Annotated in this window: 47 protein-coding genes and 1 tRNA gene (1 of these 48 running past the window's edge); 24 read left to right on the forward strand and 24 right to left on the reverse strand. The window is 38.5% G+C overall.

Features of this window, described 5'->3' with window-relative positions:
- Positions 1-34 precede the first annotated feature (34 nt).
- Entirely contained in the window at positions 35-691 is a 657-nt protein-coding gene (locus FEDK69T_RS02770) for an outer membrane beta-barrel protein (RefSeq protein WP_023572621.1), read from the reverse strand.
- 106 nt (positions 692-797) lie between these two features.
- On the opposite strand from FEDK69T_RS02770, the gene FEDK69T_RS02775 reads away from it, so the two are divergent.
- Positions 798-1,763 (forward strand): SPFH domain-containing protein, encoded by a 966-nt coding sequence (locus FEDK69T_RS02775; protein WP_023572622.1) that lies wholly within the window; start codon positions 798-800, stop codon positions 1,761-1,763.
- A 39-nt stretch (positions 1,764-1,802) separates the two neighbouring features.
- On the opposite strand, the gene FEDK69T_RS02780 is transcribed toward FEDK69T_RS02775, so the two are convergent.
- The 4 genes from FEDK69T_RS02780 to FEDK69T_RS02795 all read right to left on the reverse strand — a co-directional run bounded on the left by FEDK69T_RS02780 (position 1,803) and on the right by FEDK69T_RS02795 (position 5,151).
- Positions 1,803-2,060: a DUF6327 family protein gene (locus FEDK69T_RS02780; RefSeq protein WP_023572623.1), complete on the reverse strand. Its 258-nt coding sequence runs from the start codon at positions 2,058-2,060 to the stop codon at positions 1,803-1,805.
- 8 nt (positions 2,061-2,068) lie between these two features.
- Positions 2,069-2,419, reverse strand: coding sequence for a hypothetical protein (locus FEDK69T_RS02785; protein WP_023572624.1), 351 nt, complete (start codon positions 2,417-2,419; stop codon positions 2,069-2,071).
- Between the two features lie 2 nt (positions 2,420-2,421).
- The gene (locus FEDK69T_RS02790; RefSeq protein ID WP_023572625.1) at positions 2,422-2,751 is read right to left on the reverse strand and encodes a YtxH domain-containing protein; all 330 of its coding nucleotides are present in this window, start codon (positions 2,749-2,751) and stop codon (positions 2,422-2,424) included.
- Positions 2,752-3,051: 300 nt separating this feature from the next.
- Positions 3,052-5,151 carry a glutamine--tRNA ligase/YqeY domain fusion protein gene (locus tag FEDK69T_RS02795; protein ID WP_023572626.1) on the reverse strand — a complete coding sequence of 700 codons (2,100 nt, stop codon included), beginning with the start codon at positions 5,149-5,151 and terminating at the stop codon, positions 3,052-3,054.
- A gap of 84 nt (positions 5,152-5,235) precedes the next feature.
- Between FEDK69T_RS02795 and folB the strand changes: the two genes are divergently transcribed.
- From folB to FEDK69T_RS02810, 3 genes are all read left to right on the forward strand, one after another.
- A complete protein-coding gene (folB, locus tag FEDK69T_RS02800) occupies positions 5,236-5,595 on the forward strand; it encodes a dihydroneopterin aldolase (protein ID WP_023572627.1) in 360 nt (119 codons plus the stop codon).
- A 58-nt stretch (positions 5,596-5,653) separates the two neighbouring features.
- Positions 5,654-5,724 (forward strand) — tRNA-Cys (locus tag FEDK69T_RS02805).
- 133 nt (positions 5,725-5,857) lie between these two features.
- A complete protein-coding gene (locus FEDK69T_RS02810; RefSeq protein ID WP_023572628.1) occupies positions 5,858-6,658 on the forward strand; it encodes a gluzincin family metallopeptidase in 801 nt (266 codons plus the stop codon).
- A 66-nt stretch (positions 6,659-6,724) separates the two neighbouring features.
- Here FEDK69T_RS02810 and FEDK69T_RS02815 read toward each other — a convergent pair whose 3' ends face one another.
- From FEDK69T_RS02815 to rnr, 3 genes are all read right to left on the reverse strand, one after another.
- Positions 6,725-7,414 (reverse strand): LysE family translocator, encoded by a 690-nt coding sequence (locus FEDK69T_RS02815; protein ID WP_023572629.1) that lies wholly within the window; start codon positions 7,412-7,414, stop codon positions 6,725-6,727.
- A 108-nt stretch (positions 7,415-7,522) separates the two neighbouring features.
- On the reverse strand, positions 7,523-8,215 hold the full coding sequence (locus FEDK69T_RS02820; protein ID WP_023572630.1) for a head GIN domain-containing protein: 693 nt from the start codon (positions 8,213-8,215) through the stop codon (positions 7,523-7,525).
- Positions 8,216-8,225: 10 nt separating this feature from the next.
- Positions 8,226-10,403: a ribonuclease R gene (gene rnr / locus FEDK69T_RS02825; protein WP_023572631.1), complete on the reverse strand. Its 2,178-nt coding sequence runs from the start codon at positions 10,401-10,403 to the stop codon at positions 8,226-8,228.
- A 109-nt stretch (positions 10,404-10,512) separates the two neighbouring features.
- Here rnr and FEDK69T_RS02830 point away from each other — a divergent pair, with 109 nt between their 5' ends.
- From FEDK69T_RS02830 to FEDK69T_RS02850, 5 genes are all read left to right on the forward strand, one after another.
- Positions 10,513-10,752, forward strand: a complete 240-nt coding sequence (locus FEDK69T_RS02830) for a putative signal transducing protein (RefSeq protein ID WP_023572632.1) — start codon at positions 10,513-10,515, stop codon at positions 10,750-10,752.
- A 39-nt stretch (positions 10,753-10,791) separates the two neighbouring features.
- Positions 10,792-11,223 (forward strand): ribose 5-phosphate isomerase B, encoded by a 432-nt coding sequence (rpiB, locus tag FEDK69T_RS02835; protein WP_023572633.1) that lies wholly within the window; start codon positions 10,792-10,794, stop codon positions 11,221-11,223.
- Between the two features lie 62 nt (positions 11,224-11,285).
- Entirely contained in the window at positions 11,286-12,197 is a 912-nt protein-coding gene (locus tag FEDK69T_RS02840; RefSeq protein WP_023572634.1) for a cation diffusion facilitator family transporter, read from the forward strand.
- A gap of 186 nt (positions 12,198-12,383) precedes the next feature.
- Positions 12,384-15,830 carry a pyruvate carboxylase gene (locus tag FEDK69T_RS02845; RefSeq protein ID WP_023572635.1) on the forward strand — a complete coding sequence of 1,149 codons (3,447 nt, stop codon included), beginning with the start codon at positions 12,384-12,386 and terminating at the stop codon, positions 15,828-15,830.
- Positions 15,831-15,862: 32 nt separating this feature from the next.
- Positions 15,863-16,915, forward strand: coding sequence for a hypothetical protein (locus FEDK69T_RS02850; RefSeq protein WP_023572636.1), 1,053 nt, complete (start codon positions 15,863-15,865; stop codon positions 16,913-16,915).
- A 6-nt stretch (positions 16,916-16,921) separates the two neighbouring features.
- Here the strand turns inward: FEDK69T_RS02850 and FEDK69T_RS02855 are convergent, their stop codons facing one another.
- Both FEDK69T_RS02855 and FEDK69T_RS02860 read right to left on the reverse strand, forming a co-directional pair.
- The gene (locus FEDK69T_RS02855; RefSeq protein WP_035630672.1) at positions 16,922-17,188 is read right to left on the reverse strand and encodes a DUF1294 domain-containing protein; all 267 of its coding nucleotides are present in this window, start codon (positions 17,186-17,188) and stop codon (positions 16,922-16,924) included.
- 115 nt (positions 17,189-17,303) lie between these two features.
- Entirely contained in the window at positions 17,304-17,903 is a 600-nt protein-coding gene (locus tag FEDK69T_RS02860; RefSeq protein WP_023572638.1) for a hypothetical protein, read from the reverse strand.
- 233 nt (positions 17,904-18,136) lie between these two features.
- Between FEDK69T_RS02860 and FEDK69T_RS02865 the strand changes: the two genes are divergently transcribed.
- Complete coding sequence (locus tag FEDK69T_RS02865; RefSeq protein ID WP_023572639.1) at positions 18,137-20,260, forward strand: Tex family protein; 2,124 nt, start codon at positions 18,137-18,139, stop codon at positions 20,258-20,260.
- Positions 20,261-20,317: 57 nt separating this feature from the next.
- Here FEDK69T_RS02865 and tatA read toward each other — a convergent pair whose 3' ends face one another.
- Positions 20,318-20,503, reverse strand: coding sequence for a twin-arginine translocase TatA/TatE family subunit (gene tatA / locus FEDK69T_RS02870; RefSeq protein ID WP_023569666.1), 186 nt, complete (start codon positions 20,501-20,503; stop codon positions 20,318-20,320).
- A 204-nt stretch (positions 20,504-20,707) separates the two neighbouring features.
- Between tatA and FEDK69T_RS02875 the strand changes: the two genes are divergently transcribed.
- The 9 genes from FEDK69T_RS02875 to rfbD all read left to right on the forward strand — a co-directional run bounded on the left by FEDK69T_RS02875 (position 20,708) and on the right by rfbD (position 29,115).
- Positions 20,708-21,181 (forward strand): hypothetical protein, encoded by a 474-nt coding sequence (locus FEDK69T_RS02875; protein ID WP_035630671.1) that lies wholly within the window; start codon positions 20,708-20,710, stop codon positions 21,179-21,181.
- Entirely contained in the window at positions 21,181-21,531 is a 351-nt protein-coding gene (locus tag FEDK69T_RS02880) for an SdpI family protein (RefSeq protein ID WP_023572640.1), read from the forward strand. Before FEDK69T_RS02875 ends, FEDK69T_RS02880 begins: the two co-directional genes overlap by 1 nt.
- A gap of 6 nt (positions 21,532-21,537) precedes the next feature.
- Positions 21,538-23,025: a GH3 auxin-responsive promoter family protein gene (locus FEDK69T_RS02885; RefSeq protein WP_023572641.1), complete on the forward strand. Its 1,488-nt coding sequence runs from the start codon at positions 21,538-21,540 to the stop codon at positions 23,023-23,025.
- Between the two features lie 36 nt (positions 23,026-23,061).
- Positions 23,062-24,750, forward strand: a complete 1,689-nt coding sequence (locus FEDK69T_RS02890; protein ID WP_035630670.1) for a DUF6909 family protein — start codon at positions 23,062-23,064, stop codon at positions 24,748-24,750.
- Positions 24,751-24,759: 9 nt separating this feature from the next.
- The gene (locus FEDK69T_RS02895) at positions 24,760-25,743 is read left to right on the forward strand and encodes a hypothetical protein (protein ID WP_035630669.1); all 984 of its coding nucleotides are present in this window, start codon (positions 24,760-24,762) and stop codon (positions 25,741-25,743) included.
- A complete protein-coding gene (rfbB, locus tag FEDK69T_RS02900) occupies positions 25,743-26,762 on the forward strand; it encodes a dTDP-glucose 4,6-dehydratase (protein WP_023572643.1) in 1,020 nt (339 codons plus the stop codon). Before FEDK69T_RS02895 ends, rfbB begins: the two co-directional genes overlap by 1 nt.
- Before the next feature lie 61 nt (positions 26,763-26,823).
- Complete coding sequence (rfbA, locus tag FEDK69T_RS02905) at positions 26,824-27,687, forward strand: glucose-1-phosphate thymidylyltransferase RfbA (protein WP_023572644.1); 864 nt, start codon at positions 26,824-26,826, stop codon at positions 27,685-27,687.
- Between the two features lie 16 nt (positions 27,688-27,703).
- Positions 27,704-28,255 carry a dTDP-4-dehydrorhamnose 3,5-epimerase gene (rfbC, locus tag FEDK69T_RS02910; protein WP_035630668.1) on the forward strand — a complete coding sequence of 184 codons (552 nt, stop codon included), beginning with the start codon at positions 27,704-27,706 and terminating at the stop codon, positions 28,253-28,255.
- On the forward strand, positions 28,249-29,115 hold the full coding sequence (gene rfbD / locus FEDK69T_RS02915) for a dTDP-4-dehydrorhamnose reductase (RefSeq protein WP_035630667.1): 867 nt from the start codon (positions 28,249-28,251) through the stop codon (positions 29,113-29,115). The genes rfbC and rfbD overlap by 7 nt, the downstream gene beginning before the upstream one ends.
- Positions 29,116-29,122: 7 nt before the next feature.
- Here rfbD and FEDK69T_RS15345 read toward each other — a convergent pair whose 3' ends face one another.
- The 5 genes from FEDK69T_RS15345 to FEDK69T_RS02940 form a co-directional block, all read right to left on the reverse strand.
- Positions 29,123-32,449 (reverse strand): CotH kinase family protein, encoded by a 3,327-nt coding sequence (locus FEDK69T_RS15345; protein ID WP_023572647.1) that lies wholly within the window; start codon positions 32,447-32,449, stop codon positions 29,123-29,125.
- Positions 32,450-32,617: 168 nt separating this feature from the next.
- Entirely contained in the window at positions 32,618-35,971 is a 3,354-nt protein-coding gene (locus FEDK69T_RS02925; RefSeq protein WP_023572648.1) for a CotH kinase family protein, read from the reverse strand.
- A 177-nt stretch (positions 35,972-36,148) separates the two neighbouring features.
- On the reverse strand, positions 36,149-39,490 hold the full coding sequence (locus FEDK69T_RS15350) for a CotH kinase family protein (protein WP_023572649.1): 3,342 nt from the start codon (positions 39,488-39,490) through the stop codon (positions 36,149-36,151).
- Between the two features lie 349 nt (positions 39,491-39,839).
- Complete coding sequence (locus tag FEDK69T_RS02935; protein WP_035630666.1) at positions 39,840-41,087, reverse strand: O-antigen ligase family protein; 1,248 nt, start codon at positions 41,085-41,087, stop codon at positions 39,840-39,842.
- The gene (locus FEDK69T_RS02940) at positions 41,065-42,297 is read right to left on the reverse strand and encodes a WcaI family glycosyltransferase (RefSeq protein WP_023572651.1); all 1,233 of its coding nucleotides are present in this window, start codon (positions 42,295-42,297) and stop codon (positions 41,065-41,067) included. The genes FEDK69T_RS02935 and FEDK69T_RS02940 overlap by 23 nt, the downstream gene beginning before the upstream one ends.
- A 120-nt stretch (positions 42,298-42,417) precedes the next feature.
- Between FEDK69T_RS02940 and FEDK69T_RS02945 the strand changes: the two genes are divergently transcribed.
- Complete coding sequence (locus FEDK69T_RS02945; protein WP_023572652.1) at positions 42,418-42,939, forward strand: hypothetical protein; 522 nt, start codon at positions 42,418-42,420, stop codon at positions 42,937-42,939.
- A 54-nt stretch (positions 42,940-42,993) separates the two neighbouring features.
- On the opposite strand, the gene FEDK69T_RS02950 is transcribed toward FEDK69T_RS02945, so the two are convergent.
- From FEDK69T_RS02950 to FEDK69T_RS02985, 7 genes are all read right to left on the reverse strand, one after another.
- Positions 42,994-44,079 carry a glycosyltransferase gene (locus FEDK69T_RS02950; protein ID WP_023572653.1) on the reverse strand — a complete coding sequence of 362 codons (1,086 nt, stop codon included), beginning with the start codon at positions 44,077-44,079 and terminating at the stop codon, positions 42,994-42,996.
- A gap of 35 nt (positions 44,080-44,114) precedes the next feature.
- Complete coding sequence (locus FEDK69T_RS02955; protein WP_023572654.1) at positions 44,115-45,275, reverse strand: O-antigen ligase family protein; 1,161 nt, start codon at positions 45,273-45,275, stop codon at positions 44,115-44,117.
- Positions 45,276-45,278: 3 nt separating this feature from the next.
- The gene (locus tag FEDK69T_RS02960; protein WP_023572656.1) at positions 45,279-46,955 is read right to left on the reverse strand and encodes an ArnT family glycosyltransferase; all 1,677 of its coding nucleotides are present in this window, start codon (positions 46,953-46,955) and stop codon (positions 45,279-45,281) included.
- A gap of 256 nt (positions 46,956-47,211) precedes the next feature.
- Positions 47,212-48,897 (reverse strand): LIC_10190 family membrane protein, encoded by a 1,686-nt coding sequence (locus FEDK69T_RS16180; RefSeq protein ID WP_023572657.1) that lies wholly within the window; start codon positions 48,895-48,897, stop codon positions 47,212-47,214.
- A gap of 144 nt (positions 48,898-49,041) precedes the next feature.
- Positions 49,042-49,761 (reverse strand): class I SAM-dependent methyltransferase, encoded by a 720-nt coding sequence (locus FEDK69T_RS02975; protein WP_023572658.1) that lies wholly within the window; start codon positions 49,759-49,761, stop codon positions 49,042-49,044.
- Position 49,762: 1 nt separating this feature from the next.
- Positions 49,763-50,488: a glycosyltransferase family 2 protein gene (locus tag FEDK69T_RS02980; RefSeq protein WP_035630665.1), complete on the reverse strand. Its 726-nt coding sequence runs from the start codon at positions 50,486-50,488 to the stop codon at positions 49,763-49,765.
- Positions 50,485-51,765, reverse strand: a complete 1,281-nt coding sequence (locus tag FEDK69T_RS02985; protein WP_023572660.1) for a lipopolysaccharide biosynthesis protein — start codon at positions 51,763-51,765, stop codon at positions 50,485-50,487. The genes FEDK69T_RS02980 and FEDK69T_RS02985 overlap by 4 nt, the downstream gene beginning before the upstream one ends.
- Before the next feature lie 360 nt (positions 51,766-52,125).
- Here FEDK69T_RS02985 and FEDK69T_RS02990 point away from each other — a divergent pair, with 360 nt between their 5' ends.
- The 3 genes from FEDK69T_RS02990 to FEDK69T_RS03000 are packed head-to-tail and all read left to right on the forward strand — an operon-like array spanning position 52,126 to position 55,214.
- Positions 52,126-53,109 (forward strand): UDP-glucuronic acid decarboxylase family protein, encoded by a 984-nt coding sequence (locus FEDK69T_RS02990; protein ID WP_023572661.1) that lies wholly within the window; start codon positions 52,126-52,128, stop codon positions 53,107-53,109.
- On the forward strand, positions 53,110-54,462 hold the full coding sequence (locus FEDK69T_RS02995; RefSeq protein WP_023572662.1) for an undecaprenyl-phosphate glucose phosphotransferase: 1,353 nt from the start codon (positions 53,110-53,112) through the stop codon (positions 54,460-54,462).
- A complete protein-coding gene (locus tag FEDK69T_RS03000) occupies positions 54,462-55,214 on the forward strand; it encodes a glycosyltransferase family 2 protein (protein WP_035630664.1) in 753 nt (250 codons plus the stop codon). Before FEDK69T_RS02995 ends, FEDK69T_RS03000 begins: the two co-directional genes overlap by 1 nt.
- Here the strand turns inward: FEDK69T_RS03000 and FEDK69T_RS03005 are convergent.
- Positions 55,211-56,521, reverse strand: coding sequence for a phenylacetate--CoA ligase family protein (locus FEDK69T_RS03005; protein ID WP_035630694.1), 1,311 nt, complete (start codon positions 56,519-56,521; stop codon positions 55,211-55,213). The two genes, FEDK69T_RS03000 and FEDK69T_RS03005, sit on opposite strands and share 4 nt — an antisense overlap.
- A gap of 113 nt (positions 56,522-56,634) precedes the next feature.
- On the opposite strand from FEDK69T_RS03005, the gene purD reads away from it, so the two are divergent.
- A protein-coding gene (gene purD, locus FEDK69T_RS03010) for a phosphoribosylamine--glycine ligase (protein ID WP_035630663.1) crosses the window boundary here: on the forward strand, positions 56,635-57,671 show its 5' portion. It continues 235 nt past the right edge of the window; only the first 1,037 of its 1,272 coding nucleotides appear in the window; it begins with the start codon at positions 56,635-56,637; its stop codon lies beyond the right edge, outside the window.

The raw sequence follows: 57,671 nt of genomic DNA on the forward strand, positions 1-57,671 counted from the left end.
TATTTACCCGATTTTAATTTTATAAAATATTTTATTACAAATTAAATAGCAACTGTCCCGTTAAAATACCAATATGTCCTTTAAAATCTCCGTTGGTTTTTAATTCGAGTTCCTCTTTATTATTAAGGTTGTTCAGGATATTGTTCATCCCGTATTGGTAATTAACCAAAGCGCGTACACGTCGGTTACCCGCAGAAAAACCAATATAAAGGTTACCGTTTATTTTGGTAACGTCCGTTATGTCTTTTGCTGTCAGAAGGATATTATCTTCTATAAGATTATGTTCGTATTTACTGTCGAATTTAAGTTTGTCGTTTATCTGAAGTACCGGACCTAAATCCAACGAAACATGGTCTTTCACTATGTTATAACTAAGCAGTAAACGGATTTGAACAGCCATCAGTTTGTATTCCACATCCTGTTTTTGCATTAAAGGGGAAAATGTAGCTACCGTAAAATTATTTTCTGAAAACTGCATTCCGTAAATCATGCTGAAATCATTATAATAGTTACCTCTTACCTGCATTCCGGCAGACCAGCCTAATTCCGGTTGGATATTAAAATTGGAAGTCATTAACGAAGTTTGGTTTACGCCTGCATAAATACCGATTCGGTTTCCGTCTCGATATCCATATTGTGCAAAACCTTGTAAAGCAACAAGTAAGAATGAGATAATGTATAGTTTTTTCATTTGAATAAAATCAAAAATTTCAGCAAATGTAAACTTATTTCATAAACAATTGTAACATTTAATCTCTGTATACGTATAATCCTATAAAATAACTAAACTATTTATTATGGTAACAATTCCTATTTTATTAGTGATCGGATTCTTTCTGTTTCTGGCCTCTTTTTTTACAGTTAAACAGCAAACGGCTGTGATTGTCGAGCGTTTCGGTAAATTTAACAGTATCAGACAATCCGGTTTACAAATTAAAATTCCTGTTTTTGACCGCATTGCTGGGCGTGTTAATTTAAGAATCCAACAGTTGGATGTTATCATAGAAACGAAAACGAAGGATAACGTATTCGTAAAAATGAAAGTATCCGTTCAGTTTAAAGTGTTGCAAGAAAAGGTTTATGATGCTTTTTACAAATTGGAATTTCCTCATGACCAGATTACTTCCTATGTATTCGATGTGGTTCGAGCAGAAGTACCAAAGTTGATTTTAGATGATGTGTTTGAGAGAAAAGACGATATTGCAATTGCCGTTAAACGCGAATTAAACGAGGCGATGACTACTTACGGATATGAAATCATCAATACTTTGGTTACTGATATCGATCCGGATATTCAGGTAAAAAATGCCATGAACCGAATCAACGCTGCCGACCGTGAGAAAACTGCAGCAGAATATGAAGCTGAAGCACAACGCATTAGAATTGTAGCCAAAGCTAAAGCCGAGGCAGAAAGTAAACGTTTACAAGGTCAGGGTATTGCCGATCAGCGACGTGAAATTGCGCGCGGTTTGGTAGAATCAGTGAACCAACTGAATGAAGTAGGCATAAATTCGCAGGAAGCATCTGCATTAATTGTGGTGACTCAGCATTATGATACATTACAAGCTGTGGGTGCCGATACGAATTCGAATTTAATTTTATTGCCTAATTCCCCTCAGGCGGCTAGTGATATGCTTAATAACATGGTGGTTTCTTTTGCAGCGAGTAACCAGGTAGGTGAAGCAATGAAAAATGCACCGAAGCGCATTAGAAAAAAAGATGATCATACGTCGACAGATTTTAATCCGTCAGATCCTGAATAACATTTTATTTTAAAAAAAAGAGGTCGAAAGGCCTCTTTTTTATTCCATGTATTTCGTAAATTTTCTGATTAGAAGTGGTAGTACGACACTTTTCATTACACCTGTCAATAAATCTGATTTACTAAGCAATGCTCCAGTATTTCCTAGAAAGTTCTTAACCATTCCCATTGGGGTAATTCCTTCCAGTGTTTTTTCCATGGAGAGGGCCAATTTGCGAACATCGATTTCTTTTTGAAGTTTCAGGATTTCCAAATCGCGATCGATTTCTTCGTAGGAGGAATATATCTTTGGTTTCATACAACGGATTATTCATTAAAAAATATCTTCGAAAATTTTTGTAACATACTGCCTTCCACTATTTTATCTTTTATCAGGTAGGCAATAAGTACCATGATCAGGTAAAAGACACTCACAGCCAGAAAACCTAAAACAGTATTATCCATCAGTTTTCCCAAATACAATGCTAATCCTATAGAAGCAAAAAACAAGAAAAACAGGAAAAATACCAACATAAGCAATACCCTAACTATCATGGTTGTTGATTTCATAAAGACTTTAAACAACCACAGTTTGTAGTATTCAGTATTACTGTCGATGGCATTTTTCAGGTTAGCCTGAATATCTCCGGCTTTTTCTTTCAGGTTTTCAAAAGGCATACCTAATTTTTAGCGTTTGCACCCTGGTTTTTCAATTCGGCCAATTTTTTTTCCAGTGCTTCAATTATTTCTTCTTTTTTATGATCGCCGTTGGCAAGCAAATGGTCGACTTCACTTTCGAGATCCATTTTTGCTTTTGAAAATCTTGATTTGATCTTATCCGTAACGTCGCTCAAGCGATGTTTTAAAACGTCTTTTTCGTGGTCAATACCTTCTCTAATTTTTCTTCTTGTTTCCGAACCTTTATCTGGGGCAAATAAAATTCCGAGACCGGCTCCGATTGCTGCACCAGCCAAAAGAGCCAATACTGTTTTTCCTGTGTTGTCAGACATGATGGTACGATTTTAATTACTAACTTTAAAATTACTTATTCGAAAGCAGATTTTTGTTAATCGGCGGTTAATAATTAGACTGAAAAAGCAAAAAATCGATTTAAAACACTTTTGAGGGGATAAACGGTAATTAGATACAGAAATACCTTCCTGTTTTTTGAAAATGTCTTAAAATTAATTTATGAAAGTCGTTTTTAATAAATAATTTCTATTAAAATAATAAATAATATTAAAAATATTAATAATAAAAAAACCTGCTTATTAGGCAGGTTTTTAATTGATTAAATTTATGATAGTGTATTACACAATTTCAGACAGTAAATGAAGGACGGTTTCATTTTTCTCTGTCGATTTCATTTCCGAAAGTTGCGTTTTGAAAATTTCGAAATTTTTACCATCTCTTTTCAGATTCTGGATCACTTCATAGCGAACAAATGGTGATTCGCTTTTCAAAGACATGGTATAGAATTTTTGAAGTAACTCGCTATCCACATCCGAAGCTTTTATGCTTTCAGAATATTTCAGTATAAAATTGGAAAACAACAACGAACTCTTATTGTTGTTAACATTTTTCTTGAGTGAATTTTGCAACAGGCTGTAATTGTTGATGGTCTTGATATTTTCTCCAATTGTATTTTCAATGGCAGCTCTTTCTTCATCCGTGTTCACTTTAAAGTACTTATTGATTTCCTTCAGTGAATTGTTGATAGTATTTTCCTCTTTCTTACCTTTTTCTTCCCAAGAGTCCTTCAAGTCTACAGTCTTGTTGAAAACTAAATTTTCTGAAGTACTGTCTTTATCTACGCAGAAATAACCTGTTCTTTGGAATTGGAAACTGTCACCTTCTTTAGCATCAGCCAAGCCTGGTTCAACAAATCCGGTAACCGTTTTCAATGAATTCGGATTCACAAAATCAAGGAAGTTCTTGTCTTTGTGCGTGTCCGGAGATTCATCGATGAACAGTCGGTCGTATAAACGTATTTCAGCTTTTAAGGCATGTTCCACAGAAACCCAGTGAATGGTTCCCGCAACTTTACGGTTGCTGGCTTCGCTTCCGCTTCCGCTTCGGCTGTCGTCATCGTAAGTAACATGGATTTCCGTTATTTTCCCGTCAGTATCTTTTACAACGCTCTCTCCTTTAATGATATAGGCATTTTTCAAACGCACTTCTTTTCCTAAAGTCAGACGGAAAAATTTGCTGCTCGCTTCTTCCAAAAAGTCATCTCTTTCAATGTACAGTTCTTTTGAAAATGGGACTTTTCTGAAAGTCATCACTTCTTCTTCCGGATTATTTTCAGCTTCAAGCCATTCGGTTTTTCCTTCCGGATAGTTGGTGATTATTAATTTTACCGGATCGATAACCGCCATAACACGTGGTGCTACTTTGTTTAAATCCTCACGGACACAAAATTCCAATAAGGAAACATCAATAAGGTTATCGCGTTTTGCAATTCCGATGGTTTCAGCAAAATTTCTGATGGAAGCCGGAGTATAACCTCTTCTTCGCATTCCGGAAATGGTCGACATTCTCGGATCATCCCATCCGCTTACGTAATTTTCCTGAACTAATTGCAATAGTTTACGCTTGGAAACCACGGTGTGTGAAAGATTTCTTCTGGCAAATTCACGTTGTTTCGGACGTGTTTTGGATGAATCATAAACCTGATCCAAAAACCAATCGTATAATTCTCTGTGTGGTAAAAACTCCAAAGTACAGAAGGAATGCGAAATCTGTTCCAAATAATCACTCTCGCCGTGTGCCCAGTCGTACATTGGATAGATACACCATGTATCACCGGTTCTGTGGTGGTGTTTGTGTAAAATTCGGTAAATAATAGGATCACGCATCAGCATATTGGTAGAAGCCATGTCGATTTTGGCTCTCAAAATATGAGTACCTTCCTCGAATTCACCGTTTTTCATTCGTTCGAACAAATCCAGGTTTTCTTCTACCGAACGGTTTCGGTACGGACTATCGGTACCAGGCTGCGTTGGCGTTCCTTTTTGTTTTGCCATATCTTCAGAAGACTGGCTGTCTACATAAGCTTTTCCTTTTTTGATCAGAAGCACTGCCCAGTCATATAACTGCTGGAAATAATCCGAAGCATAACGTTCTTCGGCCCATTGGAACCCTAACCATTCCACGTCACGTTTGATGGCATCTACATATTCCTGCTCTTCTTTGGCCGGATTAGTATCGTCAAAACGTAGGTTTACAGGAGCTTTATAATCAATTCCCAAACCGAAATTCAAACAGATCGCACTGGCATGACCCAAGTGCAAATACCCGTTTGGCTCAGGTGGGAAACGGAAACGCAATTTATCGGGTGACAAACCATTTTTTAAATCGTCTTCAATGATTTGCTCTATAAAATTCAATGATTTTTCTTTCGTAGACATAGATTTTATGTAATTTTAGCAAAGATAAGTTTAATTCGTCAATTTGGAAATCGGAAGATTTGAAAATGACAGTGAAAAGTACGCATGGGAATTATAAAATTAAAAAATATCAGAACGTTTTCCTATCACGGTTGTCTGGTAGAAGAAGGTAAAATTGGGTCGGACTATTCGGTGGATTTGGAAATTAAGACAGATTTACGCAAATCATCTTTTTCGGATGAACTGGCTGATACTGTAGATTATGTGCATCTGAACAAAATAGTGGTGGAAGAGATGGACATCCGTTCCAAGTTATTGGAGCACGTAGCACAACGCATTATTGCACGTATTTTTAAAGAAACGCCTTCGGTTTCCAGAATTATTGTGGCGGTTTCCAAATTGAATCCGCCTATTGGAGGTGATGTTGAGGCAGTTACCATTCAGATTGAAGAATACCGCAATTAATTTGGAATTTGGAATTTGGAATTTCAAATTTATTGCTATATTTGCCATCCACAACAATGGCATCGTGTCCGAGTGGCTAGGAAGCGGTCTGCAAAACCGTCTACAGCGGTTCGAATCCGCTCGATGCCTCAAAAACCTCCAAGGAAACTTGGAGGTTTTTTTTTATGGCTATTTTTTTATGATATGAAGGGAATAATTCGTTACTTCAATATACAATTGATAAGTAGGAATAATTAGCATATACCAGTAAAAAACACTTGATATGAGATCAAAAAATCTAATAATTACAGTACTGTTTTCGTCACTGCTGTTCGTTGGCTGGAAAGCAATTGACCAGGAATGGCTCTCGGAAAAACGCAAAGGATATACATTAAAGTACACTTCAAGTGATAAGAAAAATAAGAAGGAATACCGTCAGTTAATAGAAAATGGAATGTCTTCGGCAGCGTTTTTCTTCGGTGATGGTTTTAAAAAAGAGTTTGACGTTTTCATTCATCCCAACCGTCTTTCGTTAGATATAGCCTGGCAAAAGGATTGGAACATGCCTGATTTCAAATCGGAATGTTGGATGGTTGCAAGCGGGGTAGCTACCAAACTGGATGTGATTTCACCTAAGCAATGGGATAAAGAGGCTTGTGAGCACATTTATTCCGATACCAATAAAACACAACAACTGATCACTCATGAATTGATTCACGTGTATCACGGACAGTTAAACGTAAGTCCGGATTTCAGCGATGTTCAAGGAATTGACTGGTTTGTGGAAGGTTTGGCTACATATGCTTCAGGTCAATGTGATTCTAAGCGTATTTCAGAAGTGCAAAAGGCGATTCTCGAAAACAAAATACCCGAAAAGCTGGATGATTTTTGGAAAGGAAAAATAAAATACGGGCTTTCAGGCTCGGTAGTGATGTTCATCGACAAGACTTATGGAAGAGAAAAACTTAGAACTTTATTACCGTTGAATAAAAAATCCGAATTACTTGCAGCCTTAAACACAACCGAATCCGAACTACTGGCAGCATGGAGAAACCACATTCTTGAATATAAGTCCGGACAATAATGTAAAACGCCGTTAAGCTTAGCGGCGTTTTTATTTCTTATAATTGAGATGTAACTGATAAATCTATTACTTCGATTGTTCAATTTTTTCCAATTGATCTTTAACGAACTCTTTTTCTTTTGGAAACCAGCCTTGAAGCATCAGTACCATTCCAAATATAATTAGCAAAACACTGCTGGTTTTTTTGACTTTAATAATATTGACAGGGGTTAATTTACTTCGCAATTGTTTAGCTAAAAGCACTTTACATATATCGGTAAATAAATAAGCTCCCAATACCGCTGCAAAGAATACCGCCATTCGCGATGTTTCCATATCGAATTTAGGTCCAAAGGTAATGATGATGGCCAGCCAAAAACCAAGTACGCCAATATTGATAAAATTCAGCAGGAATCCTTTCATAAACAGGTTTAAATAATTCTTTTTAAGGATTATTTCTTCAACCTCTTCATCCGGGTCGATGAGTTTATGCGCCTTTCGAAGTTTCAGAAAGGTAATTGTCCCATAGGTAAACATGATGATACCACCGAATATGAATAAAGCCGGATCGTCTTTAATGCTCTGAATCAGACGATAACTACTGAAATAAGCAACGGCAATAAAGAAAATATCAGCAATAACAACTCCTAAATCAAAAGACATGGCGGCCCGGAAACCTTTGGTAATACTGGTTTCAAGCAATACAAAAAAAACAGGTCCAATCATAAAACTCAGAAAGAACCCTAGTGGAATTCCGGTTAGGATATCGTCAATCATTTAAAAGCTGTTATACCACAAAGGTAAGAAAAATTAAATCCCAAATCTTATCTGCAAATACCATTAGGTTTTACAGTTAAGATTTGGGACTTGTTTTTTAGGTTTTTTTTATGTGGATTTTTTATCCAGTTTGTGCTGTTGAATCGTTCCTCCGGCAACCGTTTTTTGGTTAATCTGACGTGGATTACCGTAAATGGTAATTGTTCCTCCGGCTCTGGTTTTTGCTTCAACCAGTTCGGTTGCTGTAACATCTGCTTCACCGCCTGCGTTAACAGCAACTACTGTTTGTTCCCCTTCCAGGGCGCTGGCTTTTACGATTCCGCCCGATGTAACTACGATGTCCTGATTCTGGGCTTTTCCTGTCAATCGGACCATACCACCTGAATTCGCTTTAATGTTAACTTTCTTTACATCCAGGTTTAGTTTGATTTCTGCACCTTCTTTGGCGCTCACCAAAAATTCAACACCATCAAAAGTGGCCGGACTAGAAACATAAGCGCCTTCGCTGGCTTCAACGGCGTCAATTTTTTTAAAGTAAACAATGGCGGTCACTTCATCACCTTTTAACGATTTATCCAACGCCATTCGAATCTTCAGCTCTCCGTTTTTGTTTACCAATTCCACATCGCCACTGCGATCCCCAGAAAGTTCTACTTTGGTTTCAGTGCCTTCCACAAGTTGAACGGAAATCTTATCGAAGGCCTTTACGGTTGTAAAGTCACCCACATTTTTGGTGATTTTTGTTTGTGAAAAACCTAATTGTGCTGCAAAAAGCAATACTGTTAAAACTAATCTCTTCATAAGTTGAATTTTATTCTTGTTTTCTGATAAAATGGAAATCCAATTGTTTTTTAACTAAATCGGCGTTCTTCACCTTAACGTAAACTTCGTCTCCTAATTGTAAGATGTTATGTGAAACTTCGCCCACCAAAGCATATTGTTTTTCATCAAAGATGTAATAGTCGTCCCGGATTTCCCGGATTCTAACCATTCCTTCACATTTGTTTTCGATGATTTCCACATAAATACCCCACTCGGTAACACCGGAAATCACGCCTAAAAACTCCTGATCCTGATGGTCCTGCATGTATTTCACCTGCATGTATTTCACGGAATCACGTTCGGCATTGGCCGCCATGCTTTCCATCTGGGAGGAGTGCGCGCATTTTTCTTCGTAATCTTCTTCGCTCACACTTTTTCCGCCATCGAGATAATGCTGTAACAAACGGTGTGCCATCACATCGGGATAACGTCGGATCGGAGAGGTAAAATGCGAATAGAAATCGAACGCCAATCCGTAATGTCCAATATTGTCGGTAGAATACACCGCTTTACTCATACTTCGGATGGCCAAAGTGTCGACTAAATTCTGTTCTTTCTTTCCGTTAACGTCTTCCAGTAAAGTGTTCAGCGATCTGGAAATGCTGTCACGCGATTTGAAGTTCAGGCTGTACCCGAATTTCGAAATCACGGTTTGCAGGTTGATCAGTTTATCTTCGTTCGGTTCGTCGTGAATACGGTAGACGAAAGTTTTCTTTTGTTTTCCGATGAACTCAGCCACTTTTCGGTTGGCCAGAAGCATGAATTCTTCAATCAAATGGTTGGCGTCTTTCGCTACCTTGAAATATACCCCTACAGGTTCATCGTTTTCGTCCAGTTTGAATTTCACTTCCACTTTATCGAAGGAAATAGCCCCTGCAGCCATACGTTTTCTTCGCATGATTTTAGCCAGTTCATCCATTTTTAAAGTAGCCTCCACAATTTCTTTCGGCACCTTATATTCAGCACCTGTTAAAGAAATTTCCTCTGGAATAATATCACCTTTGGTTTCGATGATGTGTTGGGCTTCTTCGTATGCAAAACGCTGGTCGGAATAAGTTACCGTCCTTCCAAACCACTGATTCATCAGTTCGGCTTTATCGTTCAGTTCGAAAACCGCAGAAAAGGTATATTTTTCCTCATGCGGACGCAATGAACAGGCAAAATTACTCAGTACTTCCGGCAACATCGGTACCACTCGGTCTACCAGATAAACGGAAGTAGCGCGTTTATAGGCTTCTTCCTCCAAAATAGTTCCCTCCTGTACATAATGCGACACGTCGGCGATATGCACTCCGATTTCGTAGTTACCATTTTCTAACACCTTGAAAGAAAGCGCGTCGTCAAAATCTTTGGCGTCTTTCGGGTCAATGGTAAAAGTCAGGGTTTCGCGCATGTCACGACGTTTGGCGATTTCTTCCGCTGTGATGGAAGTATCAAGTTTTTTGGCATAGGCTTCCACCTCGATAGGAAAATCATACGGCAATCCGTATTCGGCCAAAATCGCATGGATTTCAGTATCGTGTTCGCCCGGTTTTCCCAATACTTTGATGACTTCACCAAATGGGCTGTCGGCTTTTTTCGGCCAGTCCAACATCTTCACCAAAACCACATCACCATTCTCGGCTTCTCCGATTCTATCTTTCGGAATGAAAATATCGGTGTACATTTTGGCATTGGCCGTTGTAAGGAAGGCAAAGTTTTTCTGAATGTCGATTACGCCCACAAATTCGGTTTTGGCGCGTTCGAGGATTTCAAGCACTTCGGCTTCCGGTCTTCGGGAACTTCTTCGGTTATACACATAAGCCCTCACCTTGTCGCCGTCCAGGGCGTGGTTGAGGTTTTGAAACGGAATAAATACATCATGTTCCAAATCCGGGGAAACCAGATAACCGGTTTTACGGCTGGTCATATCGACCGTTCCTTCGTAATATTCGGTTTTGGAGATGATTTTGTATTTGCCGCGTTCGACTTCCTGAATTTTTTCTTTGGAAGCTAAATGACCTAGTTCTTTGATGATCTCGTTACGGCTTTTGGTGTCGTTGACATCCAGTGCTGCCGCTATTTGTTTGTAGTTGAATGTTTTATTGGGGTCTTGGGCTAAAATCTTAAAAATCTTTGCGGAAAAATCTTTTTGTTTTTTTCCGGCTTTATGAAACTTCTTACTCATTTTTCATTTCTTATATTGCTGAAAATTACGAATTACAAATAACAAATCAGAATTTACGCATCAGATTTATGCTAAAAATAACTTTTGTATCTTTAGGGAAAGAATTTTTATGAACGAATTCATCACTATAGCTGTTTTTGATTACCCGCACGAGATTACCGTGCTCAAGCATCTTTTGGATCAAACCGAAATCCAGTATTTCTTTGAGAATGAAACAATGACGGCCATTGCGCCCATGTATTCGCAGGCGTTGGGCGGCATTCGGTTGAAGGTTCATCCGGATGATGTGGAAACGGTTCGGGAAATTTTAAAAAAGTTGAAGGACGATTCGCATTTGAGAATCGTTTAATTTACCTTTGTATAAAATAACTGCAAACAAAACACAACAATGAAAATCTCCATCGGAAACGACCACGCCGGACCAGACTACAAAAAAGCAATTGTTCAACATTTGGAAGCACAAGGACATACCGTGATCAATCATGGAACGGACTCTACTGACAGTGTGGATTATCCTGATTTCGGTCACGCAGTAGCTGCGGATGTACAAAACGGAACGGCCGATTTCGGTATCGTTATCTGCGGAAGCGGAAACGGAATCGCCATTACAGCCAACAAACACCAGAATGTTCGCGCCGCTTTGTGCTGGATGAACGAAATTGCAGCTTTGGCCCGTCAGCACAATGATGCTAACGTGATGAGTATTCCGGCACGTTATACCAACATCAAACAGGCCGTGGAAATGGTGGAAACGTTTTTAACCACCGATTTTGAAGGCGGAAGACACGCTACCAGAGTAAATAAAATTGCCTGTCAATAAATAAAATTGAAAGAATCCGGTTCCGTTATTGAATCGGATTTTTTTTTAAATATACTTCAACAATGGAACCGCATCACGACCACAGCATTCACAAACACCACGTGGAAGGCAAAAACCTGGTGTATTCCATTTTTCTGAATGTGGTAATTGTGGTGGCTCAGATAATAGGTGGAATCATTTCCGGAAGCTTGGCTTTGATTTCTGATGCGCTGCACAATTTCAGCGACGTACTTTCTTTGTTGTTTAGCCTTGTGGCCCATAAATTGTCCCGTCATAAAGCCTCCATGCATCAGACGTTCGGACTGAAAAGAGCTGAATTGATTGCCGCTTTTGTAAATGCCTTTACCTTGGTTATTGTTGCTTTCTATCTGATTTACGAAGCGATTGACCGTTTTTTTCATCCGAAGGAAATCGGTACAGAGATAGTGATTTGGCTTGCATTGTTAGGAATCGTTGCTAATGGCTTTTCGGTTTTACTGCTTAAGAAAGATGCCGATCACAACCTGAACATGAAATCGGCCTACATGCATTTATTCAGTGATATGTTGGCTTCGGTGGCCGTTTTGATTGGCGGATTGCTGATGAAATACTTCCATATTTATTGGATAGACAGTGTGCTGACTTTGATAATAGCCATTTACTTGATTATTGTTGGTGCCGATTTACTTAAAAAATCGACCAAGATGCTGATGCTTTTCACACCCGAGAACATAGACATCAATGAAATCATTGCTGAGGTACATAAGATCAAGGGTGTCCGCAACATGCATCATATCCATGTTTGGCATTTAAACGAAGAAGAATTACACCTCGAAGCACACATAGAATGTACGGATGACATCAAAATGAGTGAATTCAACATGATATTGGAAAAAGCGGAAGAAGTCCTTCATGAAAAATTCGGTATCAATCATATCACGATCCAACCTGAATTCCGCAGAGAAGACGATAAAGACTTTATTGTTCAGGATTAATAAACATCACTTTCATATAATTTGTAACAATTTGCAATAATTTGCAATAATTTGTGTTTGTTGTTTTTTCACTTAAAATGGAAAAAAATGCAGTTCACAGACTATATGCTTTTTTTTCATTATTACTAATTAAATTTAAGGGAATAAGAAGGAAGCAAGTCGGTATTAACAAAAAGCATTACTATTATGGGCGATAATTTTACTATTAAAAAGATACTTGTGGCTAACCGAGGCGAAATTGCGATACGCGTTTTTAGGGCAGCAACCGAATTAAAAATAGCTACTGTTGCCATTTTCACACATGAAGACCGGTATTCACTGCATCGTTTTAAAGCAGATCAGAGTTTTCAGATAGGTGACGAATCGGAACCGCTGAAACCCTATCTGGATATTGAAGCAATTATAAAAGTAGCTAAAGACAACCAGGTGGATGCCATTCATCCCGGCTACGGATTTTTGTCCGAAAATGTAGACTTCGTAAGAAGATGCGAAGAAGAAGGCATCATTTTTATTGGTCCGAAGGCGGAAGCCATGATGCAGTTGGGAGACAAAGTAGCGGCTAAAAAAGTAGCTAAAGAAATCGGCGTTCCGGTAATTACCGACTCTAAAAAAGATCTGAACACCGAAGAAGACGTATTATCTGAGGCAGAAATAATAGGCTATCCCGTAATGTTAAAAGCAGCAGCAGGCGGAGGAGGAAGAGGAATGCGCGTGGTTCGCAATGCGGAAGACATGCGAACGGCTTTTAATAATGCAAAAGGGGAAGCTTTAAAGGCTTTTGGCGACGACACGGTATTCCTGGAAAAATTCATTGATAATCCAAAACATGTTGAGGTACAGATTCTCGGGGATAATTTTGGAAATATTGTCCATCTATATGAACGTGACTGTTCCGTGCAACGCCGTTTTCAGAAGGTTATCGAGATTGCGCCTTCGGTTTTACGTCCCGATACCAAGTATAAATTATTCGACTATGCCGTTAAGATTGCTAAGTATGTGAACTACAGCAATGCCGGAACGGTTGAGTTTTTAGTCGACAAAGACGAAAACATCTTTTTTATCGAAGTCAATCCGCGTATTCAGGTGGAACATACCATTACAGAAGAAATTACGGGAATTGATATCGTCCGTTCGCAAATTATCATCGCTTCCGGATACCCGCTTACACATCGTCAGATTTTTATCCATCGGCAGGAAGACATTCAGTGCAACGGCTGGGCCATTCAGTGCCGAATTACCACGGAAGACACCGAGCTCGACTTCAAACCCGATTACGGAACCATTATCGCTTACCGAAATGCAGGAGGTTATGGTATTCGTTTGGATGAAGGGAATTGCTATACGGGTGTAACGGTTTCTCCTTTTTTTGATTCCATGCTGGTGAAAGTTTCCTCCAGTGGCCGTACTTTAAAAGGTGCTTCCGACCGTTTGCGAAGAACGTTGGAAGAGTTCAGGATACGTGGCGTGAAAACCAACATGCCTTTTCTTATCAATGTATTGTCCAATGAGGTTTTCCGTGAAGGAAGGGCTACGGTGAATTTCATTCAGGAAAACCCACAACTGATGATTCCCGATCCGGAATACTTCAATGACAGAGGTACAAAAATGCTTAAATACCTTGCCGAACTGAAAGTAAACGGTCATCCGGACGTTAAACGTTTTGATTCCGAAAAGGTTTTCAGGACACCAATAGTTCCGGAAGTCAGCCGAAATGATTTTCCAAAAGGAACTAAGGATCTGCTTACCGAAATGGGAAGGGAGGCTTTCATGGAATACATTAAAAATGAAAAGAAAATTTTCTATACCGATACTACATTACGTGATGCACATCAGTCACTTTTTGCCACCCGTTTGCGTAATTACGACATCCTGAAAATCACAGAAGGCATTGCAAAAGACCTTCCTGAGATATTTTCACTGGAAGTATGGGGAGGCGCGACCTTTGATGTAACTATGCGTTTTCTGCACGAAGACCCTTGGGAACGCCTGCGCATGATTAGAAAATCGGTTCCGAATATTTTACTTCAGATGCTCTTCCGGGGCAGTAATGCGGTAGGCTATGCAGCTTATCCTGATAATGTTTTAGAACAATTCATCATTAAAAGTGCCGAAAACGGAATCGATATTTTCCGCATTTTTGATTCGCTGAATTGGGTTGAAGGTATGGCCCACAGTATAGAAATCGTCAGAGAAAAAACCAATGCCATTGCCGAGGCCTGCATCTGTTATACCGGGGATATTCTTAATCCGGACAGGCAGAAATTCAACCTTCAGTATTATGTCGATTTAGCAAAACAACTTGAAGCGGCGGGAGCCCACATGTTAGCGATTAAAGACATGGCGGGCTTACTCAAACCGTATGCCGCCGAAGTATTGATCAAGGAACTGAAAAAACACATATCTATCCCGATTCATCTGCATACGCATGACACGTCTTCGGTACAGTCGACAACCTACATAAAGGCGATTGAAGCCGGCGTTGACGTGGTTGATTGTGCCCTCGCATCGATGAGCGGATTGACCTCGCAGCCGAATTTCAATTCGCTGGTAGCAGTGATGCACGGTGCTGAAAGGGAAAATCCGATATCACTCAAAAAATTGAATGAGTATTCCAATTATTTTGAAGCCGTACGCGAATACTATTATCCTTTTGAAAGCGAACTTAAAGCTGGGACTGCCGAGGTCTATGATCATGAAATTCCGGGCGGACAGTATTCCAATTTATTGCCGCAGGCCCGATCATTGGGATTAGAAGACAAATTTGAAACCATCAAGCAGAATTATGTGGTGGTTAACGAATTGTTCGGGGATATAGTTAAAGTAACCCCATCTTCAAAAGTTGTTGGTGACATGGCGCTTTTCATGACTTCGAATAACCTGACCGCGGCCGATGTGTTGGAAAGAGGTGATACCCTGGCCTTTCCTGAATCAGTGAAGCAGCTTTTTAGAGGCGATTTGGGCCAGCCTTACGGTGGATTTCCAAAAGCCCTTCAGAGCATAATCCTGAAAAAAGAAATCCCATACACCGAAAGACCTAATGCCCATATTAAACCTATAGATTTCGATTTGGAACTGCAATTGTTCCATCAAAAATTTGATGACAAACTCACTACGGAGGATTTATTGTCCTATATCATGTTTCCGAAAGTTTTTGAAGATTTTTACAAATTCAGAAAGTATTTCGGTAAGGTTGAAAAACTTCCGACACCCTATTTTTATTATCCGTTGAAAACAAATGAAGAGCTGATTGTCAACCTTGATTTGGGAAAAAACATGCTGATCAATTTCCGCTACATGAGTGAACCTAATGAAGACGGTATCCGTGAGGTTTATTTTCGGATCAATGGACAGACCCGAAACATTGTAATAAAAGACAATTCGGTTAAGTCAACCAAACCAACCAATGAAAAAGTTTCAGGATCCGATGACATTGGTTCGCCTTTGCAAGGCCGACTCATTAAGATTTTGGTGGACGAGAATCAGGAAGTTGAAAAAGACCATCCGCTTTTTGTGATTGAAGCCATGAAAATGGAAACTACCATTTGTGCTCCTAAAAAAGGGAAAGTAGCTAAAATTATATTGAAGCAAAATGCCATGATTGAGCAGGATGACTGTGTGATGAAGATTCAGTAATTTTGGAAGAAAGTAAGTGAAAAATCAGAATCATGAGCAGCAGCGGTCCGTTATTAAAAAAGCAGTACTATCCAATAAGCGCGCCACTTTACGCCTATCTGGAGAAATACAGACGGGTGGCAAAAACGAATGTTTTTTATGACGATTTATTGCGCTTTCAGGGAAGTGTTGTCGTGTATGACTCCAACAAAGAAGACACACTTTGGGTTAGGGTGTTCTACAATGAACTGGAAAAAAAGGAAATTGATTTAAGCCTTAAGAAAATCTATACCCTGCTGCATTCCGATGGAGACGAGCGAAATATTATTAATCTGACGGTTGATTATATCGATTTTTGCACTTTCGGTAATTCGAAACCGTTTCGCGTGAAGATCCGGAACCTATTGAACGACAATTACACGCATTTTTATGTAAAAATTGCCGATGCATCCCGAATTTTCGGATTGGAGTTAGAGCACATCATGTCCCCGAACAGTATCAACTTTCTGGTCCATAAAGAAACGCTGATTGAAGAACATATCGTGGGAATTCCCGGTGATGTCTTTTTAAAGCATCATCTGGATAAGTGTACCGAAAACGAAAAGGCACAAATCGCAAAGGAATTCGTAAAATTCAACGAGCGTTGTATGATTGGTCTTTTAGGCGATATGCGCTCGTATAATTTTGTTGTCATTCCCATTTACGATTACGACCATATTGTGTACAAGATCAGGGCGATTGATTTTGATCAGCAATGTTATGAAGGTAATTTCAAACTTTACAAACCGCATCTTTTCAAGGAGAATTTTCGCTTTACCCAACTGGTAAAAGAAAAACTCATGAAAAATTCCATTGAACAGTACCAGAATGAGGAACGTTCTATTTTGGTTAGGAGAATAGCAGGTTTTGAGGAACGTTTAGGTGAATTATTGCAGGCAATGAAAGCAAGTGAATTGTCACCTTCTATTAATTTCGAGCGTCTGAGACGGGAAACCTATGAAGTAACTTTTGATAAGAATTTCAAAAATGCGACCTCCATGAGCGACATCGTCGAAGCGGCACTGAATTTCATCAAACGTAATTATCATACGCACGGCGGTGATTAATAACTTCTAGATTTTAGTCAATACATGGTAAACAAGTAAAGCCTGAAAGATAAGGATAACGAAAAACTTCCACAAAAATGACAGTTTTGAAATCTTATGTCGATAAAGCACCATTCCAGACAGGGCGCCAATGCTTCCTCCCATGAAGGCAAAGGCCAGCAAGAATCTTTCTGGAATCCTGGATTTTTGGTTTACCGCTAACCATTTGTCAATACCATACAGTAAAAAAGCGAATCCGTTAATTGCCGATAAATAAATGAAAAGAGGAGGCATTTGTTATGACTTTGAGGCAAAGATACTTTTATCGGTCAAATGAAAAAGCCCTCCCTTTTGAGGAAGGCTTAATTGTACCTAAAAGTTCTATAATCTTTTTTAGAAATACTTTCGACTAATTTTCGAAATCAAGGTTTGCGGGTTCATTGATCACTTTCAATTTTTCCGGTTTTTTTCCGGTTATTGGTGTCGAAGGATCAACAACTTCAAAAGACAAATTATCAAACCACATCTGTCCGGTTCCTCTTAAATAGGCACCATACGATATTTTTGATGCATGTGAGGGAACGTCTAAAACAAGTTCATATTTCTTCCAATCACTGGTACCGCCAACGGCACGATTGCGCATGTTGTCAAAAGAGATAAAGTTTTGCGAATTGGCCTGCTCAATTTTAAACCAGAAGCCTGCTCTTCCTTCCACTTCGTTTGTTTTAATGTAACCCGATAGACGAACGCGTTGTCCCATAAATTTATCCGGCTTAAAACTTTGCATCAGCGTTCCGTATCCGTCAATTGTCTTGTCTATGGATTTGATGGTGGCCGCATTTTTTCCGTCCATCCCGGATCCTTTATCGATTCCCATGTCATAACTCTCCGCTTTAGTTCCGGTTTTGTACCAGCCGACAGGAATTTCAAAGGAACCAAACGCTTCAAAAGAAAGCAGTAATCCTATTAGTGCCAATAATGGAAAAATTCTAAGAGTAGTTGTTTTCATTTCATGGAGTTTTAATTAATATTTACATTTTTATAGGTAGCAGGCATACAGTATTAATCATTGTAAATCAGAGACTTATAAAATTACAAAAAAGGTAGGAGTTTACATTGACAAACAGTGGAATATCGGCAACAGGCAAAAGTTTCGGATAATCTGTATAAAAAGATAAAGTGATGTGAATTGGGGAAATTTAGACCAAAGATGTTATTTTAGCATTCTTATTCCAAAATACAATGACACCAACAGAATACATCCTGAAGTTTGTTCCGACAGCTTCCAAAAACATAGAAGCTACCCTTCAATTATTGGCCGAAGACTGCACTATACCCTTTATTGCCCGATACAGAAAAGACAAAACCGGAAACCTCGATGAGGTTCAGATTGAAGCAATAGCCAAGTACAGTAAACAATTTGCCGAAATCGTAAAACGCAAGGATAGCATTTTAAAATCGATTGAAGAACAAAATGCGCTTTCACCGGAGTTGAAGCAGAAAATCGAAAACAGCTTCGACATGCAGGAGCTGGAAGATTTCTATCTGCCTTACAAAAAGAAAAAGAAAACCAAAGCCGATACCGCACGTGAAAACGGATTGGAGCCATTGGCAAAAATCATCATGGCTCAGAACAGCGATGATGTAGAATATATCGCTTCCAAATATCTGAATGATAAAGTAGCCAATGAAGACGAAGCTTTACAAGGCGCGCGCGATATCATTGCCGAATGGATCAATGAAAATATCTTCATCCGTAAAAACCTGCGCAGAATGTTTCAACGCAAAGCGACTATCAGTACAAAAGTGGTAAAAGCGAAGAAAGAGGAGGAAGGCGCCAAAAAATTCGAACAGTATTTCGATTGGAGCGAACCGGTTTCCAAAGCGCCCGCACACCGCTTGTTAGCTATGCTCCGTGCGGAAAATGAAGGTTTCATCAAACTTTCCGTGGAAGTGGAAAAAGAAGAAGCCCTTGGTTTTATCGAAGACAACATTATCAAAAACAATAATGAGACTGCAAGTCAGCTCAAACTGGCCATCAAAGACAGTTACAAACGTTTGCTGGAACCAGCTATTTCGAATGAAACACTTCAGGAAGCCAAAGCCAAAGCCGATGTGAATTCCATTCAGGTTTTCGCGGCTAATTTGAGTCAGCTTTTGTTAGCATCACCGCTGGGAGAAAAGCGAATTCTGGCCATAGATCCGGGATTCAGAACCGGTTGTAAAGTGGTTTGTCTTGATGAGAAAGGTGATTTGCTGTACAATGAAACTATTTTCCCGCATGCACCGCAAAACGAAACGGCAATGGCGATGAAGAAAATCCGTTCGATGGTGAATGCCTATAACATTGAAGCGATTTCTATAGGTAACGGAACGGCATCACGTGAAACCGAATTCTTCATCAAGAAGATTGCGTTCGACAAACCGGTGCAGGTGTTCATCGTTTCCGAAGCGGGTGCCTCGGTGTATTCAGCTTCCAAAATCGCAAGGGAAGAATTTTCGAATTATGATGTTACGGTTCGTGGTGCGGTTTCCATCGGAAGACGTTTGTCGGATCCATTGGCCGAACTGGTAAAAATTGATCCGAAATCTATTGGAGTAGGCCAGTACCAACACGATGTGGATCAGACCAAACTGAAAGAAGAACTGGACAATACCGTAATCCGTTGCGTGAACTCGGTTGGAATCAATATTAATACTGCCAGTAAATCGTTGTTGAGTTATGTGTCGGGAATAGGAGAAAAAATGGCCGAGAACATTGTAGCCTACCGAAGTGAAAACGGACCGTTTGAAGACCGAAAGCAGCTTAAGAAAGTTCCCCGTTTGGGTGAAAAAGCGTTTCAGCAGGCTGCGGCTTTCATCCGAATCAAAGAAGGGAAAAATCCATTAGACAATTCGGCGGTACACCCGGAAGCCTATGTCATTGTGGAAAAAATGGCAAAAGATTTAGGAATTAAAGTTGGTGAACTGATCGCGAACAAAGAAAAAATCGGCCAGATCAAACCGGAAAATTATATTACCAGCGATATTGGAATCCTGGGATTGAAAGATATTCTGAAGGAATTGGAAAAACCGGGATTGGATCCGAGAAAAGCCGCGAAGGTTTTTGAATTCGACCCGAATGTGAAATCAATCAAGGATTTGCGTACCGGAATGGTATTGCCGGGCATCGTGAACAACATTACCAATTTTGGATGTTTTGTGGATGTGGGTATTAAGGAAAGTGGTTTGGTACACATTTCCCAACTTAAGGAAGGCTTTGTTTCCGATGTGAATGAAGTGGTGAAGCTGCACCAGCACGTTCAGGTGAAAGTAACCGAAGTGGATGAAGACCGAAAACGAATTCAACTTTCGATGATATTGTAAAAAAAGAATCCCAAATGCCGTTATGGTATTTGGGATTTTTATTTGATATAGAAAAAACTATTGTTTGTTTTCTTCGTCTTCTTTTTTAGCAGCAGGAGCCTGATCTTCTCCTTTGGATGCTTTTTTAAATTCGTTGATTCCGCTTCCTAAACCTTTCATCAATTCCGGAATTTTTTTACCTCCAAAAAGCAAAACAATCACTACAACGATCAAGATTATTTCGGTTGCTCCTAATTTTCCCATGACTTACTATTTTATTTTGAATATTTTAGTTACTTAATTTCGGACAAAGGTAGCCATAAAATCGATTTTGCAAACACTCAGCCCCTTGTTTTTGAATAAACTACCTGAATTTTAGGTTTTCTTTAACCAAATAGCGAAAAGGGTTACGCAAACTTGGGTTTATCCGAAGCGATATTTTTATATTTGTGAATCAAACCACTATGCATGTCCGGAAAAAGACTGAAACGACAACTAATCCGAAAAAAACTCTTTAGTAAAAACCGTTTGGTCATACTGAACGAAGATACCTTTGCAGAAATTTTTTCGCTTCGGTTAACCCTGATGAATGTCTTTATTGTGGCAACAGTGGGTGCTTTGCTTATCATATTTGTGACTACCTATATCATTGCTTTCACACCCCTTCGCGAATACATACCCGGTTATGCCTCAACGGAACTGAAACGCCAGGCAGTCGAGTTGGCCATAAAATCCGATTCGTTGGAAAAAGCCATGAAGCGAAATAATTTGTATGTAGAGTCGATTAAAAAAGTACTCAACGGCGATTTGGAATATGCCAAACTCAACATCGATTCCATTATCGTTGCCGAAGAGATTGATCCGGAAACCCTGGTGATGGAACCTTCCAAATCCGAGATGGAATTACGGAAGGAAGTCGAATCCAAAAACAAAAAGAACTAATGGACTGGACAGCCAATGTATTGCAGATGCCGTTGTTATGTGGCATTATTTTTATGATAGCCGGATTGGTCATGTATCTCTTTCCGCCCAAAAAAATCAATTCGCTTTACGGGTACAGGACATCGTCTTCCATGAAATCACAACAGACTTGGGATTTTGCGCAGAGATTCTCGGCCATTAAACTCCTTCAGATTGGAGCGGTTTTAGGATTACTGACTTTTCTTCAACCCTTTTTTGGTTTTGAAAAGGAATCCCAAACGATTATCGGAATTGCGCTGACCCTGGCCGCAGTCTTGTCATTATTGATGCTTACAGAACGGGCAATCAAAAATAAATTCCCAAATACTTAAATAAAAATGTCTTTAAAAGCTTTTTTTGCCAAACAGTTCGCGGCAATCATCCATCATAAGACCCAAAAATGGGCCAATAACCCGGTGGCAACGCAGCAGCGTGTTTTCGAGAGTTTAATAGCCGAAGCGAAAAATACTCAGTTTGGAAAGGACCATCATTTTGCGGACATAAAAACAGTTGCTGATTTTGCCCAAAAAGTTCCCGTTCGAGATTATGAAGCGTTGCGCCCTTATGTTGACCGCGCGGTAAAAGGCGAAGATAACATTCTCTGGAAAGGCAAACCGATTTATTTTGCCAAGACATCGGGAACTACTTCGGGTGCCAAATACATTCCACTGACCAAAGAGTCGATGCCATATCATATTGAAGCAGCCCGAAATGCTATTTTGAGCTACATACACGAAACAGGAAAGGCTGATTTTGTCGATAGGAAAATGATTTTCCTTCAGGGAAGCCCGATTCTGGAAGAGAAAAACGGAATCAAACTAGGCCGTCTCTCGGGTATAGTGGCGCATTATGTACCAAAGTATCTTCAGAAAAACCGCATGCCAAGTTGGGAAACCAATTGCATAGAGGATTGGGAAACGAAAGTTGATGCCGTTGTGGAAGAAACGTTCCATGAAAACATGGCGGTTATCTCCGGAATTCCGTCGTGGGTGCAGATGTATTTTGAGAAACTGAAAGCCAAAGCAGATAAACCAGTCGGGGAACTGTTCAAAAATTTCAATCTGTTTATTTATGGCGGAGTGAATTATGAACCGTACCGCGCCAAATTCGAAAGCCTTATCGGACGGAAAGTCGACTCCATCGAATTGTTTCCGGCATCCGAAGGTTTTTTTGCCTATCAGGATTCCCAAAAGGAAAAAGGCATGTTGTTGTTGCTGAACTCCGGAATTTTCTATGAATTCATCAAATCCGAAGAATTTTTTACCGAAAACCCGAAGCGCTACACCATCGGCGAAGTGGAATTGGGTGTTAATTATGTATTGATTTTATCCAGCAACGCCGGACTTTGGGCTTATAACATTGGCGATACCGTTCAGTTCACGAGTTTAAAACCTTACCGCATTATCGTTTCAGGCCGTATCAAGCATTATATTTCCGCTTTTGGCGAACACGTTATCGGAAAAGAAGTGGAAGCGGCACTGCAAGAGGCAATGGAAGGAACCGAAGTACATATAAATGAATTTACCGTAGCACCGCAAGTAAGTCCTACAGATGGCTTGCCATACCACGAATGGTTCATCGAATTTGAAAATGAACCTCATAACTTTGACGAATTCGCCTTACGGATAGATCAGGCCATGAGAAAGCAAAATGTGTATTACGATGACCTGATTGCAGGCCACGTTTTACGCACCCTGGTAATTACGAAAGTTCCTAAGAACGGATTTCAGGAGTATATGAAATCCATCGGCAAATTGGGAGGGCAAAATAAGCTGCCAAGGCTATGTAATGACAGAAAAATCGCCGATGAACTCACAAAAAAATAAAAAACTATATTTGTGGGTTAGAAATAGAAAAAGTTCATGAGAGAATTAAAGAACATTTCGCGCTCTAGGGCGCAAGAGTCGTCGGCAGCTATTGAACGACTGTACATTACCATGCGTCATTTGTTTAACCGGGGTTTTTACAAACCAATGGGGGTTTCGGGCGAGACCTTACGTGAAGCATTATTATCATTACGCCCTGAGATTTATGGTTCTATAGCCGATGAGAAAGTAGAATTAAACGGATTGTTGTATGTTATAGAACGCCTTCCGGTGGGCATTGAAGAGTGCCGCTACATCAACTTGACTTCCGATGAAGGCTATTCGAAATCGCATTTTCAACCTATCGTTCCTCCAAAAAGAAAAAGAAACTGTTATCGCATTGACGATGAACAGATGAATATTGAAATTACAAGAGGACGTTCGGATATCTATGATATTTTAACGCATTTGACCTTCATCTTCATCGAATCCCACAAAATCAAAGACCGTGTGATGATTGATGAAGAAGGACGATTAACCCGAGATTGGGAAAAACTGGAACAGGTTGTTCTTCAGAATAAAAAATTAACCCTAGTAGATAGGGAACAAGCTATTTCTCATGCTTCCAATGTTTTGGGAAGAACCTTCGCCGAGGTAATGGACATCTATGAAGGCTTTGGCACCAAAGAAAAACCAGATCGTTTTTTACACATTATCTACTGGTTAGGGAAACTGGCCATTGAAGAGGTGACAGATAACAACAGACGCACAATTACCTTCAGTCCGATTTTAAGAGAACGACTTGGACATCATATTTACGGCGAAATCTGGGCTAATAACATCAAAGAAGTTTTAGAGAAAAATGATTTATTGGTTAGGCCGATTCACATCATTAGTGCGAACATGCACAGTGTGATGAATTCGATTTTTGCCGAACCGGCCCTGGGAAGCAAATACAATGGAGGCGATGATTTTCAGATTTTTGGAGATTTGAGCAAATCAGGAAATGATGCCTTACGCAAGAAAGTGGAAGAATTTGCGTTACAACACGGAATGATTTCCCTGCCGGATACTTCCGGAACCAATATCGACGTTCAGATTTTTGATACGGCGAAATTCAACCTGAAAAAATCGGCATTCCCAAAGGCAATGTTAGGGAAAGAACAGCCCGTGCTGATTGTGATGGATTACGCTTTTGGCGAGCAGGCTTATGAAACGATTGACGAGTTATTGAAGCCTTATAAAACGGCCAGCGGGAAAATATTCCTGAATGTGGAGTCGGTTTCTATTATGGGTAAAGCCGGAATCCTTCAGGGAGGAAAAGGTGATATCATGATTCCGAATGCCCATGTGAATGAGGGAACAGCAGATAATTATCCTTTTGAAAATGAACTGACGACCGAAATGTTTGAAGGCAACGGCATTCCTGTTTTTGCCGGACCAATGGTTACTGTTTTGGGAACCTCACTCCAGAATAAAGATTTATTGCAGTTTTTCCACGATTCGACTTGGGGAGCCATCGGACTTGAAATGGAAGGGGCTTATTACCAGAAAGCAGTGCAGTCGGCATCCAAAATACGAAAAAGCATCAATCCGAACGTGAAGGTGCGTTATGCATACTATGCTTCGGATAACCCTTTGGAAACAGGGAGCACACTGGCATCAGGAGGATTGGGGACTACAGGAGTAAAGCCCACCTATCTGATTACGATTAAGATATTAGAACAAATTTTTAACATACATTAATTCATTTTTATGAGCAACAGCCCTCAGATCAACCCAAATGATCAGGAAATAGATTTAGGTAAACTTTCAAAAAAGGTAGGAGAAAAGGTTCAGTCGTTTATCGACTGGTTGTTTGACGGAGTTTTATTCATCCGAAGAAACATCGTGATTATCGGAATTCTATTTGTACTTGGTGTCGGATTGGGTATTTACAAGGACAAGAACACTAAAGTATATGATCATGAAGTTATTGTAAAGCCAAATTTCGGAAGTACGGATTACCTGTATTCTAAAATTAAGTTGATATCCTCTAAAATTAATGAAGGCGACACTGTTTTTTTAAAGCAAATCGGAATTGTAAATCCAAAGAAATTTTCCAAAATAAAAATCGAACCTATTACGGATGTCTATCGTTTTATCAACGGAAATGATAAAAATTTTGAAATGTTGAAATTAATGGCGGAAGACGGTGATTTAACGAAGATAGTTGAAGACAATGTAACCAGTAAGAACTATATGTATCATACTATTTCGTTTACAACAAGTGGACTTACTTCGGAGAAAAACACATTAATACCTTTGCTGAACTATCTGAATGATAGCGAATTTTATCAAAAGATGCAAAAAGAACAAGTCAACAATATAACGTTAAAAATCAAGGAAAACGATAGTATCATTTCTCAGATTAACGCGGTAATGAATCAATTTTCAAATGCGGTGAGCAATAATCAGAAAAGTGATAAATTGGTGTATTATAACGAGAATACCCAACTGGATGATGTTCTAAAAACCAAAGAAGAGTTAGTCAAAGAGCAGGGTTATAATCGATTGGAGTTAGTTTCTGCCGACAAAATTATCAAAGAGAGCAGTCATATTTTAAATGTTAGGAATAATAAAGCCACAAAAGGCAAAATGAAATTAATATTACCGGTTTTCTTTATTGGGCTTTTCGCCATGTTAGGAATGTTAAGAGATCTTTATAGAAGGCAATTGGCAAAACGAAATTTAATCTAATGAAGCATATTTTAGTAACGGGCGGAGCAGGCTTTATCGGGTCAAATTTTGTTCCTCATTTTATAGAAAACAATCCGGAGTATCATTTGGTGAATCTCGATTTGTTAACCTATGCAGGGGATTTGGCTAATGTACAGGAAGTAGAGAACCACCCGCGTTACACCTTTGTCAAAGGCGATATTTGCGATCGTTCGTTTATTGAAGATTTGTTCCGAAAATATGATTTCAGGGATGTGATTCATTTTGCGGCTGAAAGCCATGTTGACAATTCAATCTCAGGACCCGAAGCTTTTATTCGTACCAACGTTATCGGGACATTTAATCTTTTGGATGTAGCCCGCAAACACTGGATGATTGCTCCAAATGAATATAAACCGGGTTACGAAAACTGTCGTTTCCATCATGTTTCCACCGATGAGGTTTACGGAACTTTAGGAGAAACAGGACTATTTGAAGAAACTACGCCTTATGCGCCCAATAGTCCGTATTCTGCATCGAAAGCATCGTCAGACATGATTGTGAGGAGCTATTTCCATACCTACGGAATGAATGTGGTAACAACCAATTGCTCCAATAATTACGGTCCGAAACAGCACAATGAAAAACTGATTCCGACAATCATCCGCAAAGCATTGTCGGGAGAAAACATTCCAATCTATGGTGACGGGAAAAACGTTCGCGACTGGTTGTATGTGTTGGATCACTGCAAAGGAATCGAATTAGCCTTCCATAAAGGAAAAGCAGGGGAGACCTATAATATTGGCGGAAGAAACGAACGCAACAACTTGTATATTGCTAACACTATCTGCGAGTTGTTAAACGAGTTGAAGCCAAAACCAGAAGGAAAATATCAAGATCAGATAACTTTCGTGAAAGACCGTCCTGGACACGATCTGCGTTATGCGATTGATGCGACAAAGATTGAAACAGAGCTAGGCTGGAAAGCAGACGAAAATTTTGAAACCGGAATCCGAAAAACAATTGCCTGGTACTTAGAGAGTTTAAATGTTAAAGCATAAGGGCTCTTGTGTGAACAGTCCACAACTTTAATCGTTTGAACTTTAAAATTTTAGACAAAAAATGAAAGGAATAATATTAGCCGGAGGCTCAGGAACGCGTTTGCATCCGTTAACATTAGCGGTAAGCAAGCAGTTGATGCCTATTTATGATAAACCAATGATTTACTACCCGTTATCAACTTTGATGTGGGCAGGAATCCGTGAAATACTTATCATTTCAACACCGCACGATTTACCGTTGTTCAGGCAGTTACTGGGCGACGGAAGTTCTTTAGGCTGCCGGTTTGAATATGCTGTACAGGAGCATCCAAACGGATTGGCCGAAGCGTTTATCATTGGGAAAGAATTTGTAGGCAATGACAAAGTTGCTTTGATCCTCGGCGATAATATTTTCTACGGAACCGGTTTGGCGGAATTGCTTCAGGCAAACAACAATCCGGATGGCGGAATCATTTATGCATATCATGTTCACGACCCGGAACGTTATGGGGTTGTAGATTTTGATAAGGATGGTAAAGTTATTTCCATAGAAGAAAAACCGTTACAGCCTAAATCCAATTATGCTGTTCCCGGGATTTATTTCTACGACAATAATGTCCTGGAAATAGCAGCCAATATAAAACCAAGTCAACGCGGCGAACTCGAAATTACCGATGTAAATAAAGAATATCTCGACAGGGGAAAACTTCAGGTAAGTATTCTCGATCGCGGAACTGCCTGGCTGGATACAGGTACATTTCAGTCGTTAATGCAGGCCGGCCAGTTTGTTGAGGTAATTGAAGAACGCCAAGGATTAAAAATTGGCGCTATCGAAGAAGCGGCCTACAAAATGGGGTTCATCGATTCGGCCCAATTAAAAGCATTGGCAGAACCTTTGCTGAAAAGCGGTTACGGAAAACACTTAATGAGTTTAGTTTCAAATTAATCTCAGAACTAAAAAAATGAACTTCATACCGACACAATTATCAGGCTGTTTTATATTGGAACCAAAAATGATTACCGATTCACGTGGTTATTTCATGGAAAGTTTCAATGAACAAACCTTCCAAAAGGGAATAGGACAACATGTGCATTTTGTACAGGATAACCAGTCTTATTCCACCAAAGGAGTGCTTCGCGGACTGCATTACCAATGTGGCGTACACGCGCAGGCAAAACTGGTACGTGTACTACAGGGTGAAGTTTTGGATGTTGCAGTAGATATCCGTCCGGGGTCTGTGACTTACGGACAGTATGTTGCCGAAGTCTTGTCCGCAGAAAACCAACGTCAAATGTTTGTTCCCAGAGGATTTGCACACGGTTTTGTGGTATTGAGTGAAACGGCTACTTTTTTCTACAAATGCGATAATCTTTACAATAAGGAATCTGAAGGAGGAATTCAATACAACGATCCAGCTTTGGATATTGATTGGGGTTTGCCGGAAAGCGAATTGCTGATTTCCGAAAAAGATATGATTTTACCCACTTTTGAAAATGCAAAAAAAGTATGGTAGTTTTAGTAACAGGAGCCGGCGGTCAGTTAGGACAAGCATTACGGTTCATATCCGGGAATTATCCTGTTATTGATTTTATTTTCTGCTCCTCTTCAGAATTGGACATTACGGATAGTGTCAATTGTGATTTAGTTTTTGAAAAATACCAGCCTAAATTTTGCATTAATACTGCTGCTTATACCGCTGTGGATAAGGCGGAGAGCGAACCTGAAAAAGCACATCTAATTAATGTCGTTGGTGCAAGAAATATAGCGGAAGCCTGTAAAAAAAATAATACTACATTACTTCATATTTCCACCGATTTTGTTTTCGACGGAGAAATAACAACACCTTATTTGGAAAGTGATATTCCCAATCCAACCAGTGTTTATGGGCAGACCAAATTGGATGGCGAGAAAGTAATTCAGGCAGTTTGGGAAAAGCATTTTATTATTCGGACATCGTGGCTGTATTCTCAGTTCGGAAATAATTTTATGAAAACCATGTTGCGATTGGCTTCGGATAGGGATATGCTTTCAATAGTGGATGATCAAATCGGGACACCAACCAATGCTGTCGATTTAGCGGAAGCACTTGTCGGAATGATAACATTTTGTGATGCAGAACCTGTTGGAGGAGTGCAGTGCGGGATTTATAATTTCAGTAATGAAGGACAATGCAGCTGGTTTGATTTTGCCAAAAAAATATTCGAAGTCAATAATATTGCGATTATCCTAAATCCGATTTCAACTTCAAGTTATCCAACAGCTGCCAAAAGGCCGAAGTACAGTGTTTTAGACAAGACAAAGATTAAAAACACATTTGGACTGAACATAAAAAAATGGGAAGAGGCATTACACCCTTTCCCATCTGCTGAGTGATTGTCGGTCATCGTTTGACGACTTTTTTAACGATTGATTTTCCAAGCTCATCCTGTATTTTCATCATGTACAAACCAGACGGTAATTGAGACAGATTGATTTCATTGTTTATAATTTTTCCGTCCTGAATTTTTCTTCCGTCAATCCCATAAATAGTATAATTCAATTCACCCGATTGGGAGATAACATGTATGATGTCAGTGACAGGATTTGGATATAGTGTAAGATTGCTTATTGTATTTTCGTCGGTAGTTAATGTTTCGGCTACCCCCTGAATACTTATATTGTTAAATGTTACCTGTTTATTGGTTTCTGCTGTCATGTTGGGTCCGGTAAAGCGAATACGAAGTTTAAGATTAGGATTTTGATTTACGGTGGCAATATTGGTAAAATCAATTTCTATTTTCTGATACGTATTTGAAATAGGGAAGGATGAGGCAGTCATTCCGGTAGCTATCCAAACGGGGGTTCCCGGGTTGATGGAATAATCTACAGTTATTCCGGTTGCTGCACCTTCATCCAAAACCGCAAAAGCCAGTTTAATATTTTTGTATCCCACGGTTGAAATATGAAATTGCATTGCATTTTCTGAACTACCACTTTTGAAAGGCTGTTTTATTTGGATTCCCCTCATGTCTGAATCTTCAAAAGTTTTATTCTGGTTAACAGCCGGAATATAATTCAAAGTCGTAGGACTGTTTCGTCGTTCCATTGAAGCTTTTCGGTAGTTTGGATTTCCACTAGTGAATGGATATCCTGAAAGACAGGATTCATAATGTAAATTACCTTCCGAAGATACTTCATAAGTAGATGCAATATCGGTTAACGGAGTGTCGTTTTCAAGGTTAGTATCCATCATCCAGAAATAGATGACCTTAGAGATATCTGGATTACCGGATGGCACAAAGTGTGCCGTTACCTCGAAATCCGCTGTTGGCGTAATGGTTATTTCTTCGCTCGTACTGTTAGAAGCACCACTCCAATGACTAAACACATAACCAGTGTTGGCCACGGCTTTCATCTTAACCGGAATATTGTGAAAATATACTCCGGTCCACGGATACGGATTTGCAGTTATTCCAGGTGTGCCGTTTTTGATGTTAATGGTGTTCATTTTAATATAGCCATGGGTTGCACCTGAAACCTTTAGCGTTACATTGATGTTGCTGCTAATGTTAAATTTCTGGCGGATGTGCTGACGTTGGTAAGCCGGACGTTGTGTTGCGAATGTTCTTTCGCGGCCCATCTGGTACTGCCACTCGGCTTCATCTTCAGGGCCTTTCCATCGGAAATACTGATCGTCCATTTCCGGAGCGATAACCGCAGCCATTTCGTCCATCTTTGCGAGAACTCTGCTGGTCAGGAAGTTCGTATTCATTAAATCGGCAAAACGATTGATGAAATCGATTTTAAAAGAATTGTTCGTTAAAAGTTTGCGGAGTATAAGTGTCGACCAAAGAGCGTGAATATCTGGATCAGTCGTGGTGGTTTCGTCTAAGGTATCGAAATCGACACCGCCAAAGGTACTGGTTACATCGTGAAAGGCCCAACGCCAGCGGCCATCATGAGGGTACGGCGCATTTGGATTGAGCGTTGTTTTTTTTCTCCAAAAAACCACATTGTTCGTTACCCAATCGGTATTATTTAAAAAGATATTACTGATGTGATAATCCATGTAATTTTCAATATCCATCCGGGTTTTAATATAGGTGTAATGTTCGCTTAACGACAAATCCCTGGTCTCAATTTCGTGGATAAAGGAATTGTAATCTACACGGTCCCCTTCATCAACTGAACCATGATCATGCAGTAAATCAACCGCATCCATACCATATACCAATCTAAAATAGTTATCGTCATAACGTTCCCTTAGGGCTAAGATTCCCCAGTATTCGCCATTAATGATAGTGACTACCTGTTGATGCGCTTCGGTTTCCATGCGAAGATCTTTCACCAGTTCATTGCATAAACAGTCCCTAAACATGGTGTTATTCCAGTCGCCTCCCTGATTTTTAATCAGTACGCGTTCGTAACCCGTATACGGTTCGTCAGAAAACAGCGGATATTCCAATTTATCCTTGCCATAAGAAGATCTTGCATACACACGTAGGGATTTGTTTGGATAAATCCGCGAATGATCACCATGGATGCGCAAGCCCACTTTTTGGTTGATTTCTTCAACGCCGTCTACAAAATAATTCAGGTTGGCTATTCGTTCGGTAGCTTCACCATGCAAGCCCCAATTGGCAAAATCATTATCTGCTTCGTCGTCTGGATGATCCACACGCCAATCGTCAAATATTTTTCCTGCAACAGAAATACCATCATTATAACCATAAAAACCATTTTCATCAAAGCTCACTGAAACCACCGGAATGGTAAACCGGTTGGCTCCTTCAGGAGAAATGAAATAATTTTTGGTTATGGTTTCGCTTGGAAGCGCCCCCGGTTTTATGACTTTTGCTCTTACCACCGTAGCTTTAAATATTGGGCCGCTTGGAAAATAGTCGGGTTCATAATCCCAAGTGGTCGATATATTACAGAGTTTGTTGGGTTGTGATGTGCGGTCGGCAATTGGAATCGGACCGGTATAGGTCAGTGTACGGAAAGTGTTTTGAAAAAACTGATTTACCGGAAGCTGTCCGGGATCTTCAGGATATTGTCTTTTGTAATTGTAAGTGGTTCCGCCCAGGTTATTTTGATTAGGTTCTGATCCGTCCAGGGTGTATAGAATTGTTGCTCCCGGACTGTTGGAACTAATAGTAAGATCAAATCCCGAAGTTCTGAATTCGGAATCTTTCGAAAATACGGGAGGGCTTAATGCTTCAGAAATTCCGGAAGTTGTGTTGGCTGCATTTGGGGTAGGTGTTGTGAAGTAAACATAGGGGCCGCTTCCGTTTGGAAATTTTCCATATGAAACATCCATTTGTTGTATAGCAGGAGACACTGTGGCAACATTTCCTCCAGAGGGATTGGTCAGTATAACAGTATCGCCGGCACTTAATTTAAAGTTGGTGTGGAGAGGAGCTCCAGCTACTGCCTTATTTTTATCGGAGCACCATACCAACAGGTATTGTCCCGGATTCAGGGTCACACTCGGGAAAGTCCATTTGAACAGTCGTGTGCTCTCATCAGACATGCCATGGCCTAACAGATTAACGGGGTTTGATCCGGCGTTATACAATTCAATCCAGTCTTCGTGGTCACCGTCTGCATCGGTTATGGATGAGATGTTTGACGTCAGTATTTCATTAATGACTATATTTTGAGAAAATAGCGAATCGTAGCTCAGAACAACCAATGCGGTTAGTATCCAAAATGTAATTTTTTTCATAGGTAAATAATTTACATAAAGTTAAGAAATAACCTAAGTATCAATTAATTATACTCGATGCAGTGCTCTTAAAAACGATAAATTACACCCTGTTTTTGAGTGATTTTATAGCCTAAAAAGGAGGTGCTTCTCAGACCTCCTTTGCGTTGCTTTGATAAGTAATCCTGATTACCGTTTAAGTATTTTTTTTGTTTCTAATTTTCCGTCTCCTTCCAGTTGCAATAGGTATAAACCTGCTGTTAAATGGCTCAGATTAATTTCATTATTTTCGAGTGGACCTTTCTGAATCAGTTTTCCGTCGATTCCAAAAAGCTGATAGTTTAGACTGTTTAATCTATGGACGATGTGAACTACATCGGTAGCAGGGTTTGGATACACAACGAAATCGGGAATTGAATTTTCATCATTCGTTAATGTCTGAGCCACACCTTCCAGACTGATGTTGTTGAACGTGACTTCTTTTCCTGTGTCTTCTGTCATGCTAGGTCCGGTAAAACGCAGGCGAATTTTAAAATTAGGATTATTGTTTACTGTAGGGATCAGTTTGAAATCGGATTCGATGCGTTGGTAGGATGCTGTGATCGGAAAGGTTGAAGGCGTCAGTCCGGTTGTTGTCCATACAGGAGTACCCGCATTTGTAGCATACTCCAGCGTGATTCCGGTAGCGGCACCTTCATCTACAACCGCAAAGGCGAACTTAATGTCTTTATACCCTGCAGTGGACAGATTAAATGTCATGGTGTTTTGCAATCCTCCGCTTTGAAAAGGTTGTTTTATCTGAAGTCCCCGCATATTGGAATTGGCATATGCAGTATTTTGGTTCACTTCCGGGTAATAGTTTAGCGGTGTTGGGTTGTTGCGTCGTTCCATCGATGCTTTGTGAAAATTTGGACTTGTACTGCTAAATGGATAGCCGACTAAGCAAGATTGGTACTGGATGGAGGCGTCTGCAGGAACGTGAAAAGTCGATGCAAGGGTGGTCAACGGCGTGTCGTTAGGTATGTCTGTATCCATTACCCAGTAGTACAATATTTTAGGGGTAGCAGTATTGGTATCAGGAATAAAATGAGCCGTCAGTGAAACATTCGCTGTCGGTGTAATAGTTATTTCAGCTGTTGTGCTGTTGGATGCACCGCTCCAATGGCTAAACACATATCCCGGCATTGGGGTTGCTTTTAATTTTATTGGGATATTGTTAAAGTAAATACCCGTCCAAGGATATGGATCGTCCGGTACTCCCGGAGTGGACGGAAGTATATCAATAGTATTTATTTTGATATAACCTTGTTCCGCCCCGTCTACATCTAAGGCTACATTGACATCGCTGCTGATGCCGAATTTTTGACGGATGTGCTGTCTTTGATTGGCAGGACGGGTGTCGGCAAAATTGTGTATTTTGGCAATAACATCAAGCCAAGTGGTATATTTTACGGCTTTCCATCGGCCATAATGGTCCTGCCATTCCGGCTCGATTTTGTTTTTCATAGCATTGGAAACCGCTATGACCCTACTTGGAAGAAAATAGGTATTCATCAAATCGGCAAATCGGTTGATGAAGTCATTTTTGAAAGTGGGATTAACCAACAAATTTCGCAACACTAAAGTGGAAAATGGAAAATTAGGGTATGTGGTGCTGTTAGGTGCAGTAGCCTGAGCTAAATTATCGTGAAGGCTGTTGCCTTTTGCAAAACCAAATGAGTCATCATTGTCTCTCAAGGCAGCCCGCCATCGGCCGTCCAACCCGTATAATGCATTAGGGTTGTAGCTCGTTCTTTTTCTCCAATAGGTTATGTTCCAGCTCGGCCAGTCATTATTGTCATAGTAAATGTTTGCAATATAATAGTCTCTCATATTGTCGACGTCCATCATTGTTTTTATGGTCTCATAATTTTCCGGTATTGCCAGGCTGTTGTCGGTTAAGAAGTTGGTCATAGCATCATAGTGAACCCTGTCTCCTTCTACTGGTCTCATATCGTCTTCGAGTAAATCCAATTCTGGTTCGTCGATTCCGCATAGATTTTTGAAGTAATATTTATCGATACGCTCTCTAAGGTTTAAAATCCCCCAGTATTCTCCGTTAACGAAGGCAATCATAGGTCGATATGCCATACTTTCTATACCGGTTCCCTTCATCAATTCATCGGCAAGCGCATCCCTGTACATGGCACTGACAAAATCACTGCCCCCGTTTCGTAAAATCAGCCGGTTAAAAACAGTTTGCTCTTTATCGTCAAAAAACCTGTAATTCATGGTTTTCTTCCCATAATCGTTATCTGCTATCAATCGAAACGATTTGCTTTGGTGAGCTCGTGAATTGCCGCCGTTAATTCGGACACCGATATCTTGATTAAAAAATTCGGTCCCGTTTTTAAAGAAACTTATATGGGCGGACCGCTCTGAAGGGTCATCCTCAATTGAGTAATTGCCCACACTGTTCCAGCTAAAGGCATCCACTGTTTGATTATTGGCTCGCCAATTGTCAAAGGCTGCTCCTGCCACAAAAATGCCGTTGTTATAATCAAAAAGTTTGCTCTCTGTTATACTTAAAGACGCTACCGGCAATGAAAATTCACTGGCTCCGTTAGGAGTGATAAAATAGGTTGTGGTAGCTGTTTTGCTGGGGAGGAAACCGCTTTTGATGGCCTTAGCCCTTACAACAGTCCCTTTGAAAATAGGAGTCGTAGGGATATAAAAAGGAACATTATGAAAGGTGGATGACATCTTGGCCAGGTCGTTGGGTTGCGGTGAGCGGTCAGCTATTGGTATAGCGCCGGAGTAAGTGTAGGACCGATAACTGTTCTGCGACAAAGTACCATCCTGATCCGATGCCAGCTGTACATACTTGTTTTTATAGGAATAATTAGTGCCTCCAAGGTTGTTGGGATCAGGATCGGATCCGTCCAAGGTGTAGATAATGGTGGCCCCCGCCGTTGAGCTGCTAATTGTCAGGTTAAATCCTGCGATGCGAAATCCGCCGTCCTCTGAAAATTCGGGAGGGTCCAAAATGCCGGAATAAGCTGTAGACGAATTAGGTTGTTTTGGCGTGGGTACACCGAAATAGTAATAACTGCCGGTTCCGTTTGGGAATTTCCCATAGGAAACGTTTTCTGGCAGTGCTATGGCCTGAAAAGTAGACAGATTTAAGGTAGACTGATTGGTAAGATACAGCGTTTCACCAAGGTCGGCGTCAATTTTAAAATTGGTGTGCAATTGACCTGGCACGATTCTCCTGTTTTTATCGGAGCACCATACCAACAGGTACTGACCCGCATTTAAGGTCACCGAGGGGAATGACCATTTGTGCAACAGAGTTGCATCGTCGGAAAGGCCATAACCGTTTAGATTTACAGCCGTGGTGCCGTAATTATATATTTCTACCCAATCTTCGTAATCTCCGTCTTCATCCTGATTAACAGAGGTATTGGAGGAGAGTATTTCGTTTATGGTAATGCTTTGCGCAAATAACAGATCGGAGCTTAGAACAACCAATGAGGTTAGTATCCAAAATGTAGCTTTTTTCATAAGCACTAATTTTATTAAAGTTAATTAATAACCTTTATATCAGTAAATTATATCCGATACTATGCTGTTAAAAACGATAAATTGCACCTTTTCACAAAAGCTGATGCAAAGCACAAAGCACAGCATAAAAAGGAGATGTTTTTTATACGCCTCCTTTTGAATTGGTGACTATCCGAATTATTTTTTGAGAATTTTTTTGGTTTCCGATTTCCCGTCTCCTTCCAATTGCAATAAGTATAAGCCGGATGATAAATGAGCCAGATTTATTTGACCACCTTCGATTGGTCCATTCTGAATCAGTTTTCCGTCAATTCCGAAAAGTCTGTAGTCAAGATGGTTTAATCTGTGAATGATGTGAACCACATCCGTGATAGGGTTCGGATACACAACGAAATCGGGAATAGAATTTTCCTCGGTGGTTAATGTTTGTGATACTCCTTCTACACTGATATTGTTGAGGGTAATATTCTTGTCGGTATCTACGGTCATATTGGGACCGGTGAAACGAAGACGTATTTTGAAATTCGGATTGTTATTAACCGTCGGTATCGTTTTTAAATCCGATACAATCCGTTGATAGTTTGCCGAAATCGGAAAGGCAGATGTGGTCATCCCTGCGGTTGTCCATACCGGAGTGCCAGCGTTTGTCGCATATTCCAATGTGATTCCAGTGGCAGCTCCTTCGTCTATAACTGCAAAGGCAAACTTAATGTCTTTATAACCTGCCGTAGAAATATTAAAAATCATAGTATTCTGTAATGCGCCACTTTGAAAAGGCTGTCTTATTTGCAGCCCTCTCATATTGGAAAAGGCATATGGTGTGTTTTCGTTAACTTCCGCGAAATAATTCAGCGATGTTGGGTTATTTCGTCGTTCCATGGATGCTTTTCGCCAATTGGGGCTCGAGTTGGTAAAAGGATATCCGGATAACGAGGATTGGTATTGGATATTACCTTTACCAGTTGGTCCATACGGAAATGTAGAGGCCAACGAAGTTAATGGTGTATCGTTCGGAATATCGGTATCCATTGCCCAGAAGTAAATGATTTTCGGGACAGCATTATTTGTGGAAGGTATGAAATTAGCCGTCAGTGCAATATTAGCTGTTGGCGTTACGGTTATTTCGGCAGTCGTACTGCTATTGGCTCCGCTCCAATGGCTAAATGCATAGCCAGGCATCGGAATCGCTTTTACCTTGACAGGGATGTTGTGAAAATAGATCCCGGTCCATGGATACGTATTGGCTGGTACTCCAGGAGTAGACGGAAGAATGTTTATCGTATTCAATTTCACATATCCGTGAGCCGGATTGGATACATCAAGTCTGATATTGATATCGCTGTTTATTCCGAATTTTTGTCGGATATGTTGTCTTTGAAAGGCAGGACGCTCGTTGCCGAATTCATTCATATTAGTGATGCTTTCTTCCCACCATCCGTAAGAGGCAGATTTCCAACGGTCCAGATGTTCCTGCATTTCAGGTTGGATCCTGTTTTTCATCGTTGCTGAAATTGCTGTGAAACGACTCGGAAGAAAATAGGTGTTCATCAAATCGGCAAAACGGTTGATGAAGTCATTTTTAAAAGTGGAATTAGCCAAGAGGCTTCTCAGCACCAAAGTGGATTCCGGCGGATTGCCAGGACTGCTACTGTTGGGATCTGTAGCCACTGCAAGATTATTGTGGTTATTGGTGCCCGTTGTGGAGCCAAAGCAATCGTCATTGTCTTTCATGGCCGCACGCCATCGGCCGTCCAATCCATATAAGGCATCTGGCGTGTAAGTGGTTTTTTTTCTCCAGAACACGGTATTATAACGCGGCCAGTCGGTATTGTCAAAATAAATGTTCGCGATGTAATAATCCCTCATGTTGTCAACATCTATCTGCGTTTTTATGTACTCGAAATTGGTAGCTATTGCAAGGCTGTTGCTGTTTAGAAAGTTATATACATTAGTATTGTAGTGGCTTCCAACAGAGCCTTTTTGGTCGTTTTCCATGAAATCTAAGTCCACTTCCTCTATTCCGCATACGTTTTTGAAATAATATTCGTCAAATCGTTCCCTTAGGTTTAAAATACCCCAGTATTCTCCATTAATAAAGGTAATTGTGGGTTGATAGGCCATGGTTTCCATACCGGTTCCTTTCATCAGCTCATCGGCAAATGCGTCACGGAACATGGTATCGAAGAAATCACCTCCGGCATTTCTTAAAATCAGGCGGTTAAAGGTGGTTAGGCTTTCATCGTCAAAAAACCTATAATTCATACTGGCTTTACCATAACTGTCTCTTGCCAGTAATCGCAATGATTTGCTTTGCCATCCTCGCGAATAACCTCCGTGCGTGCGTATTCCGATGTCCTGGTTGAAAACTTCGGCGCCATTTTTAATGTAACTCATGTTTCCGGTTCGCTCCCAGGCATCACCTTCGAGCCTGAAATTAGCATCATAATTATAGGGGTCGGCATTTACGTTTGGGTTGGCATCACGCCACATGTCGAACATCATCCCTGCCACATAAATACCGGTGGAATAATCAAAAAGTTTGTTTTCGGTTAAACTCAAAGAGACTACCGGCAATGAAAATGTGTTGGCAGGAGCTATGAAATAGGTCTTTGAAGTGGTTTTACTCGGTACATAACCGCTTTTTATGGCTTTAGCCCTTACCACAGTTCCTTTAAAAATAGGACCGGCGGGAATATAAGTGGGATTGTGATGATGTGTGGAAGACATCTTGGCCAGGTCGTTGGGTTGCGATGAGCGGTTAACTATCTGTAAAGCACCGGAATAAGTGAAGGAGCGATAGCTGTTTGACAGTAAAGGGCCATCTGAATCCGACCGTAATTCCTGATAACTGTTTTTATATGAATATGTTTTGCCTCCCAAGTTGTTGGGATCGGGATCGGAACCATCCAAAGTGTAAATAATGGTTGTCCCGGGGACAGTATTTGTGATGGCCAGATTTATATTAGACGGGTAAAAACCTCCCGCCTTGTCAAACATCAGCTCTGGTAAAATTCCGGAGTAGGCCGTTGTTGAATTAGGCTGTCCGGGAGTGGGTGTGCTGAAATAAAAATAACTTCCTGTCCCGTTGGGAGACTTCCCGTAGGAGATATTATCTGGCAGTGACACGGTGGGGAAGGTAGAAAGTGTTGTGGTAGACTGATTGGTGAGATACAACGTTTCGCCATCGGCACCAATTTTAAAATTGGTATGCAGTGCATTTGCGGGATTAGTTTTGTTTTTATCGGAACACCATACCAACAGGTATTGCCCTGGATTTAGGGTAACGGCAGGAAAAGACCATTTGTGTCGTAAGGCTGCATCGTCAGAAAGTCCATACCCGTTTAGATTCACAGCCGTGGATCCATAATTATATATTTCTACCCAATCTTCATAATTTCCGTCTTCATCCTGATTTATTGAGGTGTTGGAAGCTAGTACTTCGTTTATGGTCACGCTTTGTGAAAAAGCTATGTTGGTGAAAAGCAAAAGAGCAAAGAGCCGTGTAAATATCGATTTCATAACACAACAAGTTGAATGTTAAACACATAAAATTATTTAATAAAAATAGGATGTGTTCATTTTGTCGGTTAATGGGTGATATTTACGATGAAAGGGTTAGAGTAGGGGTTATTGTAAGAAAGGATTCGTTTAATGTCTGATTCTTTTCTTAGAAGAGAACTTTTTAAAGTTTTAAGGTACGAACTTCCTTTGATTTAATATGCTTAAAATTAAACTTTTAGAATCAATGTTAATTTTAAATCTTGTTGAAGTATGGGAAATTACCTGGTGGTAGGAGTATTGCGTTTTTTACCTTAAAGAGAAAAATCCTTTTGGGTTGAGGCAAAACTAATATCTGTGTCGGCTTAATCTACACCTGATTAAAGTCTGGCGTATTGTCTTTTGTTTTGAAAAAAGTATAGAAAATCAAACAAAAAAAGAATAAACCATACTGTCTGTAGAAAAAGTCTTCTGTAAGGTTCAAAATAAATATGTTTGCCATTGAAACGGAAAGGATAAAGCAATTTATATGCAAAACATATCTAATGACCCGGTAAACGAAATAAAGAAAAAATACAAAACCAATTATACCGCTTGAAATCAAAATATATAAAAAGTAGTTGTGGGTCAAGTAGTTCTTTCCAACATAAAAGTCAGTTTCATAATTTCTTGAAAAACATTCTTCTAGAGCAGGGCCCAAATGTGAAAAGCCAAGCCCTTCAATATAGTTTTCCTTTACCAGTTCCATGGAACAGCCTACAATGGCCACACGTATGTTCGTAGAATCATAAGCAAGGCCGGATGGAGGCCTGTTATAGCTTTCTATGATTTCCGTAAATCGCCCTTTAATTCCCGGGACAACTATAATCATCGTGGAAATCAAAGCAGTAAAGCCTGCAAACAAGGCGATTTTTTGTTTTAAATTTAATGATGTGCGGAACAAAAGTGTAGCGCTGATCAAAATGAAAAGCAAAAGGATATTTATTTTAACCAATAACATTAGGGTAATGGCTATAAAAACCAGGATATATAATATTTCGAAGTATTTTTTCCTTTTAAGGATATTATCCAGTGAAAAGGCACAACAAAGAAAGACAAAAGAGGTAAAATAGGTAGGGTGGATTTTAAAAAACGGAGTCTCATTATATACAAAATCCCTGAATTTGGGGATGTTGTATGTATACCGGAAGAAATCTTCAAAATCGTAGTAATAAAGGAATAAAATTATATAGGCTATCGATATGAGTGCACAAACATTTTTTAGGATGTTTAAATAGAAGTTTAATTTTTCTTTAGTAAAAGCCTTTTGTGGAAGTAAGGAGAAAATAATTGGGAACAGCAGAAAAAAAAGGGCATTCTTCGCTGGGCCTAAATCATTTGCTGAGGAAAAATCGAGAATACACCGAATCAGGATAATCCAAAAAGGGATACTTAAATATATGGCATCTTTTAAAATCAGGGAGTGTTTCTTTGTTAAAAGAACATAAATAAGCGCGGCAACGCTCAACAAAATAAAAAAAAACGTAGAGAGGCTTTCCTTGAAAAGCGGAAATGCAAACAATAACGGCACTAAAACAAGCAGAACCTTCTCGAGATTATTTTTGGCTAATACGCTCATTTATTTCAGAGGTAATTTTTGTTAGGATGGTATTTTCAGAAAAAGTTTCCAATACAAAATTCCTGGCATTGATTCCAGTCTTTGTTGCAAGGTCACTGTTGTTTTTCAAGGTTATTAATTGATTGTAAATAAATTCAGCATCATTATTATAGAAAAACATTCCTCCATCAGATTTTTTCAATATGGCCGCTACTTCTGAATTTTGGTTTCCTGTGATTAGTGAAGGCCGTGCACTCGCCATCATACCCAACAGTTTTGAAGGCATAACCGTGTCTACCACGTCCGTTTTCTGGAACAGGAAATGTACATTGGCAGAACATAATAAATCGGATAATTCATCATAGTTAACCAATGGTAAAAACTTGATAAATGAATAATGTTGGACTTTCGATTTTAAGGTTTCAAGGTAGCTGCCATCACCTACGATTACAATCTCGATATCGGGATCTGTCACCATACTGCAAAATCTTTCGAAAAACTCCCAGTCTTGTTTTTCTCCCACATTACCGGAATACAAAAGTGTGAACTTCGAAGGGTCTATATAACTATGCTGATTGTGATGTGAAGGATTTATGTTCCCGGCTGAAACCCAATTAGGAAAGTATACAATATCTTTTGCATTCGATTTTTCACTGATTTTTGACAGCATATTGTTGCTGATACTGCTTATGGTGTCTGCACGATTCAACAAGAAAGATTCTAAGGAAAAGATGATTTTCTTTAATGGCTTTGTAAGAATATTGTTTTTCAGAATCCCCGTTTCCAATGCCAGGTCAAATTCAAAATCCTGAATGTGTACCCATAATTTTGATTTTAGTCTTCTTGCTAAAAGAAAAGCAGGAAAAATAGAGAATGTGAACGGAACTATGCAAAATACGATGTCTGAAGATTGTATTTTACGGGAATTAACAAGATTGCCGTAAAATAGGCTCAACATTAAACGTATGCGCCCTAAGAAAGTAATTTTTTCCGGAACAAATTGTTTATATCTGAAAATGGTACAACCGTCTATTTGCTCAATATAGAACTTGGATTTGTCTTTGTATGTTTCGCTTATTTTCCACTGAGGGTAATAAGGGAATCCGGTAATGATATTTACCTGAAAGCCTTTACTTACAAGATGTTTTGCAAATTGAGTGGTATAAAGGCCTATGGCAGTATCCTCCGGATAATAATTGGCTGTGAAAATGGTAGCTGTAAAACTCTTCATAGAAGAAGGAAAAATGATGGCAAAAGTATTGTTTTTTATATGTTTTGTTGGTGTAAAAGGCAAAAAAAATTTCGATTTGTTAGTTTTTGTTATACATTTGCGACACTAAAAAAAATAAAAATGAAAAGAATATTCGCATTATTTATTGTAATTGCCTCTCTTGTTTCTTGCGGACGTGATAAAGAAGCTGCTAATGGAGAAGCAAATACAGAAGCAGCAGTTGAAAAAGATCAATATTCACTTGCGCTTGAAGCAATTTATGAAAAAGACGATGTGTTAAAAGTTGTTTATAAACTCGATGGGTATTGGAAAGAAGATGGGCCGATTGAATTCAAAGTTAAAGGAAGCCCGGTTGCTCAGAAATTAGACATCAAATTACCTGAAGGCGTTGTAATGCAAAACGCAAAAATTTTCTTAAGTTCAAACAAAGACCAAAAATCGTTAAAGATTATATCTTTAAACGTTGTTAACAAAGGAGTTTTCTGTTTACAGGACGGAAGTACTTATGGAGACTATTTCGATGCTAATGACGGTTTGGTATGGAACGAAAAGGAAGCTAAATTAATCCTTAGTCATGATAAAACATTCCCTCCTGGAATTGGCGGTAATGCTAAATTGGAAGGATTATTGCCTTTGAATTAAAAGATAAAGATTTTGAATATAAAAAAGCCGCTTATTATTAAGCGGCTTTTTCTATTAAAGACTGTCATATAATTGCTCCCATAGGATCCCTTTCTGTTCCCAGCTATAGTTTTGTAATACATAATCTGCCATTTGCTTACCTCTTTCTAACCGTTCGGTTATATCCCAACTTACCGCTTGGTTTAAAGCAGTTATCAATTCTTCTACATCAGGTTTTATCATGATGCCGCCATTGGTGTTCCATTCGGGATTTATGCCGGTATTAAATGTTGTGATAACTGGGGCTTTGCATGCAGCTGCTTCCAAATTAACCATACCAATTACTTCGGAGTAGGAAGGCGCAACAAATGCTTTAGCATTTTTAAATAACTCATATTTTTCTTTTCCGGTTACAAATTCTTTAAATACGAGCCTTTTATCAATTCCTATTTTTTTAGCATACTCCTGCATTTCCGTTTTGTATTCACTTGGAGGGCCGATAAGAATTAACTTAATTTTTTTGTTGTCGATCTTATTAAAAGCATCCAATAATAATTTTATTCCTTTAACAACATGGAAACGACCGAGAAAAAGAAGGTATTCGTCTTCAGGATTATACTCAGTTAAATGTGGAATTTTATTAAAATGAAACAGATTGGGAATTTCAACGATATTCTTATTGCCATTTGACAGTTTGTAAAGAATATCTCTTTCAGTTTTAGTAATTGCGTGGAGAACCGTGGCGTTTTTTAATATCTTATCTAAAATAAATTTATGATAAAGACTTTTTTTCAACCATCCTTGTTTAAAGAGATAATCTTGAAGCATACCATGGCTGCTAACCACATATGGTGAATTTTTAGTAAGAGCGGTTTTTGAAGCTTTATATTGCGGATACATCCATACGCCGTGAAGATGCAGTATGGATTCTTTGTCAATATTCTCAATATAGGTAGAATATACTTTGGAATAGTTCCAGGTTTTGGGAAAATCAAGGTCAAATTCTAAGTACTTGTCGTGTTTTTCCTTGCCAAATGTTAAAATGTTTGAGTCAAAATGAGAATCGTCATTCAGATAATTGTCTAAGTCAGTAATTACGGTCCGTAATCCACCACTTTCAAATTTTATGCTTTCGACTATATGAAAGATTTTTTTATCCATTTTATGAAATTATGCTTTTGGGGCAATATTGAAATTTAGTTAGATACTTCTTTGGTTCGGAAATAATCGTAATAAAGGAACCAAACAAAGAAAAATAATTCCGGGGGAAAATAATGTCCATCCCTGAAAAGTTTCAGTAAAAAATAAATGAAAATTCCCTGGGACAAATAATGAGTTGATTTAAAGACCAGCCATGCTTTAGACATAAAGAATAACACCAAAGCCAAGCCCAAGATACCCATTTCCGACATAATACGAACAAACAAGGAGTTGGCATCAGAAGAGTTAATGGTGTGTTTGTCCTGGGCCCTTAAATACTGCGGAGCACGCATTTCTTTTAGATATACTTTTTCGTGCATATATACGTGGCTTCCAATGCCACTTCCAAAGGGATGATCGGTAATGTTTTCTTTGGCTATAAAAATGTTGCTCAAAATCGCATAAGAACTAAGGTTCGGGTATTGGGGAAATTTGCCGGTATTGATAGAATTCAACGATTCGTAAGTATCATCCACACGTATTTTAAAGAAGGGATAATTTGTATAAGTATAGTAGAATGCCCCTATAATTACGGGAATCATTGCTGTAAAAACAAGGACTCTTTTTATATTAAGGTTCGGAACGACAAACATTAAAGCGCAACCTATATAACCTAAGGAGGAATTAGAAAGCACTAATGAACCAAAGATTATGGCAAATTCAACATATTTTTTTTGTTTAAAATAGTAGAAACAGGCAGGGATTACGACAATGGCATAATGTGCCGGTTCTTTAAAAATACTCTGCAGTCTACCGTCGTTGAGATTGATGTTCAAGAAGTAAAAAACATATCCGATTACAGCGGCATAGAGTGAGAGTTTAGTGTAGACCCTAATAATGTCGTTTTTATCATAAAGCGGGATAAAATTATAATAGTAAATACCGATTATACTGATCCCGATTATTTGGGCTAACATAAAATTTGGAGGAATACCAATAACAGAATTGGCAATGATGCCATGAACGAACAATCCGCCAATTAATAGTAGGAAAAAGTTGTTTAGCCTGATTTTCTGAGTTTGCGCCAGTATGAAATAATTTATGATAATTATAAGGTACAACAACTTCCAATCAATAATAAAATTGAAGAAGAAAGCTTCCGTGAAAATGGCGAAAACCGATGAGTATAAAAGATATTTTTTGACTGAAAACTTCACGTTTTATTTATAGATCCAAATATATGAGTTATTTGGGGTTTGATTTATGTAATTTTTTCCATCATGCTCAATAAATTCTTTGTTTTGGGAATTTGATATAATGCAGGAAATGTTTGTTTCGTCCTGAGGAATTTTACCCGAGATGTTGCCTAGTTTGAGAGCGACAAATTGGACTCTGTCATAGTAATAATCACGAAGTAACGGATATTCAAAATCTGTCAAAATCAATCCTACTTTTCGGGGATTAATATCATAAAGTTTCTCAACAACTATAGTGTATTCCTTTCGAAGTTGTAACTGATTTGCAAAATATTTTTTGAATCGGGAATCAGTAAGGCATATTTCTTTTGTAAACTCAGGATTAGTAATGATTGGTCTTGTATTATTATAAAGGAAATAAAATCCGAAACTATAACATAAAATTGGGATGGTAAGGACAATCAAATAATAATAAAACTTCGATTTATATGCGGTTAGTGTAATAAGAATCACCGATGCAATAAAAATTGGGATATGCAATCGGGTATGCCAGGGTTGCCATTTCAAAAAGCCTGAAAAAAGAACAATTTGAGTAATTATTACAAACAAAAGCATCAGAATGATTGAGTTGTTTTTTGGTTTTCGGATTGCGATAATAAACAAAACGAATATTGAAGAAGTTATTAAAATAAAATGTATCAGGTTTGGAACAAGATCTTCATTGGTCATGTTTTTTTTAGCGCCTTCATATTTTAAGCCGAAATAATTGGTGTCAGGGTTGTCAATAGGCACATTTATTTCACGGTGGATTTTTTTTATTAATGAATCTGAAGCGATTTCTACGGGATATCCCAAATGCAATCCAGCGTTTTTTAATAAGTTAGACGCCAACAGTTTTCCGTTCATTTTTTGATTGGAAAGAGCATTAGCTTCACTTTTATCAATATTCAGTATGTTACCATCAACCGAATAGTTCCGAGTGTAATGTCCTATATTTAAGGTAACAGTAATCAGGATAAGTACGATTCCGTAATAAAATGGTTGTATACTTTTGTTTTTAATAATATCTCTGAGAGTGAAAAGCCCAAAAAGCAATAAAATAGGAAATAAAAACAAATAGGCAGTTCCTTTTGTCAGAAAAGCAAGACCTATGCTTAAACCCAAATAAATAAAATTTGACAGTGTTTTATCGGCATATGCCTTTAATGAGAAAAGTAAAGACGAAAGGATAAATAATGAACATACAATGTCATTTTTTGTTGTTGTGGATTGCAATTCCACAGAAGGAATTGTAATGAGAAGAAATAACGCTAAAATTTTGTATTTACGAGGTACTTTTAAATATGATAATATTTTATAGACAGCATATAATGAGAAGATTAAAAATAATAATTGGACACTGTTTGCTAAATAATCATTGCCTTGTATCAAATTTACATGCATTATAAAGTATTCTGCAAAAGGCGGCTGGTACAAATGACGAAGGATATGGGCTGGAAAATGGGCAACAGATCCGTTCCCTAACCAATACATTATTCGGGTCATGTGATAGGTAAGCGAATCCCAATTGTTTGGGGGATATACAATACCTTGAAAAAGTAATGCACCCAAAAAAAGAACTAAAGTAAAAAATAGAAATTTTTCGAGAATTCCTGAATTACTCCAAATTTTCTTGCCAACAGCTATTTGATTTGTAGCCATGTTAACAAAAGCTGATTTGTTCTTTACTAAAATAAATGTCAGAACCAAAACAAACAAACTCCAAAAAATGGTAACAGTTACTAAATTAATTGCTTTGAAGAGACTTGAAATCTCTGTAAATAGAACAATTATTGTGGAGAACGTTAATACAGTTTTAAGCAGTGTGTCTGATGAAAAACAAACCGTTTTTTTAGTTTTTAGAACAAGGTAAAACAGAAATAAGCAAATAAAAATCAGCATACTTTAATAATTAATTTTATCGATAAAAACCATCTTGAAGTGTTTCTCCACGAAGTTTAAAATTATTCTCTATATACCAAGAGCAAGGAAATTTATCATAACATTGCGAATGACTTTGTGAGGGAGCAAATAATTCAATCTGTTTTCCAAGTTTCGTTGTAAAAATAACATTCTTATATTTCACTACTCTTCTTTCTTTCACTTCGGATACATCTTTAGGCAGATAGGCAAATTCGGTTATTCTATTCGTTGAATAATCTTCCCTGAATAATACATATCCTTCATTGCCGATTGAATATAAGACGTAGATTGCAGCAATGTACAATAATGGATTAAAAAGGTTACTGAATTTATTAATTAGCTTTTCCAAAAGCAATATCGGACTCAAAGCCAGAATTAATATAACTGAAAATGAAAATCGGATATCCGGAGCCATAAGGAACCAAAGTGCTAAACTTGTATAGGCAATTATAAAGACTAAGAAGATGGAGTAATTTTTTTCTTTCCTATTTAAAAAACCGTAGATTCCATACGTGATGGGTGCAAAGATAGCCAAAGTAAAAAAGCGCTGGTTTTTTTCAATAAGATTTTTCCACCAAAATGGCACCCACTCGTTTAAAGACATCTTTAAAACTTCATTGGAATCTTTATAAGGTATTTTTGCCCATGAGTAAATCAACTTTTTTATTTCAATTACTTTTTCCGCAGGGACTTTCCATCCAAAAGAGAATAAATCAAGTTCCACCATTGGAAATAAAATGTAGCCGGATAAAATCACATTTCTGATAAGCCACGGCAGAATTAAGAACTGACCATAAAGCACTAATTGTTTTAAAGATGAAAAAACGTGATTGTTATTTTTAAAATACAGACTAAGTATTGTAATAAGTACAATAGGCAGTGTGGATAATTTTAAGGTGATACAAAATAATGGAATAAAAATGTAAAGCAAGAACTTGTTCGTGATTGAGGATCTTTCAAACAGCATCGATAGCAGAACAAATCCTACCAAAATATTAGGCAATAAATCGGATCCGGGCGAAGAGATGTCCAAAGTATATTGTTGGATAAAAAAATACATAAATACCAAAGAAAATACACCTACTGCTCCTTTGTGTATGAAAGCTTGTCTTAATAGCCACATAAAAAAGACAAGGAAACACAGAGAGTTTATAACGAAAAGGTACTGATTGTAAATTGCTGTAAATGAAAACCCTGCGCTTAAAACGAAAAGGGAGGAATTAAGCCCAAAGCGGTTGTGAAAATTTGCTAATCCCGGAACAGCTCTATATAATTCGTTCCATTGTATGGCATTAATGTGGTATAAATAAGAATCGTACAAACGTGGTGTAACAACTGCATACAATAAAACAATAAGAACTGTCGCTAGAAGTAGTATTGATAAGATCTTTTCTTTTTTAGGGAACGATAAAAATTGTTTCAGAGTTTTTTTGTAGTATACTTTGTCTCTGTATATCAATAGAAGAGTCCCGGCAGAAAGAACAAGTAATGAAAAGATATTTGTAGGTAAAAAAATCGACCATATGTTTAGGAAGGCTCCGGTGAAGCACAGTCCTATAAAAAAAGCATCAACTAAATTATAGTTCTGATGATTTGATTTATCTAAATAAGTGACACAACTTTTTCCTAAAACAACAAAAATTAAACTTGTTATTAAAAAACATACAAGTAGTACATACATACCTTTAAATTTTAAAAAAATATAAATTTTCGCGCTGCCAAAATTCGGTAGACATGAAAATTACGATCGAAGCCTTCAGTAATTGAAAAACCAAAGGCAAAACTTGAAAATATAACCCGAATGTTAAGTTTGTTACTGTTTAGCTTACTGTTTTTCCTTAACCGAAACGTTAATAACCGACAAGCCAATCTTTTTAAAAGTGACAAGATCTGCAATTTTGAATATTGGCACAAGCAGGTTGAAAAAGCCCATTTGTCCTTCGGGAATGGTTTTTTTCTTTAAAATATTTCCTGAGAAATACCAACCTAATATTCCTATAAAGTTGAATGAAAACTCTTTTACGGTTCTGAGGTCATTCTTTTGGATAATTGTCTTCAGATTTTTTTGGGTATACCTTCTGAAATGCTCCAGTTCAACATCAAAATTGTTATATAAAAACTGATAAGCCGGCACAAGAATTAATAAAGTTCCGTTAGGTTTCAGAAGTTTTTTACAGTTAGCAATTGCCTGAACGTCGTCTTTTATGTGTTCAACAACATTTAGTGCGAAAACGGTATCGAAAGTCTCAAGCAGGTTTTTATATTCTTCGTCGAAATTAGGGTGTGCCAAGTCCACTTTAATTACATCATTCGGAAATTTTTTCTTTAAAATATCGCAGTAATTATCGCGAAGGTCGCTTAACGTAATGTCTTTGTTGTTTTTTATGAAAAACTGGGAAATATTACCGATACCACTCCCAATTTCCAGAATTTTGCCATTGCAATAAGGCGCAATGGTTTCATACATCCAATTGTTAAAGCGGTCTGCTTTTTCAATTACAGTTAAAGTGGTAAGCCCTTCTAAATCAATTTCTTTAACCATCATGTTATTTTATTTTTAAAAGTCCGTACTTTAAGATACAATAAATAGCTCTCACTCCATCTTTCCAGCCAATTTTCTTCCCTTCTTCATATGTACGCCCGTAATAAGAAATACCTACTTCATAAATTCTGATATTAGGGACTCTTGCTATTTTGGCCGTAATTTCCGGTTCAAAACCAAATCGGTTCTCGCGCAAGGGGATTGACTGTATGATTTTGGTGTTAAAAAGTTTGTAACAGGTCTCCATATCGGTAAGGTTCAGATTGGTGAACATGTTTGAAATAAAAGTAAGAAACTTATTTCCTATAGTATGCCAGAAAAAGGAGATTCGATGCGGATGACCGCCCATAAATCTTGAGCCGTACACTACATCTGCAAAACCGTTCAGAACAGGTTTTAAAAGCAAATTGTATTCCTGAGGGTCATATTCCAAATCGGCATCCTGTATAATCAAATAGTCTCCTGTAGCCTTTTTGATACCGGTATGCAAAGCGGCTCCCTTTCCTTTATTAACCTCGTGTTTAAAGTATTGAATGTTAAGGTCAGGGTTGTTTGCAATGTATTTTAAAACGGATTCTTCGGTATCATCCTTTGAACAGTCATTTATAATAATTACCTCTTTCTTTATGCCGGTTTCAAGATTTACGGCTTTAAGTTTGTCAAGTATAAAATGGATAGTCCGTCCTTCGTTATAGGCAGGTATAATAATAGAAAGTGTGTTTATATTCATTCTTTAATTTTTAAATCAGAAACAATGTTATAGGCTTCGATCGGCTGCAGAATGCTCCAAAAGAGTAAAAATATTCCGGAGGACATTACAACGCTGGATATTCCGAATCCTTCTGTGATTAGAAAATAAGATAACGGAACCTTAAGAAGGACACTAGCCGATAAAAGTAGTAAATAACTTTTTAGATTTCCGATTCCGTTAAAAAAGTAACTGTAAAAAGAGCTGAAAATTCTTAATGCTGTCATGATTGTCACCATAATCAAAAGAAATTGCGGAACAACAAAATCTTTAGAAATCCATATTTTGAATATATAAGGTGCCAATAACATGCAGACAATCATTCCAATGAGAATTAAAATGAAAAAGTAATTGAATTTTTTAAAAATGTGTTTGAGGGCAGTTTGATCCTTTTCCAGATAATTTTTGGTAAATATTGACCATAAAGGCGCCATGCCGGCAATTAAAATCATTAGGGGAAACTGAAAGTATTTTGTTACAATTTCGTAGGGTACAATGTCTTCGGGACCAAAAAAATAAGCCAATATGTAATTGTCGGAAGAAAACAGAAAAAGGGTGCCGACTTGAATGCCCATGTATTTTATGCCTAATCTAAAGATATCATTCAGATAACTTCTGTCGATTGTTTCGGAAGTAAAGAGCGTGTATTCTTCTGTTTTAAAAAAGTAAAGGGTGTATAGAAGATTGACGATAAAACAAACCAATCCGTTTAGCAGGCTTATGAGATAAAGTTTGGTTTCACTTTCCAGATCTGTCAAAAAAAGCAGCGGTAGGGATAAGGATAAAAGAAAAGAAATCTGATTTACAGCGATAGATTGCTCTGCATATTTCCCTTTATGAACACTTACAAAAAGAGCCTTGTGCGTATTCATGATAAAATTGATGCAGAAAAAAAATATATTTAAAAGGAATATCCTCATTACAAAATTAGTTGTGAACGGGATATTTAAAAGGGACTTAACATCGACAAGGGCAAAAAAAACGATGGAAAGCAAGAAAACGGCTAAAGCAATATAACCTGAAACTTTGTAAGTAGATTTGATGTAGGCATTGGCCTTTTCAAATGTTCCTGAATGTTTAAGTTCGGGAATTTTTGTCTTTAGAACGCTGGCCAGGCCGAAATCCATTAACAATACCAATTGAAATAGCGTAAAAATCAAAACCCAAACACCATAATTGACAGTTCCCAGATAATGAATTAAAAGTGGTATGGAAACAAATAATGAAAGCCCTGATATGCCTTTATAAAAAGCACTCATGAAAAGATGGTTCTTACGTAATTTGTGGAATAAAATCACTCTTGTAATGATTGTCTGTTTGGTTTTGATGTTTCAAAAGTAACTAAAACTTGATAAATACGCAGTTATTTAAAATAATATAAGAAATGTTTTGGAAAATATACGAAAGGAAAAGCAACAGTTACGGATTAATTAGCAATGGGTAACTTTTTGAATAACACAAAAATGGACATAATTTTAATTAAAAAGAGAAGATTTTTACCATATTGTTTTCAAAGTAGCTATGATAGTCCTATTTTTGACGAAATCCTACTAAAAAAAAGCTAAGGCGGGAGTTTTGCTTATTTAGAGTAAGGGTAAAGCCAACGAATAAAAGAAAGAATGAAAAGAATTTTAATTACGGGAGCTGCAGGTTTTTTAGGGTCCCATTTATGTGATCGCTTCATTAAGGAGGGTTATTATGTTATCGGAATGGATAATTTAATTACAGGCGACCTTAAAAACATTTCCCATCTTTTTAAACTTGAAAATTTCGAATTTTACCATCACGATATAACAAAGTTTGTTCACGTTCCGGGTAAATTAGATTATATTCTGCACTTTGCCTCACCGGCCTCACCCATAGATTATTTAAAGATTCCAATCCAGACCTTAAAAGTTGGCGCCATGGGGACCCATAATTTATTAGGGCTGGCTAGGGTTAAAAAAGCAAGAATCCTAATTGCTTCAACATCGGAAGTGTATGGTGATCCTTTGATTCATCCTCAAACGGAAGAATATTACGGGAATGTGAACACTATTGGTCCTCGAGGGGTTTATGATGAAGCCAAACGCTATCAGGAAGCCATTACTATGGCCTACCACACATTTCATGGTTTAGAGACAAGAATTGTGCGCATCTTTAACACTTACGGGCCCAGAATGCGTCTGAACGACGGCCGTGTTATTCCGGCCTTTATCGGTCAGGCATTGCGAGGAGAAGATTTGACTGTTTTTGGAGACGGTTCGCAAACCCGTTCGTTCTGTTATGTGGATGATCAGGTGGAAGGAATCTTCCGATTACTGCATTCCGATTACCATTTACCTGTTAATATCGGTAACCCGGACGAAATTACCATTAGTGATTTTGCAGAGGAGATTATTAAACTCACAGAAACAAATCAGAAAGTGGTATACCACCCGCTTCCTGTTAATGATCCTATGCAACGACAGCCGGACATTACTAAAGCAAAAGAAATTTTAGGATGGGAGCCGAAAGTGTCCCGTTCCGAAGGTATGAAAATCACGTACGAATATTTTAAATCACTATCTCCCGAAGAGTTAGCCAAAGAAGAACATAAGGATTTTTCAAAATTTATATTTTAATTGAGAAAACAAACAGGAAGATATTCAGGCTATCTCAGGCCATTTTCATATCTGCTGGACTTAATGATTATTAATGTCTTGGCAGTGTTCCTGCTTTTGGCTTCTTCTACTGAATATTACTATCATGGCTTCATCTCCGTTTCATGGATTATTATTGCATGGAATGTCGATTTTTATGAAGTATACCGTTATACAAAAGCAATAGAAATACTGGGTAAGATTCTAAAGCAATATTTGTTATTTACGGTTTTAAATTTCGCTTATCTTGGCTTTTTTCTTGATTTTGCGATACCTTCACAAATCATCAAGTATGTAACATTGTCTGTTTTGCTGATTTCCGCGGTAAAACTGTCGATTTATTATTTGCTGAAAGAATTTCGTGTGGTTTATGGAGGGAATTTCAGGACAGTGGTTATTATTGGAAATAGCAAAAGTGTTTCACAGCTTTCGGATTTCTTTAATGACAATCCTGATTATGGCTATAAATTGGTTAAGGTTTTTAATCTGGACCATGAAAAGAAAAGTCAGATTGAAAGTTGTTTTGATTTTGTACAAAATGATAAAATAGATGAGATTTACTGCAGTCTTTCTGATCTGACCAACGAAGATGTCAATCGTTTTGTAGACTTCACCGATAATAATCTTAAAGTACTGAAATTCCTCCCTGACAACAAAGAGATATTGTCGCGTAATATGAAGTTTGATTACTATGGTTATATTCCGGTGGTCTCATTAAGACACATACCTTTGGATAAGACTGCTAATAAAGCAATAAAGAGAGCTTTTGATATTTTGTTCTCATTGATTGTTATTTTTGGTGTATTGTCTTGGCTGACGCCAATTTTGGCTTTTCTGATTAAAAAAGAATCAAAAGGGCCGGTTTTTTTCAAGCAAAGGAGGAATGGCCTGAACTACCATGAATTCGATTGCTATAAATTCCGCTCCATGAGGCCGAACGAAATTGCCGATCTGGAGCAGGTATCCAAAAACGATCCCAGGATTACTAAAGTAGGGCGTTTTATCCGTAAAACGAGTATGGATGAATTACCGCAATTTTTTAACGTGCTTATTGGAGATATGTCCGTAGTAGGGCCGAGACCTCACATGGTAAGCCATACCGAGATGTATGCCAAAAGTGTGGATAAATTCATGGTGCGGCATTTTGTGAAACCGGGAATTACGGGATTGGCACAAACGAATGGTTACAGAGGCGAGGTGGAAAACAATAAGGATATTATCAACAGGGTAAAATATGATATTTTTTACCTGGAAAATTGGTCCCTGCTGCTGGATCTTAAAATTATATTCATGACAGTGTATAATGCTATCAGAGGCGAAGAAAAAGCATATTAATGAACGAACTGGTTTCCATAATTACACCTTCTTATAATTCCGCGCGTTACATTACGGCAACGATTGAATCGGTTCAGAATCAAACATACCCATTTTGGGAGATGCTTATTGTTGATGACGGCTCTTCGGACGAAACCGCAGCGGTTGTGAATGCAATTTGTCAAAAAGAGCCCCGTGTTAAGTTTTTTCCTTTGACAAAGAATGTTGGCCCTGCAAAAGCAAGGAATGTCGCGATCGAAAATGCAACCGGTGATTATATGGCTTTTTTGGATGCCGACGATATTTGGTTTCCGGATTTTATAGAGAATAGCATCCGGACAATTAAGGAAACAGGGATTGATTTTGTTTTTACGTCTTACCGTCGTTCCAATGAAAATATGGAATTCGTTTATTCGGATTTTATCGTACCAGAAAAAGTGAGTTATACGGACATCTTAAAAACCAATTCGATAAGTTGTCTTACCGCTTTTGTGAACATCAACACACTCGGAAAGAAGTTTATGCCTGAAATCCGTAAACGACAGGACATGGGCTTGTGGTTGCAATACCTTAAAGAAATTCCATTTGCACATGGTATAAAAGAACCTAAGGCGATTTACAGAATCCGTGAAAATTCACTTTCCCGCAATAAAAAGAACCTTATAAAATACCAGTGGCAGTTTTACCGTGAAGTGGAAAGGCTAAATGTTTTAGAATCGGGTTACTATATGTTGCATTGGATGTACCGAGGGTTTATGAAATACAGAAATTAAAGTTCTGATTGAAACTGTTTCAATTTTCCTCTTAATGTTCTTTCAAGGGTCTCTTTTCGATTATACGAAAACCGCAATCCCGGTTCCAGGTATGTGTCGATAGCATTTTGAATTCCTTTTATCTGATCTGGAGTCAACTCGATTTCAGAGACATAATCAATTTCAAACATATCAGTTTTTGTCTGGCGAATGATGAATTCTTTCACATTGCCGTCGTCTTCAATGATGCTTTTGGTTACGTAGTAAAAAGTAAGGCCAGGCGATTTTTTTCCGCTTGGTAAAAGTGCAATATCATTAGTGCGTCCGACCAGTTGTTTGAGGATTGGTTTTTTTGGCGTGCTTTTTTCATCCAAGATTCCAACATCACCAATGTCATAACGAATGAAAGGATGTGCTTTGTTATATAATGAAGTGATAACAACTCTTCCTTCCTTGCCATTAGGTACCGGCTGGTTGTTGTTGTCCAAAATTTCAACGAAAAGGGTTTCCGAATTCACTTGCCATTCTCCTTTCGGATTTTGGAACGCAATAAGATCCAGTTCAGAAGCGCCATATTCGTTTACAACAGGAATACCGAATTGCGTTTCCAATAGTTCTTTGTCGGAATCAAAAAGCATTTCCGAAGTAACCATGCAGACTTTCAATGTCGGGCAAATATCTTTCAGTATAAGGTTTTTTTTCTGAAGAAATTTGGCAAACAAAACAATCGAGCTTGTGTAACCGTTGATGTAATCGAACTTTTTGGTTTTGAAATGTTTCAGTACTTTTTCAAGAAAGACATCCGATAAATCAAAAATAGGGAAGCGGTAACGTTGTCCCAGAAAATCCTTCAAACGTTCTTTTCGGTAGCCGATGAAATCCAGCGGAATGCCATAAAACCGTGCCTGAAAGGAAGTGTTGAAATCGATGCCGTACCATCCGAAACGATGGATGATGGATGCCCAGGTGATGGCATGTGCTTCTTTATCTTTGGCAAAAATAAAAGGGTCCCCACTGGAACCGGATGTTTTATTGACAAATACGGATTTTTGGGTATATCCTTCGGAAAGCCTTTCTGTTAAGGGTTTCTGCAAATCTTTTTTGGTCAGTACCGGCAGGTTGTTCCAATCCGTATAGCCATTTTCTCCAACCAATTCTTTATAAAATGAATTGTTTTCCAGGTGAAAAGCCACTATTTTTTTTCGTTGTGCCTCGATATGAGTCGAAAAATCTGCTTCCGGGACGGCCAGAATTGCATCGAAAGCAGCATGGGCTCCCTTCATCGGGAAACCACTCATTTTAAGGGAAAAGTCGAATAATCGGAACACGTTCGGGGAAATTTTTCCAAAAATAATAAAACCGTATTCATAAACTATCAACATAAACTTTTTTTTCCGTTCAAAACGGACTATTTTTGCATCCAAATCAACAACTCAACAACATGATTATTTTATTGTTAGGTTCAGGCGGAAGAGAACATGCTTTGGCTTGGAAAATGCTTCAGAGTTCTCATTGCTCAAAACTTTTCGTAGCGCCGGGGAATGCCGGAACTGCTTCAATTGCTACTAATGTTGCCATCAATCCCAATGATTTTGCGGCTGTAAAAAACCTGGTACTTTCCGAAAATATCGGGATGGTAGTGGTTGGCCCGGAAGATCCTTTGGTAAACGGTGTGTATGATTTCTTTAAAAACGACGCTGATTTAAAAAACATCCCTGTAATTGGTCCTTCAAAACACGGGGCACAATTGGAAGGGAGTAAAGAGTTCGCTAAAGAATTTTTGGTGAAACACAACATTCCGACAGCGCGTTACCAGAGTTTTACAAAAGATACTGTTGAGGCGGGTTGTGAATTCCTGACCACGTTAAATGCTCCGTATGTTCTAAAAGCAGATGGCTTGGCGGCTGGTAAAGGTGTTTTGATTTTGAATGATTTAGCAGAAGCACAACAGGAATTACGTAATATGTTGGTGGATGCAAAATTCGGAGATGCTTCTTCCAAAGTGGTTATCGAGGAATTTTTGGATGGAATCGAATTGAGCTGTTTCGTGCTTACTGACGGAAAGAGCTATAAAATATTGCCAACGGCGAAAGATTACAAACGAATTGGCGAAGGTGATACCGGTTTGAATACGGGTGGGATGGGAGCTGTTTCTCCGGTTTCGTTTGCGGATGCTGAATTCATGCAAAAGATTGAAGAGCGCGTTGTGAAGCCTACAATTGCAGGTCTTCAAAAAGATAATATCGAGTACAAAGGTTTCGTGTTTATCGGGCTGATTAAAGTTGGAAATGATCCTTTCGTAATCGAATACAATGTCCGTATGGGCGATCCGGAAACAGAAGTGGTAATGCCACGTTTGAAATCGGATTTGGTAGAGATTTTCAAGGCGATTGCAACACAAACATTGGAGAATGTAGCTTTTGAAATTGACCCAAGAAGCGCAACTACAATTATGGTTGTTTCAGGTGGTTATCCTGA

Origin of the sequence: Flavobacterium enshiense DK69 (assembly GCF_000498495.1) — a bacterium.
Lineage (GTDB): Bacteria > Bacteroidota > Bacteroidia > Flavobacteriales > Flavobacteriaceae > Flavobacterium > Flavobacterium enshiense.

Excerpts from the sequence above, each read along its gene's own strand:
- FEDK69T_RS02945 (WP_023572652.1), top strand. The coding sequence starts at position 42,418 with ATGAAAAGAATATTCGCATTATTTATTGTAATTGCCTCTCTTGTTTCT.
- FEDK69T_RS02845 (WP_023572635.1), top strand. The coding sequence starts at position 12,384 with ATGGGCGATAATTTTACTATTAAAAAGATACTTGTGGCTAACCGAGGC.
- FEDK69T_RS02815 (WP_023572629.1), bottom strand. The coding sequence starts at position 7,414 with ATGATTGACGATATCCTAACCGGAATTCCACTAGGGTTCTTTCTGAGT.
- FEDK69T_RS02850 (WP_023572636.1), top strand. The coding sequence starts at position 15,863 with ATGAGCAGCAGCGGTCCGTTATTAAAAAAGCAGTACTATCCAATAAGC.
- rnr (WP_023572631.1), bottom strand. The coding sequence starts at position 10,403 with ATGAGTAAGAAGTTTCATAAAGCCGGAAAAAAACAAAAAGATTTTTCC.
- FEDK69T_RS02925 (WP_023572648.1), bottom strand. The coding sequence starts at position 35,971 with ATGAAAAAAGCTACATTTTGGATACTAACCTCATTGGTTGTTCTAAGC.
- rfbB (WP_023572643.1), top strand. The coding sequence starts at position 25,743 with ATGAAGCATATTTTAGTAACGGGCGGAGCAGGCTTTATCGGGTCAAAT.
- FEDK69T_RS02775 (WP_023572622.1), top strand. The coding sequence starts at position 798 with ATGGTAACAATTCCTATTTTATTAGTGATCGGATTCTTTCTGTTTCTG.
- FEDK69T_RS02855 (WP_035630672.1), bottom strand. The coding sequence starts at position 17,188 with ATGCCTCCTCTTTTCATTTATTTATCGGCAATTAACGGATTCGCTTTT.
- FEDK69T_RS02875 (WP_035630671.1), top strand. The coding sequence starts at position 20,708 with ATGTCCGGAAAAAGACTGAAACGACAACTAATCCGAAAAAAACTCTTT.
- FEDK69T_RS02795 (WP_023572626.1), bottom strand. The coding sequence starts at position 5,151 with ATGTCTACGAAAGAAAAATCATTGAATTTTATAGAGCAAATCATTGAA.
- FEDK69T_RS02840 (WP_023572634.1), top strand. The coding sequence starts at position 11,286 with ATGGAACCGCATCACGACCACAGCATTCACAAACACCACGTGGAAGGC.
- FEDK69T_RS02890 (WP_035630670.1), top strand. The coding sequence starts at position 23,062 with ATGAGAGAATTAAAGAACATTTCGCGCTCTAGGGCGCAAGAGTCGTCG.
- FEDK69T_RS16180 (WP_023572657.1), bottom strand. The coding sequence starts at position 48,897 with ATGTATGTACTACTTGTATGTTTTTTAATAACAAGTTTAATTTTTGTT.
- rfbD (WP_035630667.1), top strand. The coding sequence starts at position 28,249 with ATGGTAGTTTTAGTAACAGGAGCCGGCGGTCAGTTAGGACAAGCATTA.
- FEDK69T_RS02810 (WP_023572628.1), top strand. The coding sequence starts at position 5,858 with ATGAGATCAAAAAATCTAATAATTACAGTACTGTTTTCGTCACTGCTG.
- FEDK69T_RS02980 (WP_035630665.1), bottom strand. The coding sequence starts at position 50,488 with ATGAATATAAACACACTTTCTATTATTATACCTGCCTATAACGAAGGA.
- FEDK69T_RS02785 (WP_023572624.1), bottom strand. The coding sequence starts at position 2,419 with ATGCCTTTTGAAAACCTGAAAGAAAAAGCCGGAGATATTCAGGCTAAC.
- FEDK69T_RS02780 (WP_023572623.1), bottom strand. The coding sequence starts at position 2,060 with ATGAAACCAAAGATATATTCCTCCTACGAAGAAATCGATCGCGATTTG.
- FEDK69T_RS03000 (WP_035630664.1), top strand. The coding sequence starts at position 54,462 with ATGAACGAACTGGTTTCCATAATTACACCTTCTTATAATTCCGCGCGT.
- FEDK69T_RS15345 (WP_023572647.1), bottom strand. The coding sequence starts at position 32,449 with ATGAAAAAAATTACATTTTGGATACTAACCGCATTGGTTGTTCTGAGC.
- FEDK69T_RS02990 (WP_023572661.1), top strand. The coding sequence starts at position 52,126 with ATGAAAAGAATTTTAATTACGGGAGCTGCAGGTTTTTTAGGGTCCCAT.
- FEDK69T_RS02975 (WP_023572658.1), bottom strand. The coding sequence starts at position 49,761 with ATGATGGTTAAAGAAATTGATTTAGAAGGGCTTACCACTTTAACTGTA.
- FEDK69T_RS02860 (WP_023572638.1), bottom strand. The coding sequence starts at position 17,903 with ATGAAAACAACTACTCTTAGAATTTTTCCATTATTGGCACTAATAGGA.
- FEDK69T_RS02895 (WP_035630669.1), top strand. The coding sequence starts at position 24,760 with ATGAGCAACAGCCCTCAGATCAACCCAAATGATCAGGAAATAGATTTA.
- FEDK69T_RS02985 (WP_023572660.1), bottom strand. The coding sequence starts at position 51,765 with ATGAGTGCTTTTTATAAAGGCATATCAGGGCTTTCATTATTTGTTTCC.
- FEDK69T_RS02940 (WP_023572651.1), bottom strand. The coding sequence starts at position 42,297 with ATGAAGAGTTTTACAGCTACCATTTTCACAGCCAATTATTATCCGGAG.
- FEDK69T_RS02820 (WP_023572630.1), bottom strand. The coding sequence starts at position 8,215 with ATGAAGAGATTAGTTTTAACAGTATTGCTTTTTGCAGCACAATTAGGT.
- FEDK69T_RS02865 (WP_023572639.1), top strand. The coding sequence starts at position 18,137 with ATGACACCAACAGAATACATCCTGAAGTTTGTTCCGACAGCTTCCAAA.
- tatA (WP_023569666.1), bottom strand. The coding sequence starts at position 20,503 with ATGGGAAAATTAGGAGCAACCGAAATAATCTTGATCGTTGTAGTGATT.
- FEDK69T_RS02960 (WP_023572656.1), bottom strand. The coding sequence starts at position 46,955 with ATGGCTACAAATCAAATAGCTGTTGGCAAGAAAATTTGGAGTAATTCA.
- FEDK69T_RS02790 (WP_023572625.1), bottom strand. The coding sequence starts at position 2,751 with ATGTCTGACAACACAGGAAAAACAGTATTGGCTCTTTTGGCTGGTGCA.
- rpiB (WP_023572633.1), top strand. The coding sequence starts at position 10,792 with ATGAAAATCTCCATCGGAAACGACCACGCCGGACCAGACTACAAAAAA.
- rfbC (WP_035630668.1), top strand. The coding sequence starts at position 27,704 with ATGAACTTCATACCGACACAATTATCAGGCTGTTTTATATTGGAACCA.
- FEDK69T_RS02935 (WP_035630666.1), bottom strand. The coding sequence starts at position 41,087 with ATGAGCGTATTAGCCAAAAATAATCTCGAGAAGGTTCTGCTTGTTTTA.
- FEDK69T_RS02950 (WP_023572653.1), bottom strand. The coding sequence starts at position 44,079 with ATGGATAAAAAAATCTTTCATATAGTCGAAAGCATAAAATTTGAAAGT.
- FEDK69T_RS02770 (WP_023572621.1), bottom strand. The coding sequence starts at position 691 with ATGAAAAAACTATACATTATCTCATTCTTACTTGTTGCTTTACAAGGT.
- FEDK69T_RS02885 (WP_023572641.1), top strand. The coding sequence starts at position 21,538 with ATGTCTTTAAAAGCTTTTTTTGCCAAACAGTTCGCGGCAATCATCCAT.
- folB (WP_023572627.1), top strand. The coding sequence starts at position 5,236 with ATGGGAATTATAAAATTAAAAAATATCAGAACGTTTTCCTATCACGGT.
- FEDK69T_RS02830 (WP_023572632.1), top strand. The coding sequence starts at position 10,513 with ATGAACGAATTCATCACTATAGCTGTTTTTGATTACCCGCACGAGATT.
- rfbA (WP_023572644.1), top strand. The coding sequence starts at position 26,824 with ATGAAAGGAATAATATTAGCCGGAGGCTCAGGAACGCGTTTGCATCCG.
- FEDK69T_RS15350 (WP_023572649.1), bottom strand. The coding sequence starts at position 39,490 with ATGAAATCGATATTTACACGGCTCTTTGCTCTTTTGCTTTTCACCAAC.
- FEDK69T_RS02880 (WP_023572640.1), top strand. The coding sequence starts at position 21,181 with ATGGACTGGACAGCCAATGTATTGCAGATGCCGTTGTTATGTGGCATT.